The sequence below is a fragment of the Paenibacillus sp. J2TS4 genome, from assembly GCF_018403245.1.
Lineage (GTDB): Bacteria > Bacillota > Bacilli > Paenibacillales > NBRC-103111 > Paenibacillus_L.
The window spans coordinates 287,139-344,809 of record NZ_BOSH01000003.1; the positions used below are offsets into that span (position 1 = coordinate 287,139).

Here is a 57,671-nt window from a genome sequence, read left to right on the forward strand (position 1 = left end):
ACATGGTGCCCGCCGTGCCGGGTGGAAATGCCGCATATGCAAAAGTTTTATGAGGATTATAAAGCCAAAGACGTTGTTATTTTGGGCGTGAATATGACCGCTTCCGAGCAGCGCGTGGATAACGTAGAAGCTTTTGTGAAGGATGAAGAGCTTACCTTCCCTATTGTTCTCGACGAGAAAGGAGAGGTGATGAAAGTTTATCAGGTGATTGCCTACCCTACAACGTACTTGCTGGATTCCAGCGGTAAGATCAGGGAAAAATTTGTGGGTGCCATTAATTATGACATCATGAAAGAAGCGGTCAAAAAAATAAAATGAACAAAGGAGCGAGCTATATGAGTGAAAGGATAAAAAAATTGCTGCTGTTTACACTGTCGGCTTGCCCCATGGGCCGTTCGATGAATACGGTCCTGGGAGAAGTGCTGGCCAGTAAGCAGGACTTGGCCTACGAAATCGTCTACGTGGATGTGGATCATGAAACGACTAACCATTATCGCGTCAAAACGAATCCGACCACACTGTTCCTGGATTGGAACGGAAAGGAATTGTATCGCCTGGAGCAATTCCGGGAGACCTCAGAAGTAATGGGCTTGTTCGAGCAGATCGAGGAAGAGGGGCTGCGCTCGGACGAGCCGCGGGAAGAGAATGAGGCAACGAATGAGAGCTATACTGTTTATTTATATGACAGGGGCCAGGCGGTCCCGGTAAAGACAGAATCAATCAATCGGACCTCTGTAAAAGCTCCAAGAATTAGCACGATTAAACAACTGCTGCGCACCCGGCCGGAAGGGCTGGACAATCCGTTTCCAGCGGATGCTTCGCTTGAGCAAGTTTCGTTCCATATCGATTCTGGCATCGTCACCCTCCGCTCAAGCTCTGCACCGAACGATCAGGAAAACAGGCAGATGGAGGCTTTGCTCGCTCTAACATTGGCCCCTTACGGCATCCATGAGATCAAATTGGAATGGGTGGAGAATAGTCGTTAGCCAACGTGTAGTAGTAACTATTTTATTATCGATTGGTTATTCCACATGTCACTGAGTTTATCAATCTACATATACTATATAAATAGATTTAAGATTTCATAGATCATGGGGTGGAGAAAAAAAATGCTTCCGGGGCAAATTATGGCTATGTATTCCTACCATCCGAAGACCTATTAAATCAAAGGAAGCTATCGTAACAAAAGCATACACGGACAAAGTGCATATGTAAATTATCTGAAAGGATGATTTCTATGAGGGAGGAAGAAATAAGTAGAATTTGGAGAGCGGAATTACGATTACCTGTTGGTTTAACAAAAAAACAGATTTTAAGATTTTGGGCTGCGGAAGATAAACCTTATACCGTAAGGGTAGAAGCAGTAAAAGAGTATGGAAAAAAATTCAATACCCATTGTTTAATTGAAACTGGTACTTATCGCGGCGATATGATTCGGGCGACGGTAAACGATTTTGATAAAATTATATCTATAGAGTTAGATGAGCTTTTATACGAAAAGGCAAAATCAAAATTTTCCCAGGAGCCTCGCATTACTATAGTTCATGGCGATAGTGGTAAAGTGCTGCCCAAAATCCTCCAAACTATTACGGAGCCGTGTTTATTTTGGCTTGACGGGCATTATATTCCATTGACAACAAATACTGCAAGAGGAGACCGGGATACTCCTATTATGCAGGAATTAGAGCACATATTAAATCACCAGGTCAAGAATCATGTAATCCTTATTGATGATGCTCGGTGTTTTATCGGGCCCAATCCGGTCTTGCATGATTATCCTACCATTCAGAAGCTTCAAGATTTTATTATCAAACGACGTCCTGATCTAGTTTTTGAGGTAAGAGATGATATTATACGCATTCATCAAAAACGGTTTTCGTGAGATAAGATGGTTACCTATATGATAAATCATCATGACCCGTTCGGTCCGTTGCCGCTAACGAACTTAGCAATTGGATCGAAATTATTGACAGCGAACGATGAGTCTAAGTATTATTGATTAATAAATAAAGTAAGGGGGAATCTGTCATTTCTTCCAAAGATAAAGGCAGTCCGAACAGGAGCAGTCAGATTCTTGCGGCTGCTGTCGAGCTGTTTGCCGAGAAAGGCTATTATAAAACGACAACGGCTGACATCGCACGGGCTGTAGGGGTCACGCAGCCGTATCTGTTTCATTTTTTTAAATCGAAGGAAGCTCTCTACACGGAAGTGCTCAAGCGGTCGACCCAATTGGTGGTCAAGGCATTTGGACAGGTGAATGCTCCTCCGGAACAGCTTAATCAAGCAATGGGGAAAGTTTTTTTTGAACTGCTTACCGATCACCGCAACGAGATTCTGCTTACGATGATGGCCCACGCCATCCCTGAGCCTGCTATAAGAGAGGTGGTACGGGACGGCTTCGACCAAGTTTATGAGACCATTAAAGCTACATTCGAGCGGGCGGGTTTCAATAATGCCGAGCATGAAGCGAGTATTTTCCTTGGGCAGGGGTTGAATATTGCCCTCGCGGAATTGATAAATTTACCGAAGCTGATCTCCTGGGATTGTTAGGCAGCCGGCTTATGTCCTCAGGTATATCGAATCCGCTTGAAAAAAATCACTGCTCACATTTTCGTAACCTTTTTGTTGAACAATTCGATGTCCGTATACACAATCTTTACTTTTGTTTTCTGATTTCGAGCTTCTCTCGACACAAGCATTCACTCCATAAAAAATGATCATGGTCATAAATGACTATGGTCATTTTTTATATTTCATGCCCTGATTGCAGAACTCATTAAATCGGGGATAACAACAATCACGATCGATCGACTTGTAGAGGACCGAATACGTTTACGGGGAGCTACTCCCAGTTTTAAGGGGAATAATGGTTTTACGGCTTCTATTTGCGTTGCGAAGAATGATGTTATTATGTGTTCAGTATGAACACACCGTTGCGATTACAGAAGAAGGTCCTCAAATCCTCACTGTACTTTGATAATGCGTTACAACAGGTTGTTTTTATTGATATTTTATGGCATTGAAACTACGTTTCTACGAATGCAATAATGTTGAAAGAGGAGAGGTGCAAATATGAATAAGGATTCTACGGTTACATAACACTTGTGTAAAATAGAAAAATAATGTATTATCATTTTAAATAATGATAATGTGTTGAATAGAGGAATGGAAAATGAAAAAAATCGATTTGCTTCTTCATCCTATACGAATGCGGATTATACAAAAGTTATTGCAAGGCAAGCCTCTGACGATCGCACAGCTTGCCGAGACACTGGGCGATATCCCTCAAGCAACTTTATATCGCCATATGAGACTATTGCTTGAGGGGAATCATGTGGAGGTAGTCGATACCCAAAAAGTTTCAGGGACGGAAGAACGAATATTTTCGGTTAAGAAAGAGACGTTGGAGATGATTCCAGAAAGCGAAGTGGAAGTTACTTCAAAGGAGGACCATCTTCATTATTTTTCGGTATTTCATACGAATCTTCTTCAGCAGGCGACCTCTTACCTGATGGAAGCATCACCCAGCCAGTATAAACAAGAGGGCTTTGGCTATTGGCAAACCATACTGCATTTAACGGATGAAGAATTCCAAGAGCTGGCTATGACTATCAATGCTTGTGTTGAAAAAGCTTTAGACAATGAAAAGACACCCGAGCGCACCTCAAGGATTTTTGCCGGCATGTTTATTCCGCAAAAGTAACCGAACCGTAAACTTCAAAAAGGAGAGGATATGAGATGAGTATTCAAATGATTTTAAGTGACCGTGATATAACCCTTAAGCTTTCGGGCTGGACAGCAGTGGCTTGTTTGAGAGGGGAGGTAAAGATTCCTTATTCTTCCATCGAGAAAGTACAGGCAGGAAATTTTGAGTTTCCGTGGAGTGCTGTCAAACGAACGGGTATATCTTTCCCAAACTACAAAGCGGGGTCCTTCCTGATTCAAGGTGCCAAATATTTTCTATCCTATCATGATCCCGATAAGGTAGTTATCCTAGATTTAAAAGGGTGTGAATTTGACAAGGTGGTCATGGAAAGTGAAGCTCCAGAACAGCTAGCAGATCATATTTTGCAGCATTGTCCTTAATGTAAATAAGAGGATTAGGCAATGATTAGGAATATACTCTTTCGGGCAATGAATATACGGGAAATCCGAGTTCACGGACGGCCTATACAGAAGGCTGTTATCTGCTGAAAACTTGACAAAAAGATGTAGCGATGTTTTAATATGAATGAATTAAAAAAAATTCATTCAATAGAGGTAGCTAACTGATGGATAAAAAGGCGGAAATCTTTAATTGTGGCAGAGAACTATTCCTCTCCAAAGGCTTCAAGGACACAAATATTTCGGAAATTACAAAAATGGCGGGGATCGCGGTAGGGACTTTTTATAACTACTATTCCTCGAAAGAGAAATTGTTCTTTGAGATTTATATTAAAGAAAACGAGAAATTTAAAAAGCGTATCTTCGAATCCATTGACATGGATCAAGATCCCGTAACCATTGTGAGAAAATTAGTGGGACAGAACATCAGTGCTATGAACTCAAATCCCATACTTAAAGAATGGTATAACCGGGATCTATTCCGGGAGTTGGAACACTACTATGCAGAAGGCAAAGAGAATGATGATTCCATTCGCAGCTTATATACTGGATTATTAAAAAAATGGAAGGCGGAAGGCAAAATAAGAGACGATATAGATGATGAACTTTTGCCCGCCTTTTTCGACTCGTTAGCCTATATTGATTCGCATAAGGAAGAAATTGGAATTCGCCATTTTCCACAGTTGAACCAATATTTGGCGGAGTTTATTATGAAGGGCCTGACAGATTTCCAAAAATAGGATGAATTCAGGCAGTTTTTTTGCCTCGAATTGAATGAATATAAAAATATTCATTCAATAAAAAGGAGGTGATTCACCAAGTGAAATCTCATAAGGCATTCGCTCATCTAAAGAGGGGATAGATTGATCGGAAAGATATGTAAATATTATATTGGAGGTTTAAACATGAAACGAACAGGGGAAATCGTATTAAGCATCATTGGAGCCGTATCGAGTGTTATCATGATTGTGACCGGCTTGGTTTTCTTATACCGCAAAGATAGTGAAGATTACTTGAGCTATTTACATGCCAATTGGAGTGAAAGCGAAGTAGCTGCTTCGCTCGATCAAATGAACCAAGCGGGAACTTTGTGGGTTCTCCCCGGAATAATCGGCGCTGCGCTAGGTATTACTGCAATTATTTTGTTGAAAGGCAACGGTAGCCCGAAGCTCGCGGGATGGATACTTATTATTGTGTCGGTGGTGGCTTGTATTATTTCAGTGTTCGGATTCATTCCCGCCATGTTCTTTGTGATAGCAGGAATTATGGCATGGGTAAGAAAGCCGGATGTAAGAAAGAAACAAGCCATTAGGTAAGACACAAAATGATTACCCCCCCTTCATTTGAATCTTCTGCCGCGAGAAAATTTCATTTGAATTGTATTATCAAAACGGTATCCGTTTGTTATAAAATGATAAAACGATCGCCTCCGGTCTGGAATATTCGCTGCAACAGGTACTGTTCTTTGCCATGATGTCGCATCGGCCAAAAAGGTGTTGGCTGAAGACATAGATCAATTCGCTTTATGTTTGTTTTATCGCTTCCGGATGGAAGCGGCTATGAATTGTGCAGAATGATAAAAGAGCGAAGAGATAGGTATCTTGGTTACAATTGTTGCAGACCTAAATATGAGATCCTCTACTTGAAAATATTAATAAGCGATAGAAGGAGGAAAATGAATGATGAAACCTCGTATTTCTGTACTCACCTTGGGTGTGGACGATTTGGAAAGATCATTAATATTCTATCGGGATGGTTTGGGCTTGCCTACACAGGGGATAGTGGGCAGGGAGTTTGAACATGGAGCGGTCGCTTTCTTCGACCTGCAGGCAGGTGTTAAACTGGCGATATGGAATCGGCGCGATCTCGCTCATGAGGCCAAGGTCCCTCTGACATCGCCGAGTTCTACCGAAATGACCATCGGCCATAACGTAGGCAGCAAGGTAGAAGTAGATAAAATTATGGAACAAGCCCGAAAAGCAGGAGCCATCATTACGGACCCCGCGCATGATACATTTTGGGGAGGATATTCCGGACACTTCCAGGATCCCGATGGTCATTTATGGGAAGTGGTCTGGAACCCGGCGTGGGAGTTGAACGATTGATTTATCCGATCTTTTCATATAGAGGGAGATAAAGATTATGAACATTTCGAAACAACGCGGACAAAATCATGTACGGCCTTACCGGCTTGAAGATCGGGAAGCATGTCTGACTCTGTTTGAGAGTAATGTACCAAAATATTTTGCATCTGAGGAACGCAAAGATTTTATTTCGTATCTGGATGATTTGAAGGGGCCGTATTTCGTCATGGAGGATGAGAAAGGCGCGATTGTCGCTTGCGGCGGCTACGCGGTCAATAAAGAAGACCGCACGGCTGCTGTTCTCTGCTGGGGGATGGTCCGTCGCGACCTTCATCGCTGCGGGCTGGGTCAGCAGCTTCTTGCCGAGCGATTGAAGCGAATCGCGGCGGAACCGCAATTTTCCATCGTGACCATTGATACGTCGCAGTACAGCCGCGGCTTTTTTGAACGTTTCGGGTTCGTTGCAAAGCGGGTTTGCACGGATGGTTTTGCTCCGGGTTTGGACCTTGTTGAAATGCAACTTGATCTCCCCCAGCTAAACTTATAGGATTCAATGTGACCTGGAGCTGTTCATTTTTTGTTTAGGCTGCCCTTGTATTCTAAGTTAGGTTCAAGTTTACAAGGGGAGGAGGAAAGAGATTCCGGATGCCATATTAATCCGGCGGTTTCGCTGGCGATGTACATACGCCGGAAAATGCCGGGAAGGGAATTCATTGGTTATGTGATTGCTCAGACAGCCGGCGCCGTAACAGGTTCGGCGCTGCTATACGCGATTATCCGTTCAACAGGCCAGTCCGTCACCGGCTTAGGGCAGAACGGATTCGGCGCAGGATACGGAATAGGAATAAACGCTACAATGGCCTTTATTGTGGAAATCGTATTGACTTTCATCTTCATTTACGCCATTCTGGGTGTCACCTCTGATTCCGCCAACAGCCATGTAGCGGGGCTTGTTATCGGCTTGTCGCTGGTGCTTGTTCACATTCTGGGCATCGGCCTTACCGGCACGTCCGTTAATCCAGCGAGAAGCTTCGGACCGGCCATCTTGATGGGAGGAAAAGCTTTAACGGATGTATGGGTATTTATTGCGGCTCCCCTTATCGGGGCGGTACTGGCTGCTATCGCATATCGGCAGTTGAATGTTAGCAAAGAGGCATAATTTTTTTTGCCCGAACAATTGACAAAGAAAATCGAATATCCTATAATAACCACTAACTTAAGAATCTAAATGTTGCGATTAGAAATAGTAGAGGTGAAATGACCTTTCAGAGAGCCGTTGGTTGGTGCAAAACGGCAGCGTCGATCACTTTGAACTCGTCTATGAACAGCTGCCCGATAATGTAGGGTAAGACGGACTTCCCCCGTTACAGGGATAGATGGTGATCGCCATCGAATGAGATCATTTCACAGGAAATGAATTAGAGTGGTACCGCGGGTTAACCTCGTCTCTATACGTAGAGACGGGGTTTTTGTGTTGATTAAAGTCCGGGTTTAATCAACCCCGCTTGACATATAGATATTCCCAAATGGTTTAGGAGGAAATAGAGATGAACCGTAATATTATTGTTCTGGACACGACATTGCGTGATGGTGAACAAGTGCCGGGCGCCAAACTGAATGTGCATCAAAAAGTCGAGTTCGCTCAGCAATTGAAGCGGCTTAATGTAGATATCATTGAAGCAGGTTTTCCGGCTTCGTCCACCGGTGATTTTGAAGCGGTCCGGGAAATTGTCCGAACCGTCGGCGACACCGTATCGATTACCGCTCTGGCACGGGCGGTCAAGACCGATATTGACGCCGTGTACGAGAGTATCAGGCTTGCGCAGAATCCGTTCATTCATATCGTGCTGGGCACCTCGAACATCCATTTGGACAAAAAGTTTAACCGTTCTAAAGATGCCGTGTTGCAGATGGGGGTCGATGCGGTCAAGTATGCCAAAACTTTACTGCCCGAAGTGCAGTACTCCACGGAGGATGCATCGAGATCGGAATTTGAATATTTGTGGAAAACGATCGAAGCTGTAGTCAAAGCCGGGGCCACCATTATTAACGTCCCCGATACGGTGGGCTATGCCGTCCCGGAGGAATTCGGCGATCTGATCCACAAAATTAACGAGCGATTAAAGAATTTGAACGATAAGGTGATTCTGAGCGTTCATTGCCACAACGACCTGGGATTGGCGACAGCCAATACGCTCAGTGCGATCTATAACGGAGCTGACAAAGTCGAATGCACCATCAACGGCTTGGGTGAACGGGCAGGCAACACTTCTTTGGAAGAGGTTGTCATGGGGCTCAAGGTGAGGGAAAACCATTATCGTTGCTCCACCCAAATTCAGACGAAAGAGCTTCTCAGAACGTCCAGACTGCTGACCCATTTGACAGGACTCGATGTGCAGGTGAACAAAGCGATTACGGGCGAGAACGCTTTTGCACATTCCTCCGGCATTCATCAGGATGGGCTGCTGAAGGATCGGCAGGTCTATGAAATCATGTCGCCCGAAGAGGTCGGAGCGGAAAGTATGGAATTGATTCTGACGGCCCGTTCCGGACGCCATGCCTTCAAAAATGCCGTAGAGAAAATGGGCTTTGACACGAGCGATGCCGAGGACTTCGAGCTGCTGTTCGCCAAATTTCTTACCCTGGCCGATGCCAAGAAAGAAGTCTATGATCACGACGTGTTTTACCTGGTGACCCATCACCGCACTCTGGATGAAAACAGAAGCCATCTGTATGAGCTGGAGTCCTTTCAAGTGGTGACCAACGATCTGTACCCTACCGCAACCGCCAAATTGAAGAAGGGCTCCGAGACTTTCAAAGGCAGCGCGGTTGGCGACGGTCCGATCGATGCCCTGTACAGCGTCCTCAAGACATTGACGGGGCTGGAGGTGCAGCTGAAGGATTACAAAATAAACAGCCTGTCCCGAGGAAAGGAAGCCGTCGGCCGGGTCAACATCCGTATCGAATATCAAGGCAAAATCTACTCCGGACGCGCTATGGACACGGATATCATTAAGGCCAGCGCAATAGCGTTCCTGAACGGAATTAATGCCGCTTTACTGGATGCAGGCCAGGACACCGAGAATTCACAAAACTAACCCCGGTTTACCGCCGGACTGATCATCCCGTCAGCCGCCTGGGCACTACCTTTTGGGGTCAATCGGAAAGAGTCGCTTCGGCGGCTCTTTTTTGTGGGGATGTGGAGACGCGAGAAGCGGCGGGATATCTTGACCAGTTGAAGCGCTGCAGGGACAAGTGCCAAGCCTTGGTGATTTTATATATTGACAGGTTGAAGGCATGGATTATGATAAAGTTAACGGATGGAAAACAATTCATAACCACGTCCGGTATGGACTGGGGGGCGGTTACTTTGGCCGGTTGCAGCTTTCAGTTATTTGGCGGTTGGAAACTATGCTTCGAAGACGGGGCCGTCGCAGAAATTCCCGGCGGCAAGATCAGGCTGCTGCTGGCCTATTTGCTGCTGGCTTACGGTATGCCGCGAAGCAGGAGGCAGATCGCGTTTGATTTCTGGCCTGATTCTACCGAGAAACAGTCCCTCTCCAATTTGCGGAAGCTTATTCATGATCTTAGGGCGTGCGTTCCCCAAATTGATCGGTATGTTAAGATAACCCCTTCCTATATGCAATGGAATCATGAACGGCCTTGCTATTCGGATGTGCGTGAATTTGAGCTGGCGGCACAAGGCCAAACCCTCTTCGAACTTCGGAAGGCGGAAGCGTTGTACCAGGGAGAATTGCTGCCCGGATTGTACGCGGATTGGCTCTATGCACAACGTGAGCGATTGGCGCAGACGTATTTGCAGGTGCTTGAAAGGTTAATTTCGATTTTGGAAGGTCAAAGAGAGTATTCGCCAGCGATATTTTTTGCCAACAAGCTGCTTGCTCAAGATAATTTAAAAGAAGAAACTTATCGCGCTTTGATGCGATTGTATGCAGCGAACAAAAATATGGCAGGCGTCGCACAAACTTACGAGCGTTTGCGAACCGTTCTGCAAGAGGAGTTTGGCATAAATCCGGCGGAAGAGACGCGGCTGCTGCTTCAAAGGCTCATGCAGCAAAATGACGATCATTCGTCCGGCATCAATAGCCAAACGCCGTTTTTCGGAAGAATCATCGAGTGGGAAACGATGCTCGGCGTTTGGAAGCGGGCCATGTCGGGTACGGGGGCGATGATCGTCTTGCGGGGAGAAGCAGGGATCGGCAAAACAAGACTGGCCCATGAATTTAAAGAATGGGCGGGCAGCCAAGGGAGCCAGACCGCTGCCGCGAGCTGCTATCCATTCTCAGGTTCGCTGTCATATAATCCGGTCATAGCCTGGCTCAGAAGCCTTCCCGTACCGCAGTTAAATCCGGTATGGCTGTCGGAATTAACCCGCTTGCTGCCGGAATTGCGCGAACGTTATCCGGAATTGCCCGAGCCGGCCCCCGTTCAGGAAAACTGGCAGTTTAACAGATGGTATGAGTCGATTGAACGGATGCTGATGGCGAAGCAGCCGCTGCTGTTACTTCTTGACGATATACAATGGTGTGACAGAGAAACGCTGCAATTCGTTTCTTATTTGCTTAGAACCGATTCCGGGGTAAGAGCGCTCCTGATTGCGACGATGAGAACAGACGATTACGTCCATGATGCTATCGGGCATTTTTTGTCCGGACTTCGAATCGAACGGAAACTGGTGGAAATCGAACTCGCACCCATCAGCAAAGAAGATACGAGACAACTCATGGCCGCGACAGTCGGAGAGGCGCTTGCCAACCGTCATTCGTCCGTTCTGTATGAGGAAACGACTGGCAATCCGTTATTTATTGTGGAGACCTTGCGGGAATGGCAGACAGGCACCGAGAAGCGCGATTTTCGCCTTGCGCCGTTGGCGGTCACCATCCTCGAAGGCCGGTTAAGCAGGCTTTCCAAAGAACATCAACAGCTTGTAACGGCTATAGCCGCTGTCGGAAGACCGGTGTCCATTGAATTTATGGCAGTCGTCATAAATGCGACGGAAGAAACGGTTCTCGAAAGAATGGAGCAGCTGGCAAGGAGGAAGGTGGTTCAGGAACACGGAAGCGGGTCGTATGATTTCACCCACGACATCATTAGGGAAAACGCTTACAAATCGATGAGCTTCAACAGGCGCCGCCAGCTCCACAAGCAAATCGCGTGCGCGTTAATCGCCGCCCATCGGCAGCACGAGGCGATTGCTGCGGAAATCTCTTTTCATTTCGAGCTTGCCGGCTTGGAGCAGGAAGCCATTCCTTACTATGAGATGGCCGCGGCAGCGGCGGAGAAGCTGTTCGCACATGAAACGACGATCAAGTATTACCGGAAGCTTTGCACCCTCCTGCCTTCCGAACGATCCTTGGCGATTTTGATGAAATTGGGCGAAGCCTTGATCATGTCGGGCGATCCGAACGAAGCGGAGAATATCTACAGGCACTGGCTTGAACGAACCGGATCTCACGTTTCGCTTGGAGAACGTTCCTTCTGCGAGGTTGCCCTCGGCAATTGTCTGCGCATTCTGGGAAAATACGAAGAAGCACGGCATTATGTGGAACGGGCGCTGCGTTATTTTGAACTGATGGACGATGAGGACGGACTCAGCATCGGTTACGGAACTCTTGGCCTTTTGCATTATTACACAGGCAATTTTGATCTGGCTATTCATTTTTTGACGGAGAGAATGAAATTGCCCGCTTCGGGGAATCGCATGCGGGAGGATTGCCGGTTTTTCGGTATTATAGGCGCCTTGCTCTATGACCAATGCGAGTACGACCAAGCTATTCATTGGCTGAAGAAAAAAGCCAAGCTCGCCATGGCCTGTCAAAACAAGCCCTTCGTTGGGCAAGCGATGGGTTTATTGGGGCTCGTCTATATGGACATGGATCAAATGGATCGGGCATTCGATCACATTATTGAAAAAATGGAAATCAGCCACTCCATCGGCGATCGGATCGGTTTTGCCTTCGCGCTTGGGATGCTGGGAAGATATTATTTGTTGTGCGGATGCTGCGAGCAAGCGGCGGAATGCTTCTCCTTCTGCCTGGAGGAATCCGTTATTGTCAAGGATTGGCGCATTGCGGCCATCATGCTCGGTATCGAAGGTTACAACTTGTTCATACAAGAGCGGTACGAGGAAGCCGGCTTATGGATCGATCGCTCGATTCGGCTCTGCACACAATTGCACATTCCCTTTTTCGAATGCGATGCCCTTTATTACTTGAGCCTGCTGAGACAGCGCCAACATCAATACGAAGACGCGCTGAAAGCAGCGGAAGCGTCGTTGGAGATCGCAAGCCGGCTCAAGCGGAGAGACATGCATTACAGGATCCTGGTGCATTTGTTGCATGTCAAGGCAGATTTAGGCCTGCTCCATCCGGCTGAAGCAGCGGAGAACCTGCAAGCGTTACAGCAACAAGCCCCCCGCCAACAGGAACAGGCTGCGATTGGCTATGCCCTGTGGAAGCTGAACCCGGAATCGGCGGAGCATCGAACGGCCGCTCTTCTATTGAATGAAGTACTTTACCGGAATTCGGGCAAGGAAGAATATTTCGTGCGCTTATGCGAGCTGACTGATGAGGAAATAGCCGCCATAGCACCGCGCCCGATGCCGAGCTTGTCCGAGGCTGCGCAAAATAAGAGGCTCTCTGCGCAAGTTTTCGCTGAAATCGATCGATACTTGATTAACCTGGCCAATTGAAGCGTTTTTGAAGCGTCCCCTCCTTTAAAATGAATCCGAAGGAGGGATTTTTTATGCATTCTAAAAAACGCAACATAATGGCAATTTTCCTGACGGCTGCCATAACGCTGTCTGTTCTGCCGCCCGCCTTGGCTGCAGCGGAGCCGCCGTCGGATTTCAATGGGGCGGAGCTGGATCTGAACAAGGGGTTGGACTTCAAACTGAACGATATTATCAAATACATTCCAATCGCTCAAGGGTATCCCAAAGGGAAGGTTAGATGGGAACGTAAATTGAATGGCACGGTATCTGCCGGGCCCGTCATCGGGACGGGCGGGACGATTTACTTGGGAACGGAAAATAAAAAGCTGTATGCGATTGAGGCGGACGGAACGGTGAAGTGGGAAATCGGATTGAGCGATTCGCCGAACCGACTTGCCGTTGGGCCTGAAGAGATGATCTATGTGGCGGCTGACCCTAATATAAGCAACGAGATTTATGCATTCGATGCAAGCGGGAATAAGCTGTGGGAATTCACCAGAGGAGGACCCGAGGTCAAAATATATTTTGACAGCCCTTATTCATCTCCGGCTATCGATGCGAACGGGGTGGTCATCATCGGCGGTGCCAACGAAAGGAAGCTGTATGCGATTGAATCGGATGGGGTGAAAAAGTGGGAAATCGCTACCGGCGGGGTTCCCGGTTCTCCGGGAATCGGGAAAGACGGGACGGTCTATGTCGGAGACACCAACGGGGTTCTGTATGCCTTCACGCCTAAGGGTGCAAGAAAATGGACCTTTTCTGTGGACAGAACCATTTATGGCGCACCTGCGGTTGCGGCCGACGGTACGATTTATGCGACATCCTATCGCCATGGTCTATACGCTTTAGCCCCAGATGGAAGCCTGAAATGGAGCTTCGAGGGCTACTCTTTCCCGCGCACCTCTCCAGCCGTCGGAGCAGACGGTGCCGTCTATATCGGGACGGCAGCGGAGCTTCTTGCCTTCAATCCGGACGGAACGGTCAAATGGAGGCTGAATACCGGAGATACTGTACGTACGAACCCGCTAATCGGAGCCGATGGCACCATCTATGCCGGAACCGATAAAGCGCTGTACGCGGTAGGTGCTGATGGGAACGTAAAATGGGAATTCGCTGCGTCCGGAATCGGTAGAACCAACCACGTAATCGGAACCGATGGCACTGTCTATGCTGCCTCTTATTCCTCCTTGCACGCGCTCGGCACCGTCGCCGCAAGCAGCATCAGCTTGAACAAAAGTATGCTGAATCTTCAAGAGGGGAGCGGCGATAAGGTGACGGCAACGGTGAATCCCGAGGAAGCAACAAATAAACGGGTGAAATGGGAGAGCAGCGACAATTCGGTTGCGGCGGTGGACAGTATGGGGAACGTTATCGGGGTCGCACCGGGTACGGCAAAAATTACCGCGATTGCCGAAGACGGAGGATTCATCGCCGAATGCGTCGTCACGGTTACTCCAGCCCCAAGGCCGGCACCGTTGCCAACTCCCGTACCGGCACTGCCCTTCTCCGATATTGAGGAGCATTGGGCGCAGGCCAACATCGTCAAAGCTGCCGGACTATATATCGCGAACGGTTATCCGGACGGGACGTTCCGGCCGGATGGCGACATTACCCGCGCTGAATTTTGCGTCCTGCTGATGAACGGGATGAAGCCGGAAGCGGAAGGAGCGGGGCTTACTTTTGCCGATCGGAACCATATTGGAGAATGGGCGGTAAAGGCGGTCTCGCAGGCCGTTCAGCTTGGAATTGTCAACGGCTATCCGGATGGCACGTTCCAGCCTGATGCGAATATTACACACGCAGAAATGATCGCTATGGTCGTCAGAGCATCCGGCCAGGCTGCTGAGGAACAGGAGCAAACCGGCTTTGCCGACGATGCCGACATCCCTGCCTGGGCGAAAGCCGCCGCCGCTCTTGCGAGGCAATCCGGCATCGCCGATTTCATGCGTAACAACCGTATGGAGCCGAATGCCAAGTCAACCAGAGCGGAAGCGGTGACGGCGATCTTGAACATGCTGGACAAGAAATGAGGTGAAACGCTTTTGAAGCGCTCCCTTCACTAGAATGGATCTATGAAGTTGTACATTCTATTGTGGAAGGGTGGATACATTTGAAGAAGAACGTTAGGAAGTTAAAAATGATGAAGATCGCGCTTCTGGCCGCTGTTATTATTGCGAGCTCGTTCGGATCCGCATATGCGGCGGTTAACCTGGAACCGATCAACGCTTTTTTTAACCGGGGCGTGTCATTTGTACTGAAAGGGGAGCTATGGCAGCCCAGGAACGAGGAAGGACAGCCGTTGACGGCGATTTATTATAACGGAAACAACTATTTGCCGGTTCGCGCCATAGCGGAAGCGTTGAAAATAGCGGTCGATTACGATGGCGATACTCAGACGATTTACATTGGAGAAAAGCTCGGGGCAAAGCTGCCGATTTTTGCGGCTCCGATGGAGATTGACAACATCTACGTGACGCGCTCCAAGGATCGGAAGGAAACGTTGGTCAAAGAGAAGCAGTACTCTGAAGTGTTGAAGATCGACCAATATGGGGACATTTATTTTACACTCGACCGCAAATACAAACGGCTCGTCTTAAATGCGGCTGTCATAAGCCCGGGTGAAGAAAAGGTGGAATTTTCCCTTTATAATGCGGGGGATATGGTTGGCAACACAGCCGACACTGTTCTCGAAAAGCATGTCATCAGCCCGGAAGACGATGTGGAGCAGCTGATCTTTAATGTAGAAGGTTTGGAAAAAATCAAAATCCATGTGCAAAGCCCCAATTTAAACCCTTATATCTATGCCAGGATTGTCGATACTTCCTATTTTGACAACGAAGCTTCCGCCGCCAATGACAGCTCTACGGATACCATCATCAAATAAGGAACGTTTTCTAACATTCTTGATCGAGGCTGTCCTGTGAGGAATGAGCGAGGGTTAGTGGGAACGTGACCGCTAACCTTCTTTTTGCTGAATTATTAACAAGGCCCTGCACGTAATATACCCGGATCCACAAGCCAGATTAAAGGAACAGATCTTCTGCAATTTGCAGGACGCCGAAGGAATATGATGGTTCCATACGGCGTCCCAAGCTGTTGTAAATTATTCAGACAAGCTTTCTCCTAACGGCTTTTCCTTCCACATCACTGTAATACCGAGGCCAATGACCAAAATGACGGCAGCGGAAAGATAAGGATAATGGATATTTAGGTCAAATAACACTCCACTCATCGCTGGACCGGCGATATTCCCTAAGCTCGTATACGTTGAGTTCATTCCGGCCACAAATCCTTGTTCTTTGCCGGCAGTCTTGGATAAAAATGTCGTCAACGCCGGACGAAGCAAGTCAAACGCAAGGAAGATAAAGCAGGTTACCGCCAGAACTGCCAAAAAGCTGGAGATCACGGTAGACGCCACCGCCAATATGGCGCTTGTAATTAAACATAATTGGATCAATTTCTTTTCACCCAAAACATCAACCATTCTTCCAAACATAAAGATTTGTACCACAACGCCGAAGATGGAGCTGATCGTAATAATGACTGCAATGTCTTTGGGCGTGAAGCCGAATTTATGATCGGAAAATAGGCTAAAAACCGTTTCGTAGGCTGATAAACCGAAAGCGAGTACGAATACAATGATAAATGCAATAAGGTAACGCGGGTTGAGCGATCTTCTTAAATCTTTTATAAAGCTTGTACGCTTGGTAAGGGCGGAAATTTCTGCAAGCTGCTCCTTGGTTAGCGGCTCTTTTAAAATAAATATAGATGAAATGCAGGCTACAAAGGCAATGGCGGCCGCAAAGAAGAAGGGCACGCGTATGCCATACTCAGCGAGAAATCCGCCGATTCCAGGTCCTATAATAAAGCCGGTGCTGATCGCGGCAGAAATATAGCCCATCGCTTTGGGCCGCTCCTGGATGGATGTAATATCCGCAACATATGCAGTAACAGCCGGCATTATGAAGGCGGCGCTAATTCCCCCCAGAACCCTGGATAGATAAAGCATCGAAACATTCGTTCCCAACCCAAAAATAAGTTCCGAGAGGCCAAAAAGGACCAGCCCTAAGGTGATCATTTTCTTTCTGCCGTATAGGTCCACCCAACGTCCCGCGAACGGCGACATCAACAGTTGTGCCACCGCAAATACGGCAACAAGATAGCCCATCGTCTTTCCCGGTAAATGCATAATATTCATAAAAGACGGCATGACCGGGATGACGAGGCCAATCCCTAGAAAGGCAATGAATATATTGCTTAGAAGAATGATTAGTACCGCTTTTTGTTCTTTTATTGTTTTTTTCATGTGTCAACACTTTCTCTCTCTATAAGATCATGGGTCTGAAATCCCTCTCCAGAATACGGCCCAAGAGGCTTCCAATTTATCCTTCAGCCGTCTTTCATCATTGCCGCCGTATACAAGCTCCAGCATGATGGAATCGACTACTCCCAAGAAGGCGAGGGTCGGTATTTTGGCTGCATCTCCGAAGATGGCTTTAGCATCGATCCAATCCTGAAATTGGCTTTCCAATTCCTCCTGCACCTTCTCTTCGATCTCGATGACTTCCTTTTCGATGGCGTTGACAAGGTGGGCCGGCGGAAAAAAGGACATACGCAGCCAAAACTTTAACTGCTCATTTTTTTGAAAAAGATCGATGATCAATTGTAAAAATCCGTATAAATCTTTTTCGGGATTTCGCGAATCAAGTGTACTGAAATATTGAAGTTTTGAAGATAGCTCGGTCTCTTTCGCATCACGTAACACTTGCAGAAAGAGATCATCCTTCCCTTTAAAATGGGCGTAAATAGATTGCTTTTTCATGCCGACCTCTTCAGCGATTTGGGCAAGAGAAGCTCCTTCATAACCATGGATTGTAAAATACTTTAAAGCAGCGTCCTTAATATCATTGCTTTTCATAATATCACCTCAACTTTAACGAACGTTCGTCAGCTATCATAGCAAAATAAAAAAAGATAAGCAAGCCGAAAATCATGAGATCCGGGCCCTGCTTCCCATGCTGCAAAACTAGCGAGGCCATCGGTTCAAGCTGCTGGAGCCCGGTGATTGACCGAGCTCTCTTGGCGTTATGACGTGTATTGTTGCCTGTGGCTTCCTTCTTCTATGAATAAATCGACAAAGTTTTGTGCAACTTTGGATAAGCAATGATTCTTCAGCCATATTAATCCGACTGGGGCAGACATCTCGGCAGAACCGGATATTTTGTGAGCATGGATAGAATACCCTTTATGCCGTTTGAGCATCGTTTCTGGAACGATCGACCCGCAAAAGCCAGATGAAATTAAATCCATCAAAAGCGTAATGTCGGAACATTCGCCTACAATGTTGGGATGCAGATGGAAACGGGAAAATGCCTCCGAAATCAAATAATGCACTCCTAATCCCTGAGTACTCGGCAAAATGAGCGGATGGTCTTGAATGTCCGCAAGAGACACTTCATGGCCGAACAGTTTCTGTTTATTGGAGGTAACCAAGTATAAAGGTTCGGTATAAAGGTGAAGAACTGTAAAATCATCCAACTCAAGCGGCAATCGAATGATCGCCAGCTCGATTGTCCGGTCTTTCACTAATTTACAAAGATGAGCGGACTCATTTTGCTGAATTTTATACGTCACCTTAGGGTATTGTTTCTGAAATCGATGAAGAATTTCGGGCAACTCGGCCACCGAAAATGTATTAACGCCTATCGATAATCTGCCGTTCACTCCATTTCCAACTTCCTTAACTTCCATTTTGGCTTCTTCCATTAACTGATTCATTTGCAAAGCATATTTATACAAGGCTTTTCCTGCTTCCGTTACTTCTAAATGTTTTCCGCTTCTCTCCACTAATTTGGAGCCGAGCTCCTCTTCCATTGCTTTTAATTGTTGACTTAATGGCGGTTGGGAGAGATGGAGTCTTTTGGCAGCAGCTGAAATTTTCCTTTCCTCCACAATCGCGATAAAATATCGCAGTTGTCTGATATCCATCGTCGGGAGCACTCCTTTTTCACTATATCAAAAAATTAAGTGAAATTTATTTTTTTAATATTTTCCATATAGTTATTCCCATGTTAGCATAATTGTACAAGGGGAAAAAGGAATGGGGGATCATGGAGATATCGTCACAGATGCCGCCAATCCCTGCTGTAACGGTAAGAGGAAAATATGGTTTGAACAAGAGTTGGGTTTTAGCTGCCCACTGCGCAAGCTCTCGTTGTATCCGCTAATGTAAAAATAATATTATCCAAGGAATCATGCTTGGCTCTGTCAAAGAATAAGTAATCAGGAACACCAATAATTGTAAAAAAAGGTGGTGGGTGAGTCGTGAAGCTTGGGATCGATATGCATCATGGATTTTTGCAGGAGGAATTGCCTGTGGAGAAAGCATTGGAGAAGGCAAAGGAATCAGGCTTCGATGGCGTTTATTACAAGCTGCCGATATGCGTCTCCATGCAGCTCGATCGAAACGAATTAAAAGCAGCGGTCGATTGTGCACGGGATCTGGGCCTTTACATGGATTTCGGAATCGGGCGCGTCAATCCTTTCAACACGAGTGAAGCACCGGAAGCGTGGGCCATTGGCGGCGGAGACTACAAGCGTGCCGTTGAAAAGATGCTGGAGGCTGCCGCATTCATGGGCTCAAAGGAACTGATCGGGGTGACGGCCGGCTGGAAAGGACATCATACAGGCTATCATGTGTACGATCGTTTTCGGACAGACGTGACCTGGGAGGAGCAATTGCGGGCTACGGCCAACTTCCTGAAGTCTCTGGCACCAGCCCTCAGAGATACGGGAACGCGCATAAATATTGAAACGCATGAGGAGATAACGTCATTTGAAATTCTACGTCTGATAGAAGAGGTTGGGGATGATGTGCTAGGCGTGGCGTTCGATACGGCGAATGTAGTTTCCCGCGCGGAAGACCCTGTAAGCGTCGCCCGTCGGACGGCTCCTTATGTGCACCAGATGCATGCCAAGGACTGCATGTTGTATTTCTCAGAGACGGGGCTGGTTCGTCAGGTGAAGCCTGCGGGCGAGGGATTTATAGATTTCCGCGAAATTTTCTCGATCCTTGCCCCTCATCAGCCGGATCTGCATGTTCAAATTGAAGATCACAAAGGTCTGATGGATTTAGATCTGTACGTAAAGGAATGGAGAGATAGCCATCCCGACCTGACTGTCGAAGAGATGGCCCAATTGATGAAATACGCTTGGCAATGCCAGCAGCGAATCGCGTCAGGACAATTGCCCGATCCGCAGGAATACGAGCTTCCTCCTTATGCAGCGCAGCGCGATCAGCGCCTGCGGCAAGCGACAACTCATTTGGCCGGCGTGCTCAGGGATTTGGGATTGAGGGCATGAAGAGAAGCTAAAGACGCCTGCGCAGTCGGATTCGAGGGCAATGATGATGTCATCAATAAAAATGGAGAAGCGGTTTGCGAAGGAGATTCCTGATAAGCAATGAATGATTGCCGGAAGTCGTTATTTATGGAAGAAGTCTCCGGCCACTGGAGCGAGTGTATACATCCGCAGTTGGCATATAGCAACGCTTTAAAACGCTTCATGTGTAATTGCAATAATCTCATAATGAACGATGGAGGAGGTTTCATATGACAAACATACTGAACATATTAGTCATTGCTGCTCACCCGGATGAGCCTGAGGAATATGCCGGCGGTACGGCCGCCTTATTTGCCGAGCTTGGACACCGGGTAAAGTTTTTGACGCTGACGAACGGCGATATCGGCCACTATGATTACAAAGGTCCTGAACTTGCGAAACGCAGACACCAAGAAGCGCTTGCAGCCGCCGAGCGGCTTGGCGTTCAAGAGTATACCATCTGGGATATTTCGGATGGCTGGCTTGTGCCCAGCCCCGAGAATCGGGATAAAGTGATCGAGCATATCCGCGAATGGGGGACGGACATCGTCATTACCTTCCACGGGAATGGCGGCGGTCATTTCGACAATCGCAATGCCGGAAGAATCGTGCGCGAAGCCGCAGATTATGTAGCTAGCGGAGCTTCATCTTTCGGAAAGCAGCCGCTGTTTCTGCTGATGCCGGACTTCTCGGCCCGCAGTATCTACAAGGCGGATATTGCCATCGACATTGCTTCAGTGCTGGAAAAGAAGCTGCTGGGTTGCGACGCCCATGCATCGCAGTTTTATGAGCTGGCTCCATGGCAGCAAAGAATGGATCATCTTGTGCCGGAAGGCTGGGAGCTGAGAAGAGCGTTTATTCTCAAATACTGGGGACAATTCTTCAATGTGTCCGAAGAGATGATTCCGGCATTGGAACGCTGGTACGGCAAGGACAAGAGCGCCGGCATTCAGTATGCGGAACCGTTCGAAATTGCAGACTATAACCTTCGCCAATGGAGCGAGGACGAGATCCGGGCGCTGCTTCCCATGCTGCAAAACTAATAGAGCAATCGGTTTAAACTGCTCGAAGCCCGGTGATTGGACCGGGCTCTCTTAGCATTATGGCGTATGTTGTTGCAATTGGGACAGAGATCTCGGCAGAACCCGATCTATTGTGAGCATGTATAGCATGCCCGTTATGCCGTGCTGAATTTTATAAGCCACCTTAGGCAAAGGGATACAAGGCTTTTCCTGCTTTCGTCACTTCTAAAATATTAACGATCAAATTATTGGAAATAGTAAGTACATAAATGGCCTAACGTCCATCAAAAGCCCTTCTCTATATATGTAAAACCTAAGTAAATCTTATTTTATATATATTTTTCGTTTGGTTAATTTCGTGTTAGCATATTTGTAAAAAGAAATAGATGCAGGAGGGTTAAATGATGATAAATGAAACAGATTTGAAGCATCTGCGACGCTGTATTGAACTTGCAAGGGCTGCTCTGGAGAGCGGCGACGAGCCATTCGGTTCAATCCTTGTCTCAGCGAGCGGAGACGTGCTTGCGGAAGATCACAACCATGTTGCCGGCGGCGATCATACCCAACATCCGGAATTTGCATTGGCGCGTTGGGCAGCCGGGAACATGACCGCTGAAGAAAGAGCCAAGGCGACAGTCTATACCTCGGGCGAACATTGCCCTATGTGCGCTGCGGCCCACGGCTGGGTTGGATTGGGTCGGATCGTTTATGCAAGTTCCTCCGAACAGCTGGTGCAATGGCTGAATGAAATGGGGGTTGCTGCATCGCGCGTTCGTAATCTTCCGATCCAGGATGTTATTCGCGATACTACAATAGACGGCCCTGTTCCGGAGCTCGCGGAGCAAGTTCACCAACTCCACCGTCAGTTTTATGCGATGAGACGGTGAGCACGCCTCGCTTGGCGACGGAGTTCGCTTGAACAACAAAGCAATTTCTGATCATCAGAAGATCGTGAATCTGTTGATCGAGCACGGGGCCGATGTGAATCTGGCCGATAAGAGTGGAATGACGCCTCTGCAGCATGCAACAAGCTGCGGCTATCGCGAAATGGCAGACACTTTGACGGACGCCGGAGGGAAATAATCATATGTCACATTAAAAAGATAGAGTCGGCAGTAGTTCTGCCTCTCCGTCACCCTGGGTGCCCGGAAGAGCCTGGCTTGCCGCGCTGCAGCTGCCTGATGCGGTTGCAGCGCGGGCAATCGCCAGTTCTAACTACTTTGCTTGCGGGCAACAAGCCATACGGATTTATGTGCGATCCAAACAAACATGGCAATAACCATCATGTCAAAGCTGACGTTGAACAAAAACAGGTGCTTCCCTATATCCGCCCGGCCGTCTCCAACAATCGGCACCATAAACGCGAAGATCCCAATCAGCCCCTGCAGCATTAACCATTCAACTTGGACTTTGCTTCTCCTGTCCTTGCTTCGCAGCCATTCGTAAACAGCTCCGCCGTAGTATACAAGATAGAAAAAGGCGAGGAACCCTATCGTATGCGGAAGATGATTGTTCTTGAATTCACTCCAGCCGCTGTAGGTGAAAGACAAGGCGTTCGGCGGCTTTCCCTCACTTTTTTCGTAGTTTCCGAGATAATAAGGCCGAATGGAGAAACTATTCTCTGCTGCATATTCCATATTCTTTATAAGCCGATCGGGATGTCTTAAATAGAAGAGCAGCACGTCCATATGCGAAACACGGTCGTAGAAATCGGGCCCAAGCGAAGGATCGGTCTGTGGAATCGCCGTTCCGGATTCAAAATAGTTGGTACCCGCCAGCACCTCCAGCCGCTGTGGCAGTCCCAACTCTTCAAGATCGGACTTCACATCGGGCGAATTGTAGAGCACTCCAAAAAAGAATGTCTGATACAAATTAATATGCTTCAATTCTTTCGGCGCAGTTACATAGAGAACAACCGAATTCAGCAGCAGAGCCGCCGATAGGCCGAAGGCAAGCCACTTCCACCTCTTATCGTGGCGTATAAAGGCAAAGCGCAAGAAGATGAGGGAGAATAACACTCCGATCGGCGCATTTTGGACTTTGGCATTGACCAAAAAGAAGATGGCAACAAACAACAGCACAAGGACTCGTCTGGTTGGATGATCTTGATTGAGCAGCGTGAGCCCGAGCGCAAAAACTAGCAGCATACTGATCATGGAAACGGGTTCGCCGAATAGGGAATTGAAATAGGCAAGATAACCGATATCAAAAAATACAAACAGGACAGCGACTCCCAGCAGAAGTCCAACAACAAGGGAACCGCGTCCGTTATGACGCACTAGAAGCCAGAGCGCCGTCAGCAAAAGTAATGCATAAAAGACACCCAGCAGCCTAATGTCGAAAAAGCCAGGGTGAACTATTTGCGAGATTAGCCTGAGAAGGAGCAGAAAGATAATTTGGGACGACGGATAAAAACCGGAGAAGGGAGTATCATAGGCAAAGCGTGAATGACTGTAGGCAAAAAAACGTTCCTCATACGATTCAAACGGATCGTAATAATTCAGCCCTACTGTATTTAATATCCGCAGAAAATCACCGTTATCGGCAACCCCCACAAAAGGCCGGGATAGTAACAATATAGCGGCAAGGATCGCGCCTGCAAGCACGATTACGTTTTCTGGATTAATCCATTTTCTCATAGGTCTCAGTGGTTTCTACCTCCAATTCCCCTGTTGTGAATGATCCATCCCCTTGCTTCAAGACGGAGAGGAACAACGGTTGTCTTATAAGTCAGGCAGGATATAGGCGATCCGGGACGATGTCCCGGATCGGATCCCTTTACTCAGCAGGAATCGCTCTCTTGGCAAATTCGATGAGCTGCTGTTTAGTTGCTGCAGTGCCAGTAATCATGTATTCCATTGAAACCGACTCTCCGTTATCTACCCAGAGCAGTCCGGCTTCAGAATCGGAACTGTAGTAATAGGCTTCTGTTCCATTCACGTTGACAATGGCATCCTTTGATGGCTCCATGTCGAAGAAACGGGTGACCGTATTCTTCTCAGAATAGGATACATTATAGCATATATCCTGTTCGCCATTCCTATAGGTTAAGGAGGCAGAGGTGATCTGGCCGACTGGCTGCCGCGTGGAATAGGCATATTCCAAACCATCGGGCATTTGGGCAAAAATAAAGCTGTTCCCATCCCCATCACTGGGCAAATAGTTCAAATAAATTTCGGCGCCCTGAAATTCGTAGCCATCCGGTACATCTATGGAAAGACGGCTATTGGCAAGTGGTCCTCTAAGCGCGGTTTTGAACGAATTCCAGTCCTCGTATTTCACTGGCGCTTGCGTCCACAAAATTTGGTCCGTAGTCCCTTGCTGCACCTCTTCTTTGCTGCCAAAATAGACAACGGCTGATTCACCCGGTGCCAGATTAGCCTTCACTTCCGCCAACACCCGTGTTTGTTCAGCAGGAATGGAAAGCTCCGTTTGCTTGATCTCCATCACTGTATTACCCGCTTTATCCCGTAAATTGAGCCATTCCTTTGCCGCATAAGTAAAGCCGCTCGTCAGCAAAATGATGCCGATGACAACCGCAACCCTTTTTACGGATAGTATCGGAGCCTTACGGGGGGCATGCTGTGAGCTCCCCAATTGCTCAATTTGCTTCATTATCTTATCTGAATAGTCCCTTCTCGGGTAATATTCTGTGTTTATCAAGCTTTTTAGCCGGCGAATTTCGACGGTTTCCTCGCAAGAATCATAACCCTTCATGGATTAGCCCCTCCATCTCTGACCAAAGCGGTTTTAACTTCTTTTTGATTCGTTCGTATTTTTTGCGTGCAGTTGCGGCCTTACAACCTATAATTTGACCGATTTCGTCAAAACTTCGTTCATCGATTGCCCTTAACAAAATAAGGTTTCTTTCTTCCGATGACAGCCGACCGAGCATTTCTCCAACAACATCGTTATAATCTGTCTCGAACTGGGTATGGAGTTGCTGCAGCCGATACAATCTTAGAACCTTGAACCAGGAACTTCGCTTTTTAAGCACATTAATACAATGATTGTAGGCAATTTTGTATAGCCAGGCGGTGAAAGAAATGCTGCGGTTATACTTCCCGATGTGCTGATAGCATTTAATCAATACTTCCTGCACCGCATCCTCTGCTTCTTGCCGATTGCCGAGCATGTGATAGCAATAAATATCCAGCCGAACCTGGTAATGATTTACCAATAAACGGAATTGTTCACTTTGTCCTTCTTTCATTTGTCTGACGATAAGCTCAATATCCGCATGGGATAATGAGGTTCCATCCGCTTCTCGATCCATATGCGCTCCTTTCTGTTGCCGGGGCCCCTTCAACACCCTTTATAACAAAAGAGACAGCTGTTTTGTGACATCATATCCGATTTATTTTGAAATTAAAATAGAAGACTGCTTCCAAAAACTTCTGCAAGACATAGAAGTAGGACTGTTCTCTGAACAAACGGGACAAGAGTGGAAAAAGTCTGCTGATCTTTTGACCCCGAAAACTTATAATAGAGATTAATACTGTAAGACGGAAGTCTTTTTAACCACATACAGAATATAACTCCACTTTCTCAGGGCGAAAATCAGCTTGAAATCTTGCAGGGACTGGAGCGCGAAGAGATCAGGGACCTTACTTTTTTTCGCCCAGGGGAAGGGTAACGTCTAACTGTATTTTGTGTAGGTAAGTGGAAGCGAATGGGGCAAGAGAATCGATCTAGCTGTATTTTATGTAGATAAATGGAAGAAAATGGCGTAAATGGACTAGACTAGATGGAAAAACTGCATTTAAAAAGGCGGATTTTTGCGAATATCCCTCTTTTTTCCCAAAATAGATGGAGGTTTTCCATTTAGATCTCGTTTTTAACCTCAAACAGAGCAAACTAACTGTATGAAATCCATCCCAAGCTGCGAGTAAACTGCGAGTAGACTGTGCGAGTAGAAAGCCAACGTGGTGGTATTAGCCAGTCTTTATTCTAATTGCGACCATTTAGCATCTATGCCTATGTTTTATTGGAGTAAAAGGAACCGTTTATCCAGGGGAGATGTAGGGTTAATTAGTGTGCCATGGATGGGAGGGAGGAATAGCCCCATTTATTCTGACATAACTAACTGGTCAATTTTCTATACAGGTGTACAAAAAGCCGCTTAAATGCGGCTTTTTATACTTTCGATATAAGTTGGAATGAGTAAGCAGAATATTCCTGCACGATTCAGTTGAAAACCTGACCCTGGTCCTCACCGGCGTCCGCGGAAAGTTCGGCGCAAATCCTCAACCCACTAGTACGGCGAGATGCGATGCAAAGCGACGATCAAGCTCCAAAATCTTCGACCGGATACTCTCGGGGATATTGTCGGGAAGAGGACGGCCTCCGGCAAAATCCCAGGCGCGATCCCCGTTAAAAAAGCTCAGCTTTAGAGCAGAGCCGATATGAATGGCGTAAAGCTCGTCACTATATTTGTGTCCCAGTTGACCGGTCACGAGAGCGCCTACATCGCATCCACCTGCTGCGTATTTATCATAGCCGAGTGTATCGGTCATAAGTGTATGCCAGAGATCGGCTATTTTCCAAAAGTTCATATCCGGGTGGTTTGTAAGTGGTGTAGAAAATCCGAAGCCAGGCAGTGAGGGCACGATGACGTCGAAGGCATCAGCCGGATCTCCCCCGAATGCGCCAGGGTCCGCTAGCGGATCGATGACCTTGGACCAATGCCAGAATGTCCAAGGCCAGCCATGGGACAGGATTAATGGGATGGGGTTGGGTCCCTTGCCTGCTTTGCGCATAAAGTGGACAGAAACTCCGTCCACATTTACTTGATAGTGTTCGTAGGCGTTGATCGCCTTCTCGGATTTGCGCCAGTCAAACTTGTTAATCCAGTAGTCGACAAGTCCTTCAAGATAGTTCCGACTAACGCCGTAAGACCTGTCATCATTACCGGCATCGAGAGGCCATCTAGTGGACATTAGACGATTATGAAGATCAGCAAGCAGCTCATCTGATACGTAAATCGGACTGGGTTCAAGTGCGAATGACGCTGATGTCATAAGTCTTCCTCCTTGTACTAATGGAATTACTAACTGCTTCGGCACTTAACGAATCTGTCTTGTCACAGCGGAATGGTGAAATTATATCACAAACTTATATAAGTTTTTAATATAAATTGGTAATATTTTTCTCCAAGTTGCACTGCAGCTTTGATCCTGGGGTATACGGAGATTCCATGCCAAAACAGCGACCTATCCAGTCCATTTAAATTCTAAATCGATGTTACTGTGCTGGCGATCAAATTTTCTTTGTTCACTTCCTTGTATTAGTTTGTTTCGTTCGTCATCCGGGTATGAATAACGGAAATGTAGTCGGACTGTGACTACGAATCGTTTCCCAATTCGACCAGACGCCTCAATGCGGGTATGGCGCGTGCAATGGCCTGCTTTTCCTCCAGAGTGAGTCCTTCCATGATTTTCGAGAGCTGCGCCATGCGATCCAAACGGCGCGAGTCAATTACATTAGCGCCCGCTTCGGTTATATGCACTAGAACCACACGGCCATCGTTCGGATCGGATCTGCGCTCGACGAGCCCGTCCCGTTCGAGCCGTGTCACCAACTGTGTAATGGCCGACTGCGTAACTTGCTCATTAGCTGTCAACTCTGTAAGCCGCATGGGGCTCTTGCGGGACAAGGTGTGCAGGACGGAAAGCGTAGTGAAGCTTAGTTTTTCAATGGACGGCAACCGAATAAGTATCCTCGTCAGGTCTTCGATCACCAGAGTGAAATCGGCAACATTCAGATCATTAGTATAAGTTTTAGGTTCCATGTCACAATTATATCACCAACTTATATAAATATAAGGTCTAACGTGATCAAGTTTGATTGCACTATAATTTACAGAATTAATAAATGCTTGTAATATTATGTAAATGATTAAAATTGTTTTAACAAAAGTGAGGAAGAACATGAATATAGTGCTTGTAGGGATGTCTGGAGCTGGCAAAAGCACTTTAGGTATATTGCTTGCAAAAGCTCTGGGGATGGATTATGTGGATACAGATATTGTTATACAGCAACAGGAAGGCAGGTTGTTACAAGATATAATTGATCATGATGGTATCGAAAAATTTATGGAAGTCGAAGAAAAAATGGTGTCCGAATTACAACTTGTAAATTGCATTATATCTACAGGTGGAAGTGTTATCTATTCGGAAAAAGCTATGACTGCCCTTAAACAGGGGGGACAGATTATTTATTTACATGTCCCCTATGAAGAAATCCAAAGGAGACTAACAAATATTACAACCAGAGGCATTGTAATAAAGAAAGGAAATAGTCTTAAAGACGTTTACGAGGAAAGAGTTCCTTTGTACATTAAGTATAGTGATAAATATGTTGATTGTTCCAATAAGGATATAGAACATTGTGTCAGTGAAATTATAGAGAAAATACAAGAAAGCGATAATATCTCTCAATGTTAATGCATTAAATGATGAATCTAAGGGACTCTAACATTTTGTTAGTGTCTTTTTTGTTTCCAAATGGGTAAAATTAACATAAACTATTACTAAGGAGAAGAGATACTTATATGGATTTAAAAGAAGGGCACAGGCCAAACCGTTTGATAAAAGAAAAGTCCCCTTACTTATTACAACATGCTCACAATCCCGTAGACTGGTTTCCTTGGTCGGACGAAGCTTTTGTAAAGGCCAAACGAGAAAATAAGGCTGTTTTCCTGTCGATCGGTTATTCAACATGCCATTGGTGCCATGTGATGGAGCGTGAATCTTTTGAGGATGAAGAGGTTGCTAAGGTTTTAAATGAACATTTTGTTTCAATTAAAGTGGATCGGGAGGAAAGGCCGGATGTGGATCATCTGTACATGACCATCTGTCAGGCTATGACAGGGGAGGGGGGCTGGCCGCTGACGATCGTGATGACCCCGGAGAAGAAGCCTTTCTTCGCAGGAACGTATTACCCGAAGCACCGGAAGTACGGGAGACCGGGATTGATCGAGATTCTGGGGCAAATTGCCGAGAAGTGGCAAGAGGACCGGGAAAAAATTACAGAGATCGGCGATCAGGTTGTGGAAGCGGTGCAAAGCCGGATGCTTCCGGATGCTCAAGGGGAAGTTAGTGAACGGTTAGTGGAGCAGGCTTTTCACATTTATAGGGAAACGTTCGATTCCGAATACGGAGGCTTCGGCGGTGCCCCGAAATTTCCGACATCCCATAATTTATCTCTGCTGCTCCGGTACTATCACCGGACAGGCCATGAGCAAGCTTTGCAGATGGTGGAGAAAACTTTGGACGCGATGTACAGAGGAGGTCTGTATGATCATATAGGATATGGGTTTGCCCGTTATTCGACGGACGAGCAGTGGCTGGTGCCGCATTTCGAGAAAATGCTGTACGATAACGCGCTACTGGCGATGACCTTTTTGGAAGCCTATCAAGTGACGGATAATTCCTTCTATTCCGATGTCGCAGAGGAAATCTTCACTTATATTCTAAGAGACATGACCGACCCGGATGGGGCGTTCTACTGTGCAGAAGATGCCGATTCCGAAGGAGTTGAGGGCAAATTTTATGTCTGGACGCCGGATGAAGTCAAGCAGGTTCTCGGAGAAGAGGAGGGAACGCTGTTTTGCGAAGTATTCGATATTACGGACAAGGGGAATTTTGAAGGGAACAGCATCCCGAATTTGCTTGGAATGAGCCGCGATTCCTTCCGTCGGCTGCAGCAAATTCCGCCGGAGGAACTGGAGCAGCGTATCGAGATGGCCCGACAGCGTTTGTTCGACCACCGGGAAGGCCGGATTCATCCGCACAAGGATGACAAAATCCTGACATCCTGGAACGGGCTGATGATTGCGGCGCTGGCCAAAGGAGCCAAGGCGCTGCAGAATCCGGAATATGCGAAGGCGGCTGAACGGGCGGTGAACTTCATCCTGTCCCGTCTGGTCCGGGAGGACGGTCGGCTGTTGGCCCGCTACCGCGATGGTGAGGCCGCCTACCCCGGCTATATCGACGACTACGCCTTCCTCGTCTGGGGATTGATCGAATTGTACGAAGCCACCTTCGATCTGGCTTATTTGCAGAAGGCGGTTCAGCTCAACGAAGACATGCTTCGGCTGTTCTGGGATGCAGAGAAGGGCGGCTTCTTCTTCTATGGAAGCGATGGCGAGCAGCTGTTTACCCGCCCTAAGGAAATTTACGATGGAGCCATTCCATCGGGAAATTCCGTCTCAGCGATGAATTTGCTCAAGCTGGCGAAATATACGTCCCGCGAGGAGCTGTCACAAAAAGCGGATGAGCAGCTTCGCGCGTTCACCGGAACGGTGGAACAATATCCGGCAGGCTATTCGCTGTTTGTGTCCGCCGTAGATTTCGCGTTCGGCCCCGGCAAGGAAATCGTTATTGCCGGTAATCCCGATGGCGAAGATACCCGACGGATGCTTCGCGCAGTGCAAACCCGCTATTCTCCCAACGCGATATCCATCTTAGTTCCAGAGGGAGAAAAAGGCGAGCAAGTGCGCGAGTGGATTCCGCTGGTGCAGGACAAGGTCTCTATTGATGGGAAGGCCACCGCTTATATTTGTGAAAATTATGCCTGCCAATCCCCGATCACCGACCCGGAGAAGCTGGAATGGAATTGATGGCTCTCTCTGAAATACTATAAATTTAGAAAGCTTGGTCCCGCCGCTACAAGAGAGGATTCCATAGACAAGGGAAGTCCTCTCTTCAGAATATTTAAAGAATGATGTGCGGGTTTGTATCATATTCTGAGAGTAACGCAAGAGGACATGGACAAGGGGTTGGAGACAGTCCGTGAAAATATGAGTTTGCAGGAGGTTATGCCATTATGAAGCTCGGTCTTAGCAGTTATAGTTTGTTAAAAGCTTTGAAATCAGGGGAAATGACCATCCTTGATGTCATCCAATGGATCGCTGACAACGGCGGCGAGCATATGGAAATGGTTCCATATGGGTATACCGTCGAGGATAATCATGACTTGGCGGATGCCATTCGCGAGAAGGCGGAAGCGGTCGGCATTGAATTATCTAATTACTCCATGCCCGCGAACTTTGTTCAAGAAACGGAGGAAGCCTTCGAGGCCGAGATGGCACGCGTCAAGGGACATGTCGATGTCGTGCATCGGATGGGAGTTAAGCATATGCGTCATGACGTAACGGCCTTTACTCTGCCGAAGGAAAAGATGACGATCGCATGGTTTGAGGAGAGCTTGCCGCTCATTATCCGAGGCAGCCGGATCATTGCCGATTACGCGGCGCAGTTCGGAATAACGACGACGATCGAAAACCATGGCTTCAGCGTGCAGGCGAGCGACCGCGTTCAGCGTGTCCTGCATGCGGTGGATCGTCCGAACTTCAAGACGACGCTGGATATCGGGAACTTCATGTGTGTCGATGAAAATCCGATTATCGGAGTGATGAAGAATCTGCCCTATGCGTCCCTCATCCATTTCAAAGATTTCTATTTCCGGCCATTCGACGAGCCACCAGGGGAGGGAGCTTGGTTCAGGACAGCTCATGGCAACTATTTACGAGGAGCGATCGTAGGGCACGGGGATATCCCGATCCGCAAAATCGTCAAGCTGATTAAGGAATCCGGATACGACGGATATATTTCAATTGAATTTGAAGGCATGGAGGAATGCAAGCTGGCCTCTAAAATTGGAATGGATAATTTGCGTCGCTTCTGGCAAGAGGCTTAATGCGTCCTGCATAGTGAAAGGAAGTACAAGAAGAGCAAATAGATATAGGCAGAATAAGGTCAGGTATGTCAACAGCCACTCCTAATAAAGCGGCACTCGGCTAACAGTGACAACTCGCATTAGCGATTATTTTCGAGAGTATCTGCAATCCTAATACTAATAATGAGAAGTTATCGGTATTTCACCTTTTACTCTGCTTAGAAATCCTGCAAACGCCGCTACAAGAGAGGACTTCCTAGATAAGGGAAGTCCTCTTTTCAAATCATGATTGCGGGAGTGAAAGCACGTCTATTACTTGTAATATGGTGTGATATGAGAAAAAAGCTGCGATCATACAGCTTTTTTGCTGCTGTTGGGCGTAACCAGGAGGTTTCCTGCGATAATACATGCTTTTCTCTTCTAAGCTCACTTACAGGCAGTTACGAATTAAAAATCCTGTATTTTTGCAGGCTTCTGCTCATCGCAACCGATTTCGACTGAAAAGGCTGTACTTTCGCAAGTATTTGAGTCACTAAGCCACGGGCAGTCTAAATTCCATTGGGATCGGTTAACGGTACTGAGCAGCTATCTTGCTTGGAACATACTTGCTCAGAGCTTACTCGCTTAGAACTTATTCACTCGGAACTTGCTCGCCGAGAGGCTCCAATTGGTTCACGGTCACCTCGATGGAGTGGTAGCCGCTAAACTCCCCTTTCCCTGCGCTTTCGAAAGTGGTGGCGCTGAAGTATTGTTCGCTGCCGGATGCCGTGCCTATAGCATCTGCGCTTCCCAATGAGCGTCCTTCGGCATCATAGAAGGTCAGCGTGACATCGTAGCGGTATCTTCCCGTCTTGTTCAAGCTGATCCATCCCTCCAGCATCGTATACCCGTTCTGAGTGAGGAATCGAAAATCTCCGACAGTCACGCTGTTGGTTGGATCGCGGTTCGTAACCGTGGGAGGAATCGGCTGCCCCATAGGCTGCGGTCCCACCTTTACCAGGGAGGCGAAGGCGTACCCGGATACATCTTGATCCGCGACTGCTTTGAAATCCTTGATTTGATCTCCCGGTGGATCGAAAGTCGTGCGGAAGGGAGCTTTCCCCATATAACGGCCTTGACTGTCCAGAAACCAGATTTCTCCGGTTACGTCGACCTCTTTTTCCAGATTGATGGTCGATTTTCTGGAATGGGCCATGGCCTCCCAATGCTGCTGCCCGACAAACAGCTTACCTTCGACGATGGTTTGATTTTCCTCTTTGGAAACTTGCAGATGACCTGCCCGAATTCCATTTTTGACGTTTCTCACCTGAAAATCCGAATCGATTTGGATCGTTTTGTCTTCATCGTTATAAGCGACGACAGCTCCCAAGCTCTCTGAAACATATCGGATAGGCACATAAGCATGGCCATCTACGTTCAAGGTGGAGTACCCTTCGGGTAATTCCTGCCGCTCTCCGTTGATTTCATATTTTACCGGAAACAGCACCGCTTGGATGGCGTCACCCGCGTACACGACTGAAGTTCCCGCAACCATCGCACCTAGCACGAAGCCTATCATATATTTTTTCACAATCTATCCCTCCCATATAAATTCTCCTACAGCTTCCTTGTGGCTATTTAATCTTTACTTCCACCTAACAACCATAATTAATGCTTCACATGAAAATACTCCAGCTGCTATCGTCTTCCCATTTGAATTCTTCATTTAACAATGATTTCCATAAAATTAGACGTTGGGGCAGGCTTAAAGTTGCTGCTTAAATGGGGAGTTATTCCTTAAGAATGCTGTGATGTCTCACGCTTATCCGACAAGTGATGCTGCGATAATCCAAGGTTCTGTCTGCTCCGTTTGGATCCTCATCTTCAGTTTTAATGGGCATGGCTAACTTGCTTATTGAAGGTCACGACTACCACGTGTTAAATGATATCGTTACTTTTGTAAAATATTCCCTTTAGGACAGGGCCTTACTATACTATAATTAGAAACGAATGAAAATCGCTTTTCGTGACTAGCACCTGCACAAATGATGAATGCGCTTACTTTTGATGGGAAGAAGAAGAGGAGCAGCATTAGAACCAAACAGTGGGGGCAGCAGAATTAGTAGAAGCAGCAATAGTAGCAGTTGAAGCCGTATTAGAAGTAGGAAGGAAAAGTAGCAGTCGAAGCAGCACTAGCAGTAGGAAGTAAAAGGGCAGTTGAAACAGCAGTGAAGCGTTGCAATGTTTTTCCTGCAAGATCATTTAGGTTTGGTTCATACATGATTACTTGAAAATTCATGGAAAGGACGAGAACCGGATGAGGATGAACGGTTGGCTGGATCGCTGGGAGGTGTCCGGGAAGCATCGGGTGTTTATCCGGCTGCTTATTCCGTACCTGCTCGTTATGCTTATCCCTTTGCTGCTGGGCTGGCTAGTCTATAACAAATCTTTGGCTGTGATGGAGAAGGAAGCGGTCAAAGGCATGCTGGGGTCTTTGGAGCAGAGCAAGCAGATTCTCGAGACGCGCCTGACGGAGCTCGATTCTATTATGCAGCAGTTGGTTTGGGACCCGAAAATTAATGGCTTTCGCAATGTGACCAAGCCGTTCCACGGGGCGAATACCTATCGTGTTTTAGAGACCCGGGGCTCCCTGTACGATCATTCGGTGACGAATAATTTTATTTTAGATTATTTTGTTGTGTTCAAAAACAGTAATCTGGCCCTTTCCGTGGGCCGCTCCTATCCGCTCCCGTACTTTTACAAGCATGTCCTGAATTATGATGGAATGGCTTATGAAGATTGGAGGGAACTGGTGTTTGGCGAGCATTTTGCCCGTACCGTCCTTCCCGCCCGCCCCGTTCTCTATGAAGGAAAATCTTACGAGATGGTGACTGAGCTTCAATCGTTCGGGTATCCGGGCAATGTTCTCGGCTCGGCGGTTATTGTTATTGACAATCAACAAATTCAGAAGCTGCTGGAAGGGCTGGATTTCAGCAGTGGAGGGTGGGCGGCGGTCGTTGACGAGGAGGGCAGCATGATTAGCGGATTGCGGATTCATTCAGAGGATCCTTTGCCCGTAGCTGCGGAAGAGCTGACAGACGGGAGAGGAGTCATTCGAACGACGGTCGATGCCACGAAAATGATGATCGCCTATACGACCTCCAAGTATAATGGCTGGACCTACATGGCTGCGCAGCCTGTTCATGCCGTATTGGAAAAAGTGAATTACATTAAAAAAACGACGTTCTTGCTCACCTTCCTCTTCTTAAGCTTGGGGGTAACCATCTCCTATGTAATGGCTTATCGGACGAGCAAGCCCCTAAGGACGATTATTCATACGATCCGGGAAAAAATGGGGTCGGACAAGGCCGCCGGCAAGGATGCGTTCCGTCTGATTGGCGATGCCGTGTCGGGACTGATCGAAGATAACCGCCAGCTTCAGGTCATGCTGAAGCGCCAGGCTCCGCTGCTTCGGGCTTCCTTCTTCGAACGGCTGCTTAAAGGGGAATGGATGAGCGATAAGGACGCCGAAGCTCATCTGCTCCACCTGGGAATCGACTGGCTCGGGAGGCCGTGCGTTGTCACGATTGTCGATCTGTCAGGCAGGCAAACGCCGGTGACAGAGGACTGGCTGGAGGAAACGGACGTCAACCGTATCTTCGTGAAGGAGCTGCTGCGGGATAAGATAGGGGAGAACGGCTATATGCATGATATGGCCGAGCATCAGATCGTCATTATCTATATGGGCGGGGAGGGGTGCACACTCGAATGCTGCAAGCAATGGGCCGCAAAGCTGAACGAAGCGGACCGGGCCATCATCGACAGGCTCGGGATAGCTCCGGTCTATGGGGTCGGGAATGGATATGACAGTATTTTGCAGGCGGCCCATTCCTATGAAGAAGCCAAGAAAGCTCTTCATTCCGCTGCTATTCGGCAGGAAGGCAAGACGATAGTATGGCATAGGGAGCTGACCGAGGAAGCGGGGTACGGCTATTATCCGGACAGTGTAGAGAGAAAGCTGTTTCATCTGGCCAGCGCGGGTGACAAGCAGGGGACGGTCGAGACGCTGGAAGGGGTGTATGAAGAGAACTTCGTGCGGAGAAGGCTCTCGCCGCCCATGCTTCGTCTACTGATTTACCAGCTATGGGGAACAGCAATGAAGGCAGCTGATCAAGTCTCGTTGTCGAGGGACGAAATCTTCGAGGCCTATCAGCTTTCTCATAGTCGGACCGAAGGCTTTGAAGGAATAACGTTCGCTTACCGGACGATATGCCGAACCTTCGAGAAGCTGTGTGACGAGATCAATGACAGGAAAAAGAGCCAGAATGTCCTCCTGCTGGAGAATATGCTTTCCTACATTCAAGCCTCCTACGGTCGATCCGATCTCTGTCTCGATGGAATGAGCTCGGATTTGCAAATGAACAAAGTGTATTTGTCCCAATTTTTTAAAGAGCAGACGGGCGTGAATTTCTCAGACTACGTGGAGCGGCTTAGAATGGATAAAGCGCGTGAGCTGCTGAAGACGACCGAGCTGCCGGTGAACGAGATAGCCGTTCAGACCGGCTATAATTCCGCCAACACCTTTTGCCGTGCGTTCAAACGGATCAATGGGTTAAGCACGACCGATTATCGCCGGTCCGCTTCGTTGTCATCCGCCTCGATAACGAGCAGACAGGCAGCAGACTGATTGATTATAGCTATATTGCGACCCGGCGGCGGCCCCCTTCTCACAGGAGCGAAGGGGGCTTTTTCTCATTGCCGGCTTAATCTTAACGATTGCATATAGCCGCAGGAGATGCACATTTCCATGAACTATCGCGAGGGAGGCCATCCGGAATTGCTGATAACGGCGGCGATTGGCAAGCTTTATCCTAACTCGTGCACATTCGCTCCTCCATTTCGTATTTACAGCTTCGGAAAAGGGATGGTACTTTGTGGAATAAGCTTTAGCCGCAAGTCGAGCAAGCCTTGCAAGCCGATTCCCGGCTCATTCGAAACAGGAAGGAGGTGAAAGTTCTGGAAGCAGCTAAACGACCTGTCTCCGCAAGACCGCGCAGCAGGGTGTCCGGTCCCACTCCTTTTCACAAAATAAAGAAGGGCTGGCGGCTGTATGCGCTTATCGCTCTCCCTGTCCTGTATATCCTCCTCTTTAAATATGTGCCGATGTACGGCGCTCAGATCGCCTTTCGTGATTTCACGGCGACCCAAGGCATCTGGGGGAGCGATTGGGTCGGTCTGAAGCATTTCATCCGTTTTTTTAACTCCTACGAATTTGGCCGTTTGATGATGAATACGATCCTGCTCAGCGTGTACAGCCTGCTGGCGGGGTTCCCGTTTCCGATCATTCTGGCACTCAGTCTCAACTATGTCAAAAATGTGTTTTTCAAAAAATCGGTACAAATGATTACCTACGCCCCGCATTTTATATCCGTAGTTGTCATGGTCGGGATTATTCTCGAAATGCTTGATCCGCGGCACGGCATCGTCAATCAGCTCCTGACTATGCTGGGAATGGAGCCGATCCATTTTATGAGCCGGCCTGAAATGTTTAAATCGATCTACGTCTGGTCGGGAATTTGGCAGAATGTCGGATTCTCCTGCATCATTTATTTAGCCGCATTGGCGGGGATCGATCCATCGCTCCACGAGGCGGCCGTCGTAGACGGAGCCAGCAAGCTGCGCCGAATGTGGCACATCGACCTTCCGGGCATAATGCCCGTCGCTATTATCCTGCTCATTCTGAATACCGGACAGATGCTTGATGTCGGCTTCGAAAAAGTGCTGCTGATGCAAAATCCGTTAAATTTGCGCACGTCCGAAGTGATTGATACTTATGTCTACAAGGTCGGATTAACGTCCCAGGCTATGAATTATTCCTATTCCTCAGCTATCGGCCTGTTCAAGTCGGTCATTAATCTGATTCTTCTTGTCGCCGTCAACAAAATCGCACAAAAAACGAAGCAGGCCAGCTTATGGTAGCTCATGACGGAAAGGAGGGCATGGACGATGGAGCATTCCGCGATTAGAGAGTCGAGAGGCGACCGGCTTTTTTCATTAGTAAACTACACCATTCTTTCGTTGTTTTTAATCACTATACTGTACCCCCTAGTTTATGTGGTGAGCGCTTCCATCAGCGATTCGAGCGCCGTTATCTCCGGTGAAGTATGGCTGTGGCCGGTCCGGCCCGGCTTGGATGGTTATGAGGCGGTGTTCAAGCACAAGCTTATTTGGACAGGCTTCCGTAACGCGGCTTATTATACGCTGCTGGGCACCCTGATTAACGTCGTTATGACGATTCTGGCCGCCTATCCGTTGGCCAGAAAAGATTTTTACGGGAGAAACGTATTGATGTTTCTGTTCGTATTCACGATGCTGTTCTCGGGCGGATTGATTCCAACCTATTTGCTCGTCAAGGATCTGGGGCTTCTCAATACGACCTGGGCCATGGTTCTGCCTAATGCGCTGGCCATCTGGAACGTCATCATTACTCGGACTTACTTCCAATCGACGATCCCCGATGAACTTCTGGAGGCTGCCCAATTGGACGGCTGCAACGATTTTCAATTCGTCTGGAAGATAGTTGTTCCCTTATCGGGACCGATCATTGCCGTCATCACGTTGTTCTACGCTGTAGGCCACTGGAACTCGTTTTTTAACGCGCTCATTTATTTAAAGAGTCAGAAACTGTACCCGCTGCAGCTTGTTCTAAGGGACATTCTCGTTCAGAACGACGTCGATGTCATGATGCTGACCAACATCGAGGACGCGGCCAAGCGGGAAGGGCTGCGGGAGCTGCTTAAATATTCGCTTATTGTCGTTGCTACGGTTCCGCTGCTAATTATTTATCCGTTTGTGCAAAAATATTTTGTCAAAGGGGTTATGATCGGTTCTTTGAAAGGCTAGGGAGCAGCGAAGGATTCGGGTGCGAAGCTGAAGATCTATTGTTTAAGCTCCAGTCTGCCCTGCAAAATGATGAGGAGGGGTTCACGTGAATAGAAGGATAATAGTTGCTATATCCGTCTGGATTAGCGCAATGCTGATCATCAGTGCTTGCACCGGCAAAGAGGCGCCGCCGGCGGCGGGGGAAGGAGCGTCCGCAGACAACATTACTCCAGCGGGGGAATTTCCGATAGCTAAAGAAAAAGTGACGTTGAAGGTGATGGTGGCTTCCAATCCGCAGGTAGAGGATTTTACGACGAATGAATTTACTAAGTATTTGGAAGAAAAGACGAATATTCACATCGAGTGGGAAGTCGTCCCGGAGAAATCCGCCGCCGAGAAGCTCAATCTGGTTCTGGCCGGGGGAGATTTGCCGGATGTCATTATGATGGGGGTATCGAGCGCCCAGCAAATGATTTTTGGCAGTCAAGGTGTGTTTCTCCCGTTGAACGACTTAATCGACAAGTATGGCAAGGAAACGAAAAGAATGTTCGAGGAAATGCCCGTCGTGCGAGAAACGATCACCGCCCCGGATGGGAACATATACGCTATGCCGTCCCCTAACGAATGCTACCATTGCTCGCTAGCCAACAAACTGTGGATCTACAAGCCTTGGCTGGATAAGCTCGGATTGGATATTCCGACGACGACGGATGAATTTTACGAGGTGTTGAAAGCGTTTAAGAATGAAGATCCGAATGGCAACGGCAATGCCGATGAAGTTCCATTCTCCGGTTCGCCTAATGCCTGGTATGCCCAGGTGGACGCCTTCCTGATGAACTCGTTTATCTATAATCCGGGGGGCGATCGGTTGTATCTGGTGGACGGCAAAGTGGACGTTCCTTACAATAAGCCGGAATGGAGAGAGGGCTTACAGTATTTGCACATGCTGTACAACGAAGGCTTGTTAGACCCGCAAGCACTCACCCAGGATTCGAATCAACTCAAGCAGCTGGGTGAGAATCCGGATATTCCGATTCTCGGAGCCACCTCCGGAGGGCATATGGGTGTGATGACCGAGTTTTATGGGAGCAGCGGCCGATGGCTGGAATATGTGACGGTCCCTCCGTTGAAAGGACCGGATGGAGTGCAGCAAGCGACGTTCAGACCGTATCAGGTCGGCGCAGGCAACTTTGTCATCACGAAGGCAACGAAGCACCCTGAAGCGGCCTTCCGGCTGGCTGACGCGCTGTATGACGAGGAAATGACACTCCGTACAACCCTCGGCCGACCGGGAGTGGAATGGGATTGGGCGGAGAAGGGCGAGCTCGGAATTAATGGCAAGCCGGCTATATGGAAGATGATTTCGGATTATGGACAGGTCCAGAATGTGCATTGGAATCAGACGGGCCCGTCCTTCCGCACGAGCGACTTTCGCTTAGGGGAGGTAGCCAACCCGGACAAACCGTTGGAAGATATGCTGTATAAAGAAACGAAGCAAAATTACGAGCCGTATAAAGTGGACATGGAGCGGGTGCTGCCTCCGCTGTTCTTCAACAATGAGCAGGCATCCGAGCTGGCTGATCTGGCCAAAACGATCAATGATCACGTGGAGGAGATGATGGCGCGGTTTATTACCGGGGATGCCAGTCTGGAGAAGGACTGGGACGGCTACGTCAAAAATTTGGAGAACATGAATTTGCCGAGGTTCCTCGAAATCAACCAGGAAGCCTACGATGCCAAGTACAATAAGTAAGCAGAATTCGTAATAGGAGAGGACAAAAGGCTGACTTTAAGCGGAATACTTCCGTTAAAGTCAGCCTTTGCGATATTTGGTAGGGTTAGTACAAGCTTGAATCTGGAAGTTCGGTCTGGATAGAGGAGAGTAAGCTTGGAACCGCCTTGTCTGCTCCTAATCTTCACGAATGACGGCGAACATTTCGTCCTCCACGTCCAGTTCAATCTGACCGCGGAATACTCTGCGGTCGTATTCGGAAAGCAAATAGCGTTCGATTGCTTCCTTCATGTTCGATTCTATTAAAAATTGACTGCGGCCCTCTGCTGTAACTTCAGCGGAAAACCCTAGCTGTTCATCCCACATAAGCTGTACTTGCACCTGAGTAGGCTGAATTTGCTTGCGCTCCGCGATATGAAGACAGATGGCGTTCATAATTTCTTGTTCATTTAATGTCATATCTTAATTACCTCTTATAAGGATCATTGTGCATTTGCTGCTTCTTGCGACGGTCCATCGCATTGAAGATAGCGCGGACGATTGCAAAGATAACGAAAATGACGATGAACAGTGCAGCCAGATTAACCAACAAGCCGAGAATTTCTCCCATGAAGCCCATGCCGCCGAACAAGCCGCCGAACAGCATCCCAGCGAGTCCGCCGATCATTAAGCCTTTCATTAAGCCGCCGCCGCTAAAAAATCCACGGTTGGCATTGGTGTTGGCGTTGTTAGTGGACTTGTTGGTAGCGGAATCTTGTTTAGCTTTGTCTTGATTCTTGGATGGCGTATTCTGCTGCTTGTTGAAGGTGCCGGTGTTGGAACGATAGCTGCCGCCCCTGGGCTTGGCGTCGACGATGGCTGGCGCTACTGCTGCAAAAAGCACAAAGCAGGCCATGAAGACAAGAAAAAACTTTTTCATTGGTTCCCCTCCTGAAGTTATCAAATCTATTTATTATACAATACTACTACAATACTAAATACGAGCGCCCAAGGCAACGGTTTCGTTAGTCAGGCACGGGAAACTTTCGGAAATGATGTGTTATCGTCTTTCTCCTGCCGCCGACCGCTTGTCCAGTAAAGTTATCCCGGCGTTGTAGATTTGCTGATCGCTTTTTAACTGAAATGCTTTCTTTTCCGTGTCGTAGTCCAGTCTCATCTGCTCCTCGAAGAAAACTTCCTGCCTCTTCTCATAGAGGATAAGGACCGGAGATAAAGCAGCTGCCGGATTATCCGCCGACGGCTCGATCGGGTCGATCACCCAAATTTGTGGAACTCCGCTGACTGCGCACCCGCAGCCTTCTGAATCGTAGACGAGCTTCAAAGTAAATCCACTGCCGCCGAGCCGGTTAATGATTGCCCGTTCCGCGGCATCTCTCACCTCGATGCGCATCGTCATCCCTCCTTCGTATAGATAAGTTGATTATAGAGTGAAGAAAAAGTAATATCAAAGTGTGTACCTTAATATGGAAAGGAGTTGTCGGAATGGGCATCTTGGAACAGCAGTTGGAAGAGTTTCACAAGCTGATTAAAAAAATGAACGCTTACGAAGAGGCCATTGGACTAATGCATTGGGATTTGCGGACCGGCGCCCCCAAGAAAGCGGTCGAAGGCCGGTCCGAAGTGATCGGACAATTGTCGGGAGAAATGTTCAGATTATCGATCTCCGACGAAATGGGAGCGATGCTGCACGAGCTGTCCCAGCCGCATCATGAAGAACAACTGAACCGGATCCAGAAAAAAATGATAGCTGAAGCCAAAAAGCAATACGACCGCGATAGAAAAATTCCGCCGGATCTATACCAGCAGTACATAGTTCTCACTTCCCAGGCTGAGTCTGTCTGGGAAGAGGCGAAGGAAGCATCAGATTTTGCGAAGTTCCGTCCTTATCTGGAAAAAATAGTGGCTACCAATCGGGAATTTATCGAATTGTGGGGAGGCACAACCAATCCATACGACACATTGCTGGATATCTATGAACCGGGAATGACCGTGCAGAAGCTGGATCATCTGTTCGGAGCGCTTCGAGAGCAGGTGGTGCCGCTGGTCGCCGCCATTCAGAAGTCGGAACATCAACCGGATACCAGCTTTTTACGGCAAACGTTTGACAAGGAACGGCAAAGACAATTCAATCTGTTCATACTAAAAGAGATGGGCTACGATCTGGAAGCCGGAAGATTGGATGAAACAGTACATCCCTTTGCAATAGGGCTTAACCCGGGCGATGTTCGGATTACAACGAAATTCGTGCTTGACGATCTGGCGACCGCTTTGTTCGGAACGATTCATGAAGGCGGTCACGCTCTGTACGAGCAGAACATTACCAAAGATTTAATGGGGACCAATCTCTGTACCGGAACATCCATGGGAATTCATGAATCACAATCCCGCTTCTGGGAAAACATGGTCGGCCGCAGCCAATCGTTCTGGCACCGATATTATGGTGATTTACAGCAGACGTTCAGCGGACTTCTGGACCACGTCCCGCAGAAGGAATTTTATCGGGCGATCAATGAAGTCCGGCCCTCCTTGATCCGGACGGAATCCGATGAAGTAACCTACAACCTCCATATTATGATCCGCTATGAGATCGAGAAAGCGCTGTTCGAGCAAAAGGCGAATGTCGCCGACCTGCCGGAATTGTGGAATGAGAAATATAAAGATTATTTAGGTGTCGTCCCCGCAGGTGATGGGGAAGGCGTACTTCAAGATGTTCACTGGGCCGGCGGAATGTTCGGTTATTTCCCTTCCTACGCGCTTGGTAACATGTACGCTGCCCAAATCCGCCATACCTTGCTTGAGCAAATGCCTGATTTCGAGGACCGGATCGCCAAGGGAGAGCTGCACCCGATCAAGGAATGGCTGACCGAACGAGTTTATCAATACGGCAAGCTGCTCGACCCTGGAGAAATCATCCTTCAGGTGACCGGAGAAGAGCTGAGTCCGAATTACCTCGTGCGCTATTTGGAAGACAAATATAAGCCGATTTACAAGCTGTAAGCCTGTGGAGATTTGAAAGGTAAGTTAATGGGGTCTGGGTCACCCCACCATGTAGTGCCGCAACGCGAGTTGGGAGAAGCGCGCGTTAAGAAAGAGGTTGGAAAATGTCCTGAGGGGGAAGAGGAGCAGGTCATGTCTTATCCATTCGATTGCATTACCAATTTTATTTTCGTTGAAACTGAAATGGCTCCAGCAGATGTGATTTTAGTTCCCGGTTCGAACCATCTTCAGCTAATGGAAAGTTGAGAAAATCGGTAAATACTTTGGTCATCATATTCCGAAGTGGGTTAATTAATCTATCGATCTGGTCTGAGTTACTTCACTGACGGGATTTTAGTTGAAGGAGATCATGCAATAGCGGACTTTTTTAGCGCCATATCATCACCTATACCGTTTCATTAAACGCCCTGCTGTCGGGGCGTTTTTTTTTCGACTTTATAAGTTTTCGAGGGGAGAGCGGGTCTTTGCCCAAATATTATGAAGGAATGCAAAAATACAGTCGATGGGTGACTTTTGATCTCATTTCGACAGATCCACTGCAAATATACAGTAGATTCGGCCATTTAGGTCTGAAAATGGATTAATCTGAAGATTTTACTGTATGTTTGCAGTCGATGTATTGAAAGGAGCGGATTCCGACCCAAAGGAATGTAGAATTGCAGTCGATTGTCAACTCTGCGCCTACACCGACGTGCGCCACACCTATGTTGCCCCTACGCTGTGCTACACTTACGCTGCACCGCACCTACATAAATCATCATTGTGACAAATCAGCTTTTCAAGCCAGGAGTTAAACCTCTTGCTGGGCTGCTGCATAGGATAGAGGAGACGATGATTGCGGGGAGGCGACATGATTGATGATTAGCAAACGCGGATGGTTAGCGTTCCTTGTGTTGCTGTTGACGTGCGGGCTGGTCCTGCCAGCGTGCTCGCAAAGCGGCGGAGCGACGAAAATCCGATTGGGAGAAGTAACCCGTTCGATTTTTTATGCTCCCCAATACGTGGCGATTTCACAAGGTTTTTTTGAGGAAGAAGGGCTGGAGGTGGAATTGACCACTACGTTTGGCGGAGACAAGACGATGACGACGCTCCTGTCTGGAGGGATCGATATAGCTCTGGTCGGCTCGGAAACGTCGATTTATGTCCATCAGCAGGGCAGCGACGATCCGGTCATGAATTTTGCCCAACTGACGCAGACAGACGGAACTTTTCTCGTAGCCCGCGAGCCGATCCCGGACTTTAAATGGGAGCAGCTTAAAGGGAGTACGTTTCTCGGACAACGCAAAGGCGGAATGCCGCAAATGGCGGGGGAATTTACGCTGAAGAAGCATGAGATCGACCCGCATAACGATTTGAAGCTGCTGCAGAACGTCGAATTTGCCAACATCCCGACTGCTTTCGCATCGGGCACGGGAGACTATGTTCAGTTATTCGAGCCGCAGGCCTCGGTATTTGAGAAGGAAGGCAAAGGCTCGGTCATAGCCTCCTTCGGCGTGGAGAGCGGACGTCTGCCCTATACTGTTTTTATGGCCAAGAAAAGCTATATAGATGCGAATAAGGAGGTTGTGCAAAAGTTTACCAATGCGGTTCATCGCGCGCAGAAATGGGTGGACAGTCAGCCGGTGGAGGCGATTGCGGACTCGCTGGCTTCCTTCTTCCAGGATACGGAGAAGGATATCTTGATCCGGGTCGTGCAGCGGTATAAGGAGCAGGGAAGCTTCGCCAGTGATCCAATCATTGATGACGAGGAGTGGAACAACCTGCTGGATGTGATGGAGGAGGCCGGGGAACTGAAGGAGAGAGTACCGCTGGAAGCATTGGTTGACAATCACTTTGCTGAGCAGGCGCTAAAGAGCGTCAAGTAAGAGGAGGAGACTAGAAGACAGGGAGACCGACAAGCAGGCAGAGGTTGGGTAAAAGGAGCCTGCGCCAGGTGCTCACCCCTATGGAGCCTTAAGCTCAAGCCGGGAGAGTCCCTGCATGAACTGTTAGCCTTGTGAGAACAGGAATGAGAGTCAGGTGATATTTCGCGAAGGGGGAATCGAAATGAAAGCCGCCGTCCGTCTGAATGGAATCACTCAGGTATACGTAACTGAAAGAGGCGCCTCCCTCGCCATTGAACAGATTACTATGTCACTTGCGCCGGGAGAGTTTGTCGGACTTGTCGGTCCGAGCGGCTGCGGGAAAACGACTCTATTATCGATCATTGCCGGCTTGGTTCGACCGACGGCAGGAGTAGTGGAGGTCCATGGAGAGCCGGTCGTCAGCCCGTCCGGCAAGGTGGGCTATATGCTCCAGCAGGATTATTTATTTCCGTGGAGGACGATCTACCAAAATGTGCTTGTCGGCTTGGAACTGACCGGTCAGCTTACGAAGCCCAATAAAGAGTACGCTCTTCATCTGCTGGATGAGATGGGACTGTACGAAACGAAGGAGCAGTACCCGGCCCAGCTGTCTGGAGGAATGAGGCAGCGAGTGGCATTAGTGCGGACTCTGGTGACGGAGCCGGATATTCTATTACTGGATGAACCGTTTTCCGCGCTTGATTATCAGACTAAGCTGCAGCTGGAGGATTTGTTGTCCGAGACATTGAAGGCTAGAGGCAAAACCGCCCTGCTCGTCACGCACGATATTTCCGAAGCAACCGCCATGAGTGACCGGGTGTTCGTCATGGGGCGGAACCCGGGCATCTTGCGTAAAGAAATCGTTATTCCGGACAGCATACGTAACGAAACGCCGTTCAAGGCCAGAGAGCTGCCGCAATTTCATCCGATCTTCAATCAAATTTGGAAGGAGCTGGAGGCTCAGGAAAGAAAGAGTGGTGATGGCCAATGACGCAAGTCAATAATCATTATTCTAAGCGGACCGTTCTCAAAGAGTCCATCTTTCATCAATACAGGGCGAAGGTGAAGAAAACGAAATGGCTGGTTCTGCTCACCCAGTTAGCCCTTCTGGCCAGTAGTCTGATCTTATGGGAAGTGGCGGGAAGAAATAAATGGATCGATGTTCTTCTGTTTAGCTATCCAAGCAAAATTATCGATCTTTTGTACTCCAAGCTGCTTGATGGCAGTCTGCTCCCCCACATTGGGGTCACCGTGCTGGAGACATTGGTCGGCTTTATTCTCGGGACGCTGGTTGGCACGATCCTCGCTGTCATGATCTGGTGGTCGCCTTTTCTGCAAAAGGTTCTGGATCCGTACATCGTAGTGTTGAACAGTATGCCCAAGGTGGCGCTTGGCCCGCTGTTTATCGTTGGTTTGGGCCCCAACGTTCTGTCCATTATTGCGATGACTCTGGCCATTACGGTTATTGTGACGACTCTGGTCATTTATTCCAGCTTCAATGAAGTAGATACGAATTATATGAAAGTCGTACGGATCTTCGGTGGCAGCCGGACGCAGGTGTTCCGCAAGGTTATCCTGCCCGCTTCCTTTCCGACGATCGTCTCCACCTTGAAGGTTAATGTAGGCTTGGCCTGGATTGGAGTGATTGTCGGGGAATTTCTCGTATCCAAGCAAGGACTGGGATACTTGATCATTTACGGCTTTCAGGTGTTTAATTTTTCGCTCGTGATCGGCAGTCTGTTCATCATCGCCATTGTAGCGACTTTGATGTATCAGGCGGTAGCCTATTTAGAAGGTCAGCTGGCCAGGAAGAAATAATGATTCGGCTGTAGCCGGACTTCGTCGCCTCATCGGCTGCCTTAAAGGATTTGCGAAAGTTAGAATAGCTATATACACGGCACTAAAGATATCATAGATCATGGAGTGGAGAAAGAAAGATGCTTCCAGGGCGAGTTTTGGCTTTGTATTCCTACCACCCGAAGGCCCATCCAGTAAATAAGGAGCTAGGTTTGGTTGGGGTCCCCGAAAAGTACCTGGAATCACTTCGAAGCCTATCTTCACTTTTGGGGGAAATAGTTTAGATGTTTGAAGCTTCGGAGGCACTTTCCTTCGGAACGGAATGATCGCTTTCTTTAGTGCCATTTATATAGTCAGCTGTCTCGGAAAATGTGCATATCCTTTATGAAAAGTTAGCAGAATCCTATGCAGGGTGAACGTTTCACTCCTGGCCAGGATGCGAACCTGGATGGGAAATAAGCTGCTTTACGGCAGGCAGCCGATGGATAAGGGAGCAGGGCGGCATTAAGGAAAGTCCTCGGAGTACTAACCCATCGTGCTTTTTTATCATCCGATGCTTCTGCAAGCTAACAAGAGAGCGGAAGCTATTAGATCTCTACCTTGTGAAGAACTTACAAAGATTTGCAGACAAAGATAAAAAAAGGACGATAAACGCCGAACAATCGCTTGTTAAGCGGATCGAAGGGAACCCGGAATCTTTAATGTCGCATCTCCTATAAAGTAGGGAGAAGAAACGAAGGAAGAAACGGAAGCTTGTCCGACAAGGCCAGGGCGGCCGCAAAAAACCTAATAACTATAAGGAATGAACAAGTTTGGCTGGCTTCCCGGGATTCTCAAAAATTTTTGTCACCCTAGACGAATGTCCTGCATACAATTTAAAAGAATGATTGTATGGAGGAGGTTGAAACGATGTCGATTACAGATAAAGATCTGCAATTTAGAGAGATCATAACAAAAGCTGTCTGCGGCAAAGGACGTAAATTCAGTCAGGTGAGCCATACCGTAACTCCGTCTCATGCTCCAACCAGCATCCTGGGCGCCTGGATTATCAATCATCAATACGAAGCGGCCAAAGCAAGCGACGGAGTAGAAGTCATTGGTACTTACGATATTAACATCTGGTATTCGTATGATCGGAATACGAAAACCGACGTAGCCAAAGAAACGGTGTCTTATGTCGATGTGATCCCGTTATCTTACATTGACAAAAAACATAGGGCTTCTACAGCCGAAGTTGCAGCTTCGGCGACCCAGGAGCCGAACTGTGTCGAGGCCACCGTATCGGCGGACGGGAGCTCCGTCATTCTTCGAGTGGAACGGGAATTTCAAATTGAAATGGTGGCTGAAACTAAAGTATGTGTTCTCGTCAATCCGAATGGCTGCCCGGACTTCCTTGATAAATCATTTGACTTCGACGGCGACGATCTGGGCGATTACGAAGATTTGGACGCTGACCTCATCGATGAGGACTACAACTGATTCAATAGCCGTGTTATGAAGGATTTCACCTGATCTAATAACAGTATATGTGCTGAGCTGGTTTATGCTGAGGGCGGGAGCCCTCTTTTTTACCATTTTCTATAAGTTCCGGGGCTCCCCGCTACCCGGAATATGCTTCAAAGGCCACTCGTCACTTTGTGGGGATTTTACGGGGCTCCCCGCAAAGTAGTGTCTAAACCCTCTTTCAATGCAAAGCTAGGAAGATCGACCGCGATTAGAGGAAGGTTTAGACGCCGACCCTGTAAGGGGCGGACGGAATACGCTTCGAAGGGCCACACGTCACTTTTGTACGAAAATTAAGGCTCAAAACCGGAATCTGTGCTTGACGAAATAAATGCCTCATGGTACTTCATGTTCTGTTCTACCAGGTCATAGCCTGGGTTTCATTTTAAGTTGTGGTGTCACGGGCTTCACAAGAAAGATACGAAGTGAAAGGTGCTTGCTTTTAATATAATGGCAAGTGGCCTGGGGTTAGGTAAGGAAAACAAAATAAGGTGCAATTATACACTCCAATTCTATAGTTCTAGCCATTATTAAGATTAAGGTGTAAAAATGCGCTCTATTTTCCACGATTTTAAAAAAACGATATTTCACCCATTTAGAGGGTACTTTTGCACTTGAATGCCCATTTCATGAAAAAGGTTGGATTTAAGAGGCATTTTTGCACTTCAATCCTTCCATTTGGCTAGAAGGAGATTGGACGTCAAGCATTCTGATTGCAAGATGGAGCCAAAATTAATCCGTAAGAAGGCAAAAAAAGGGCTTTGTCGTAACTGAATAAATGATCGCAGAGATGTCAGGATATGGGGACAATGACGCAAGGAGGGACGGGAACTTGGGAGTGTATGTACTGCATGGAAGGGAGAGCGGACTGGAGCCTCTGTTGAGGCTGCTTAAGCTTCCCCATGGAGAAAAGCTGCCGGAGAGCGGCGGAGTCGAGGCCATCATTCGTTGGGGAACCAGGGCTCGGGAGCCGGACCACGTATGGACCCTCAATCGGCTAAAGCCGGTATTGCGGACAGCCAACCGGCAGGAAAGAGAGCAAACTCTACGGCTTCACGGACTGAAAACCGGGCCACCGAGTGGACAGCCGTTTTCTCATCGGCTTGACTCGTCTCGTCAATCTTATGAGCCTCATCGGCACCCTCAGTCTAATCCAACTAATTCGTCTCCCTCGGGCTTTCCTTTGTATATTTATGAGTACTGGATTCCGGTGTTTCATCTGGAAGCTCTGACGGTTTATGAAAAGAAGGCGGTGGAGCCGCTGCGGGTCCGAACGGTCGCTTCCTCCCGTCCAGCTTACCGGGAGCTTGAAGGGGGGGCCTGGAGTTATCACGTACGCAGAGCCGTCAAGGATTCGCTCAGAGCGGTTTATGTTTTGGGCCTCGATTATGCGCTGGTCAAGGCGGCGGTAACGGCGGACAGCCGCACGGTCATTGTTGACGTGGTTCCCAATCCCCGCCTGTCGGAGCCCCTGGCGAGGCTGTTCGCCGAGGCAATCCACAAGTTCGCGGCCAAGGTAGAACAAGAGGCCGAAAGCAAGAGCGAGGTGCTGCTCGGGGCCGACCCCGAATTCGTGCTGCGGAACCGCGAAGGCCAAATGGTGCCCGCCTCCCGGTTTATGGATCGGGAAGGGCCGGTCGGCTGTGATGCCGTTGTGCTGAGCGGGCAGCGAACCATTAAGCCGCTGGTCGAGCTTCGTCCGGAGCCGTCGGCCGATCCAAGGCTGCTGGTTCTCCAGCTGCGCCGCTGCATGCGGATGGCAGCTGGAATCATTACCGATCCCGAGCTCGTCTGGACATCGGGAGGGATGCCGGTCAGAGGAATTCCGTTGGGAGGACATATTCATCTAAGCGGGGTATGGCTTCATTCCCGCTTCATCCGCTTGCTTGATAACTATTTATCGCTCCCGATGCTGCTGACGGAGGACGATAATTCCCGTCGCCGACGCCCCCGCTACGGATATTTGGGCGATGTGCGGCGCAAGTCTCACGGCGGATTCGAGTACCGTTCTCTTCCGAGCTGGCTTCACTCCCCTCGTCTGGCTGCAGGCGTACTATGCCTGGCACGCTGTATCGCCGATCATTACCGCGATTTGAAGCTGGAGCCATTGGAGCGGGCGGATGTGCAGAAAGCATTCTATGAAGGGGATAAGCGGTATTTGCAGTCGATCGTCCGCGAAATCTGGAAAGATCTGGAGCGCTTGCCCGGGTATTCGGTCTACGGGAAGGAACTGAACGCGCTCAAGCAAATCGTGTTCGGCGGAAACATTCCCGCCACCGGCGATTTTCGCCTTGCCTGGAAGCTTCCGGTTGCCCCGCAGAAGGTCTTGAACCAAGTTTAGGTCACAATTCTTGATATAAGATCGGTTATTAAAATCAATCCGGCAGGAGCATCGAAGGAAATAAACGGGCGGTGCTCATCTTTTTCATGCTATAATGAATCGTGTACGCTTTTTGGTTTTGGGGGTTGAAGGATGACTAAATATACACCGATGATGCAGCAATATTTATCGATTAAAGCCGAAGCCGGAGACGCGCTGCTGTTTTTCCGGCTGGGGGATTTCTATGAAATGTTTTTCGAAGACGCCATCGTGGCTTCACGAGAACTGGAGCTTACTCTAACCGGGCGGGGAGGCGGCCCGGAAGAAAGAATTCCCATGTGCGGGGTTCCCTATCATTCTGCGGAAAGCTATATCGCCCGATTGATAGACAAGGGCTTTAAGGTAGCCATCTGTGAGCAGGTCGAGAATCCCGATGAAGCCAAAGGAATCGTCCGCCGGGAAATTGTCAAAATTGTTACTCCGGGAACAGTCATGGAAGGGAAACGTCTGCAGGAAGGAATTAACAACTACATAGCTTGTCTGGCTTCCAGCGGCGAAGGCTTTGCTTTTGCGGCTTGCGACTTGTCCACCGGCGAGCTGTACGTGACCGCTACCGAAGCCTCGAATTTATTAGTGGACGAGCTGTCGGTCTATTCTCCGTCCGAGGTCATAGGAGAAGAGGCTCTGTTGGATGAGGTCAAGACAGCGCTCCGCGGCAATGCCAAAAATCCGCTGTTTACGGAGTGGAAGGAGGCTGATCCGGTTTCTGACGCGGGCTCTTTCTTCGGGGAAGAGGATTGGAGCGAGCTGGGACAAGCCGAGCGCAGGGCGGTCTCCATCCTTATGGCGTACTTGAGCCAAACGCAAAAAAGGGCGCTCGCGCACATTACCGCCATCCGTCGCTATGAGACGAATCAGTTCATGATCATGGACCCTTTCACCAGACGGAATCTGGAATTGGTTGAGACCGTTCGCGAGCGCACCAAGAAAGGCTCGCTTCTCTGGCTGCTCGATCAGACCGTGACCTCGATGGGCGCCCGGATGCTGCGGCGCTGGATCGAGAAGCCGCTTATTGCGCGCGGTCCGATTGAGGAGCGTCTGGAGGCAGTGGAGGAGCTGCATAACCAGGTCATCGTCCGCGAGGATTTACGTTCGGCGCTCAAAGAAGTGTATGATTTGGAACGGTTGGTCGGAAGGATCTGTTATGGCAACGCGAACGGCAGAGATTTGGTCGCGCTGCAGCATTCATTAAGGCAAGTGCCGGCGCTGCGCGAGGTCTGTGTCCATTCCGGCTCGGCTACGCTTAACAAGCTGGTCGGGAAGATGGACGATTGCCAGGATATCCGGCAATGGATAGAAGAGGCTCTCGTTGAAGAGCCGCCTGTTTCGGTGAGGGACGGCGGACTGATTCGTGACGGCTACCACGAATATCTCGATCAGCTTCGGAGCGCGGATCGCAACGGGAAGCAGTGGATCGCCGAGCTGGAGCAGCAGGAACGGGAGAATACCGGAATCAAGTCGTTGAAGGTTGGCTACAACAAAGTGTTCGGATATTACATAGAAGTGACTCGCTCCAACCTGGCTTCGATTCCGGAAGGAAGGTATGAGCGCAAACAGACGCTGGCGAACGCCGAGCGGTTCATTACCCCGGAGCTGAAGGAAAAAGAAGCGCTCATTCTCGAGGCGCAGGAGAAAATCGTCGTCATCGAATACGATCTGTTCCAGCAGCTTCGCGAGCGGATCGCCGCACAGATCGAAAGACTGCAAAGCCTGGCCGAAATCGTCGCGAATGTTGACGTGCTTCAGTCTTTGGCCACCGTCGCTGCGGAACGGAGATTCTGCCGTCCGGTACTGGCAGAGGATGGCGACATGACTATCCGGGAAGGAAGGCATCCGGTCGTTGAGGCGGTGCTGGAGGATCACTCCTTCGTCGCCAATGACACCGGGATGAAAATGGAGGAAGGCCGGATCATGCTCATTACCGGTCCGAATATGGCCGGTAAAAGCACTTATATGCGGCAGGTCGCCATCATTACGATCATGGCGCAAATCGGCAGCTTCATCCCCGCCGAAAGCGCTACTATCCCGTTGATCGACCGGATCTTCACGCGGATTGGAGCGGCCGACGATCTGATTGGCGGGCAGAGTACTTTTATGGTCGAGATGATGGACATTCAAGTGATGACAGAGAAAGCAACGGAGCGAAGTCTGGTCATTATCGATGAATTGGGCCGCGGAACCTCCACCGGCGAAGGCATGGCGATTGCCCAGGCGGTCATCGAATACCTGCATAATGAGACCGGGTGCAAGACGCTGGTTTCCACGCATTTTCATGAGCTCGCTCATTTGGACGACAGTTTGCCGCATCTGCGCAATTACTGTATGGCGGTTAAGGAAAGCGGGCAGCAGGTGACCTTCCTGCGCAAGCTGATTCCGGGAGCCGCCAGCACAAGCTACGGAATCTACTGCGCGAAGATCGCCGGGCTTCCCGAGTCGATCATCGAGAGGTCCTATACGCTGCTGAGCGGCTTTGAAGCGAGAGCCTCCGTTCAGCAGGCCGAGGAGGAAGCGGCCGCATCGGCGGTTCAGTTAAGTTTTTTTGCCGCGGAAGCTTCAGCAGCCGAACCGAAAACGGCGGCTCCACAGCGAGCCTCGTCCCGGACGAACGCTGCTGCGAAGCATGACGGGGATTATAGCGCTGGTCCACCTTCCAGCAAGGCAGAGCAAATTGCAGAGCAATTGAAGAATGCGGACTTAATAAACATGACACCACTTCAGGCGATGAACTTTTTATATGAGTTAAAGCAAAAATGCTGATCAATAACTACATCAAGCAGGTAACAAAGGTGAAAAGCAAGCTGGTCAAGTAAGGGGAAGAGCGGGAGGGCTTATCTCGGGAAAGTGATTAAGCAAGATAGCAGAGGGATGACGGGATTTCGTCGATCTGGCTAAAAGTGGCATACCAATGTTACTCTATGACGTAATCCCTGGCTCATTTCTCATAGGGGAGGAATATAAATTGAATAAACTGACTTACCGCTGGAAAGCTCTGATACTCGCTGTTGTACTTACATTTATGGTCTCTCTCCCGGTTTATGCCGCGGAAGACGAGGATCAAATGTTGCTGGATGCGAATCAATTTCGGGTGCTGGAAGTTATTCAACTGCTGGAAAAGCTGCATGTAAGCGGGGTGGATACAAAAAAGCTTTCGGAAGCGTCCATTGAAGGGATGATTGAAGCGCTGGATGATCCGTATACTAATTTCATGACTGCGGAACAGTGGAACTCATTTCAAAATACGATTGATCAACAATATACCGGACTGGGTATCGTAATAACGAAGGAGGACCATGGAGTAAAGATTGACAGAATCATCGCCGGTTCTCCTGCCGAGGCCGTCGGCTTGCTGGCTGGAGACTACGTCATGGCAGTGAACGGGCAATCAACGAAGGACAAGTCGCTGGATGAAGTGGTCGCCCTTATTCCTAAGAAGGAATCAGATGAGGTCGAGCTTTCTATCCGCCGCGGCGAAGAGATCAAGCAAATCAAAGCTTCGGTCCATAAGGTGACCCTCCCCGTCGTAACAAGCGAGCTTCTCGATGGAGGAGTCGGCTATATCGGACTCAGTATGTTTTCTTCGGAATCCGCCTCCGAGTTCGCTCAAGTGATGGACAAATGGAAGGATGAGCCTATCCAGGCTTTGATCATTGATCTGCGGGATAATCCGGGAGGGCTGCTGACTTCCGCAGTAGGGATTGCGAAGCATTTTATTAAAGACGGGGTGCTATTGTACACCGTGGACAGCAGCGGGGAGAAGGAAGAGGTCAAGGTCAGCCATGGCTCGGAAGTAGGCTACCCGGTCGTTCTGCTTGTAAATGAAGATAGCGCGAGCGCTTCGGAAATATTAACGGCTGGGCTGAGGGATCATGGCAAAGCTGCCGCTATTGTGGGCGCTAAAACATTTGGCAAAGGCAGTGTGCAGGCTTCCTACGAGCTATCGGATGGCAGCTATCTGAAAATAACGATTGAAGAATATTTGACCCCGAAATCTGACAAGGTGAATGGGGTTGGAATTACTCCGGATATCGAGGTGGAAGGAGCCATTCCCCAACTGCTGGCTGCCCTTAAGGCTACGGGTGTTCAAGCAATTACTATTAACCAAGCGGAAGGCAAACCGGTAGTTATCAATGGAACAGAATTTGCCGGTCAAGTGCCTGTCCTTCGCGAAGAGGGTAAAACGTTCGTTCATTCCCGGATTCTCGCTTCGCTGGCCGGAGGAACGATCCAATGGAATTCCGAGCAGCAGTCAGTCGATATGAAAATTGGCGAACAGGCGGTTAGCTTTGCGCTCGGAACGGATATGCGGATGAAAGAGGATGTGACCTATATCGAGCTGGACGCGTTTAAGCCATTCGTAACGGGTCTTCAATGGTCGGATACAGACGGACAATTAACGCTTTCCTTATCGGGTAAATAGCGGGAAGCCTAAAGTCGGAAGCCGAAGATTGCAAGGCGAAAGCAGCAAGCGGCAAGCTGAAAGCTGCAAGTTGCAAGATGAAAACCTAAAGGTGAAAGCTGAAAGTCGAAAGCGGAAAACCGAAACCGAAAACCGATAGCTGAAATGAACGAGGTTGTATAGATTTGCATGGGATTGACTGCAAAAATACACCAGATTGGGTAAAAATCCAATAGATATCGAGGATCGACAGCAAAAGTGCAGTAAAAATCATTGGAAATCGAAATATGGACTCAAAAGATTGATTTCAACTGTATAATTGCAGCAGATTTGCTGTATTGGGACGAATTGTGAGTAAAGGACTGTATTTTCGCAGTCTCGGACCACTTCCCCACACTTAAAAAGAAAGCTAGTTACGGGGAAACGGAAAGTTCAATGTTGAATCCGCTGCTTGATATTCATCGGCCCCAAAGGGAACTTAGTCATATAAATTGAATCGCTTGAAAGTTAAGACTGGCCATCAGGTGGAAAGGAGGCCGATTCCTATGGGAATTATCCGGCTGCTGGACGAGCATATCGCCAACCAGATTGCGGCTGGGGAAGTGGTGGAGCGCCCTTCCTCGGTCGTCAAAGAGTTGGTGGAAAACTCCATTGACGCGGGCAGCACCCGGGTGGACGTCAGCTTGGAAGAAGGCGGAATTCAATCGATCCGGGTGACGGATAACGGATCGGGAATGGATGCGGAGGATGCTCGGACCGCTTTTTTCCGTCATGCGACAAGCAAAATTGCGAATGGAAAAGATTTATTCCGCATTCGTTCGCTTGGCTTTCGCGGGGAGGCCCTGCCCAGTATCGCCGCCGTAGCCAAGGTGGAATGTCTCACTGCTACCGATTCCTCGGGCCTTGGTTGGCGAATCCATGTGGAGGGCGGCACGATCCTGACGGAGGAGGAAGCGGCAGCCTCTAAAGGAACGGATATTGTGGTCAAGGAGTTGTTCTACAACACTCCAGCCCGACTCAAATACATGAAAACCATTCAAACCGAGCTGGGTCATGTTTCGGATTTCATGTATAGGCTGGCATTGGCGCACCCGAACATTGCCTTCTCGCTCAAGCACAACGGCAACTCGCTCCTTAGAACGTTAGGCAATGGGGATTTGCTGCAAGTGATTGCGGCAGTCTACGGCAGCTCCGCAGCTAAAAAGATGGTGCCGATTTCCGGAGAGACGCTGGACTATACGTTATCCGGCTATATTTCTCTCCCGGAGTGGACGAGAGCCAACAGGCTCGGCATATCGACGATCATCAACGGCCGGTACATCCGCAACTACGGATTAACTCAATCTATATTAAAAGGCTACCACACTCTCTTGCCAATCAATCGGTTTCCGTTAGTAGCGCTTCACCTGGAGATGGACCCCGGACTGATTGACGTCAATGTCCACCCGTCGAAGCTCGAGGTCCGCTTCAGCAAGGAGGCTGAGCTGACGGAGCTGATCGAGACTGCGGCGCGCTCCGCTTTGCGGCGGGAGGTGCTCATCCCCGGCGGAATGAAGCCGGCGGTCCGCCCGGCGAAGGTGCACGAGCAGCTCGCCTGGTACGGCGGCGAGCCTGCTCCCTCGGCACCGCTGCCGCCTGAGCCGCCGGCGAATGCGCAGGCTGCCGCCGGGGAAGCGCCGCGCTTCGCGGACGAAGCGGCTGCGGACGCGCATCGTCCCGCCGGGCCGAATGTCGGCCTGCGAGCGGACGAGCCGCCCGGCCCCGCAGGCACCGCCGCAGTGCCTGCCCGCGCCGCTGGCGATGCCCCCGCGGCTGACGCCTCGGCTGCCGCCACCGCTGGCGGCCAGCGCGGCGTGCCGGCGGGCGACGCCGACGCGGCTGCGGCCCGTGCCGCCGGGGCCGCGCCCGAGCGGCCTGCGGAAGCGCCGTCCGGCGCGGAGCTGCGCAGCTTCGCAGCGGGCGCTGCGCATGGGGCCGAGGCGGGCGCAGCGCCGCGGTCGGCCGCTCCGCAGGGGCCGGCTGCTGGCGCGTACGGGGGGAGGCCCCGTACGACAGCAGCAGGCCGCGAGGGCGGCTCCGGCTTCGGCGGCGGAGCCGGGCGGGCGCGGCCGGGGGCGGAGCCGCTGGCGGGCCTGGTCCCGCCTGGGCCGCCCGGAGG

General features: G+C 48.9%; 48 protein-coding genes, 3 pseudogenes and 1 other annotated feature (2 of these 52 cut by a window edge). Of the genes and pseudogenes, 39 read left to right on the plus strand and 12 right to left on the minus strand.

Features of this window, described 5'->3' with window-relative positions:
- The 17 genes and pseudogenes from KJS69_RS08620 to KJS69_RS08690 form a co-directional block, all read left to right on the plus strand.
- On the plus strand, positions 1 to 318 hold the 3' portion of the coding sequence (locus KJS69_RS08620) for a TlpA family protein disulfide reductase (RefSeq protein ID WP_213583322.1). The gene continues 240 nt to the left of window position 1, outside the view; the window shows 318 of its 558 coding nt (coding positions 241–558); the start codon falls outside the window, past its left edge; it ends in the stop codon at positions 316 to 318.
- A 17-nt stretch (positions 319 to 335) separates the two neighbouring features.
- Positions 336 to 986, plus strand: a complete 651-nt coding sequence (locus tag KJS69_RS08625) for a thioredoxin family protein (RefSeq protein ID WP_213583323.1) — start codon at positions 336 to 338, stop codon at positions 984 to 986.
- Between the two features lie 251 nt (positions 987 to 1,237).
- Positions 1,238 to 1,882: a class I SAM-dependent methyltransferase gene (locus KJS69_RS08630; protein ID WP_213583324.1), complete on the plus strand. Its 645-nt coding sequence runs from the start codon at positions 1,238 to 1,240 to the stop codon at positions 1,880 to 1,882.
- A gap of 188 nt (positions 1,883 to 2,070) precedes the next feature.
- Positions 2,071 to 2,199: pseudogene (locus tag KJS69_RS29940) on the plus strand (helix-turn-helix domain-containing protein); the annotation flags it as partial.
- A gap of 9 nt (positions 2,200 to 2,208) precedes the next feature.
- Entirely contained in the window at positions 2,209 to 2,550 is a 342-nt protein-coding gene (locus tag KJS69_RS08635) for a hypothetical protein (RefSeq protein WP_249730435.1), read from the plus strand.
- A 622-nt stretch (positions 2,551 to 3,172) separates the two neighbouring features.
- Positions 3,173 to 3,703, plus strand: coding sequence for a helix-turn-helix domain-containing protein (locus tag KJS69_RS08640; RefSeq protein WP_213583325.1), 531 nt, complete (start codon positions 3,173 to 3,175; stop codon positions 3,701 to 3,703).
- A gap of 35 nt (positions 3,704 to 3,738) precedes the next feature.
- Positions 3,739 to 4,086 (plus strand): PH domain-containing protein, encoded by a 348-nt coding sequence (locus tag KJS69_RS08645; protein WP_213583326.1) that lies wholly within the window; start codon positions 3,739 to 3,741, stop codon positions 4,084 to 4,086.
- 185 nt (positions 4,087 to 4,271) lie between these two features.
- The gene (locus KJS69_RS08650; protein WP_213583327.1) at positions 4,272 to 4,844 is read left to right on the plus strand and encodes a TetR/AcrR family transcriptional regulator; all 573 of its coding nucleotides are present in this window, start codon (positions 4,272 to 4,274) and stop codon (positions 4,842 to 4,844) included.
- A gap of 165 nt (positions 4,845 to 5,009) precedes the next feature.
- The gene (locus KJS69_RS08655) at positions 5,010 to 5,420 is read left to right on the plus strand and encodes a DUF4064 domain-containing protein (RefSeq protein WP_213583328.1); all 411 of its coding nucleotides are present in this window, start codon (positions 5,010 to 5,012) and stop codon (positions 5,418 to 5,420) included.
- A 106-nt stretch (positions 5,421 to 5,526) separates the two neighbouring features.
- A pseudogene (locus KJS69_RS29635) lies at positions 5,527 to 5,698 on the plus strand (response regulator); the annotation flags it as partial.
- Positions 5,699 to 5,786: 88 nt separating this feature from the next.
- Complete coding sequence (locus tag KJS69_RS08660; RefSeq protein ID WP_213583624.1) at positions 5,787 to 6,209, plus strand: VOC family protein; 423 nt, start codon at positions 5,787 to 5,789, stop codon at positions 6,207 to 6,209.
- A gap of 37 nt (positions 6,210 to 6,246) precedes the next feature.
- Positions 6,247 to 6,735, plus strand: a complete 489-nt coding sequence (locus KJS69_RS08665; RefSeq protein WP_213583329.1) for a GNAT family N-acetyltransferase — start codon at positions 6,247 to 6,249, stop codon at positions 6,733 to 6,735.
- A 30-nt stretch (positions 6,736 to 6,765) separates the two neighbouring features.
- Positions 6,766 to 7,347, plus strand: coding sequence for an MIP/aquaporin family protein (locus KJS69_RS08670; RefSeq protein WP_213583330.1), 582 nt, complete (start codon positions 6,766 to 6,768; stop codon positions 7,345 to 7,347).
- Between the two features lie 65 nt (positions 7,348 to 7,412).
- Positions 7,413 to 7,641 (plus strand) — a binding site (T-box leader).
- A gap of 94 nt (positions 7,642 to 7,735) precedes the next feature.
- Positions 7,736 to 9,286: a 2-isopropylmalate synthase gene (locus tag KJS69_RS08675; RefSeq protein ID WP_213583331.1), complete on the plus strand. Its 1,551-nt coding sequence runs from the start codon at positions 7,736 to 7,738 to the stop codon at positions 9,284 to 9,286.
- Positions 9,287 to 9,492: 206 nt separating this feature from the next.
- Entirely contained in the window at positions 9,493 to 12,900 is a 3,408-nt protein-coding gene (locus KJS69_RS08680; RefSeq protein ID WP_213583332.1) for an ATP-binding protein, read from the plus strand.
- A 53-nt stretch (positions 12,901 to 12,953) separates the two neighbouring features.
- Positions 12,954 to 14,951, plus strand: a complete 1,998-nt coding sequence (locus tag KJS69_RS08685; protein WP_213583333.1) for an S-layer homology domain-containing protein — start codon at positions 12,954 to 12,956, stop codon at positions 14,949 to 14,951.
- Positions 14,952 to 15,031: 80 nt separating this feature from the next.
- The gene (locus KJS69_RS08690) at positions 15,032 to 15,805 is read left to right on the plus strand and encodes a stalk domain-containing protein (RefSeq protein WP_213583334.1); all 774 of its coding nucleotides are present in this window, start codon (positions 15,032 to 15,034) and stop codon (positions 15,803 to 15,805) included.
- Between the two features lie 219 nt (positions 15,806 to 16,024).
- Here the strand turns inward: KJS69_RS08690 and KJS69_RS08695 are convergent, their stop codons facing one another.
- From KJS69_RS08695 to KJS69_RS08705, 3 genes are all read right to left on the minus strand, one after another.
- On the minus strand, positions 16,025 to 17,227 hold the full coding sequence (locus KJS69_RS08695) for an MFS transporter (RefSeq protein WP_213583335.1): 1,203 nt from the start codon (positions 17,225 to 17,227) through the stop codon (positions 16,025 to 16,027).
- A 27-nt stretch (positions 17,228 to 17,254) separates the two neighbouring features.
- Entirely contained in the window at positions 17,255 to 17,839 is a 585-nt protein-coding gene (locus KJS69_RS08700; protein ID WP_213583336.1) for a TetR/AcrR family transcriptional regulator, read from the minus strand.
- Positions 17,840 to 18,006: 167 nt separating this feature from the next.
- Positions 18,007 to 18,909 (minus strand): LysR family transcriptional regulator, encoded by a 903-nt coding sequence (locus KJS69_RS08705; protein ID WP_213583337.1) that lies wholly within the window; start codon positions 18,907 to 18,909, stop codon positions 18,007 to 18,009.
- Between the two features lie 336 nt (positions 18,910 to 19,245).
- On the opposite strand from KJS69_RS08705, the gene KJS69_RS08710 reads away from it, so the two are divergent.
- The 4 genes from KJS69_RS08710 to KJS69_RS08725 all read left to right on the plus strand — a co-directional run bounded on the left by KJS69_RS08710 (position 19,246) and on the right by KJS69_RS08725 (position 22,406).
- Positions 19,246 to 20,283: a sugar phosphate isomerase/epimerase family protein gene (locus tag KJS69_RS08710; protein WP_213583338.1), complete on the plus strand. Its 1,038-nt coding sequence runs from the start codon at positions 19,246 to 19,248 to the stop codon at positions 20,281 to 20,283.
- A gap of 248 nt (positions 20,284 to 20,531) precedes the next feature.
- A complete protein-coding gene (locus KJS69_RS08715) occupies positions 20,532 to 21,344 on the plus strand; it encodes a PIG-L deacetylase family protein (RefSeq protein WP_213583339.1) in 813 nt (270 codons plus the stop codon).
- Positions 21,345 to 21,727: 383 nt separating this feature from the next.
- Positions 21,728 to 22,210 (plus strand): nucleoside deaminase, encoded by a 483-nt coding sequence (locus KJS69_RS08720; RefSeq protein ID WP_213583625.1) that lies wholly within the window; start codon positions 21,728 to 21,730, stop codon positions 22,208 to 22,210.
- 28 nt (positions 22,211 to 22,238) lie between these two features.
- Positions 22,239 to 22,406: an ankyrin repeat domain-containing protein gene (locus KJS69_RS08725; protein ID WP_213583340.1), complete on the plus strand. Its 168-nt coding sequence runs from the start codon at positions 22,239 to 22,241 to the stop codon at positions 22,404 to 22,406.
- A gap of 128 nt (positions 22,407 to 22,534) precedes the next feature.
- Here KJS69_RS08725 and wsfD read toward each other — a convergent pair whose 3' ends face one another.
- From wsfD to KJS69_RS08750, 5 genes are all read right to left on the minus strand, one after another.
- The gene (gene wsfD, locus KJS69_RS08730; RefSeq protein WP_213583341.1) at positions 22,535 to 23,962 is read right to left on the minus strand and encodes a glycan biosynthesis hexose transferase WsfD; all 1,428 of its coding nucleotides are present in this window, start codon (positions 23,960 to 23,962) and stop codon (positions 22,535 to 22,537) included.
- Positions 23,963 to 24,101: 139 nt separating this feature from the next.
- Positions 24,102 to 25,040 (minus strand): DUF4367 domain-containing protein, encoded by a 939-nt coding sequence (locus KJS69_RS08735; RefSeq protein ID WP_213583342.1) that lies wholly within the window; start codon positions 25,038 to 25,040, stop codon positions 24,102 to 24,104.
- The gene (locus KJS69_RS08740; protein ID WP_213583343.1) at positions 25,027 to 25,599 is read right to left on the minus strand and encodes an RNA polymerase sigma factor; all 573 of its coding nucleotides are present in this window, start codon (positions 25,597 to 25,599) and stop codon (positions 25,027 to 25,029) included. The genes KJS69_RS08735 and KJS69_RS08740 overlap by 14 nt, the downstream gene beginning before the upstream one ends.
- A 970-nt stretch (positions 25,600 to 26,569) precedes the next feature.
- Entirely contained in the window at positions 26,570 to 27,343 is a 774-nt protein-coding gene (locus tag KJS69_RS08745) for an epoxide hydrolase family protein (protein ID WP_249730436.1), read from the minus strand.
- 323 nt (positions 27,344 to 27,666) lie between these two features.
- Positions 27,667 to 28,113, minus strand: a complete 447-nt coding sequence (locus KJS69_RS08750; RefSeq protein WP_213583344.1) for a MarR family winged helix-turn-helix transcriptional regulator — start codon at positions 28,111 to 28,113, stop codon at positions 27,667 to 27,669.
- A 139-nt stretch (positions 28,114 to 28,252) separates the two neighbouring features.
- On the opposite strand from KJS69_RS08750, the gene KJS69_RS08755 reads away from it, so the two are divergent.
- From KJS69_RS08755 to KJS69_RS08765, 3 genes are all read left to right on the plus strand, one after another.
- Positions 28,253 to 28,768 (plus strand): shikimate kinase, encoded by a 516-nt coding sequence (locus tag KJS69_RS08755; protein WP_213583345.1) that lies wholly within the window; start codon positions 28,253 to 28,255, stop codon positions 28,766 to 28,768.
- Between the two features lie 107 nt (positions 28,769 to 28,875).
- Positions 28,876 to 30,945 (plus strand): thioredoxin domain-containing protein, encoded by a 2,070-nt coding sequence (locus KJS69_RS08760; RefSeq protein WP_213583346.1) that lies wholly within the window; start codon positions 28,876 to 28,878, stop codon positions 30,943 to 30,945.
- A 206-nt stretch (positions 30,946 to 31,151) separates the two neighbouring features.
- Complete coding sequence (locus tag KJS69_RS08765) at positions 31,152 to 32,024, plus strand: sugar phosphate isomerase/epimerase family protein (protein ID WP_213583347.1); 873 nt, start codon at positions 31,152 to 31,154, stop codon at positions 32,022 to 32,024.
- Between the two features lie 610 nt (positions 32,025 to 32,634).
- Here KJS69_RS08765 and KJS69_RS08770 read toward each other — a convergent pair.
- Entirely contained in the window at positions 32,635 to 33,573 is a 939-nt protein-coding gene (locus KJS69_RS08770; RefSeq protein WP_213583348.1) for a stalk domain-containing protein, read from the minus strand.
- A 726-nt stretch (positions 33,574 to 34,299) separates the two neighbouring features.
- Between KJS69_RS08770 and KJS69_RS08775 the strand changes: the two genes are divergently transcribed.
- The 5 genes from KJS69_RS08775 (at position 34,300) to KJS69_RS08795 (ending at position 40,617) form a co-directional block, all read left to right on the plus strand.
- Complete coding sequence (locus KJS69_RS08775; protein WP_213583349.1) at positions 34,300 to 36,669, plus strand: helix-turn-helix domain-containing protein; 2,370 nt, start codon at positions 34,300 to 34,302, stop codon at positions 36,667 to 36,669.
- Positions 36,670 to 36,789: 120 nt separating this feature from the next.
- Positions 36,790 to 36,993 (plus strand): hypothetical protein, encoded by a 204-nt coding sequence (locus tag KJS69_RS08780; RefSeq protein ID WP_213583350.1) that lies wholly within the window; start codon positions 36,790 to 36,792, stop codon positions 36,991 to 36,993.
- 152 nt (positions 36,994 to 37,145) lie between these two features.
- The gene (locus KJS69_RS08785) at positions 37,146 to 37,961 is read left to right on the plus strand and encodes an ABC transporter permease (protein ID WP_213583626.1); all 816 of its coding nucleotides are present in this window, start codon (positions 37,146 to 37,148) and stop codon (positions 37,959 to 37,961) included.
- A 27-nt stretch (positions 37,962 to 37,988) separates the two neighbouring features.
- A complete protein-coding gene (locus KJS69_RS08790; protein ID WP_213583351.1) occupies positions 37,989 to 38,885 on the plus strand; it encodes a carbohydrate ABC transporter permease in 897 nt (298 codons plus the stop codon).
- Between the two features lie 85 nt (positions 38,886 to 38,970).
- Positions 38,971 to 40,617, plus strand: a complete 1,647-nt coding sequence (locus KJS69_RS08795; protein ID WP_306434400.1) for an ABC transporter substrate-binding protein — start codon at positions 38,971 to 38,973, stop codon at positions 40,615 to 40,617.
- Between the two features lie 156 nt (positions 40,618 to 40,773).
- Here the strand turns inward: KJS69_RS08795 and KJS69_RS08800 are convergent, their stop codons facing one another.
- The 3 genes from KJS69_RS08800 to KJS69_RS08810 form a co-directional block, all read right to left on the minus strand.
- Positions 40,774 to 41,055, minus strand: a complete 282-nt coding sequence (locus tag KJS69_RS08800) for a YxcD family protein (protein ID WP_213583352.1) — start codon at positions 41,053 to 41,055, stop codon at positions 40,774 to 40,776.
- Positions 41,056 to 41,062: 7 nt separating this feature from the next.
- Positions 41,063 to 41,515 carry a hypothetical protein gene (locus tag KJS69_RS08805; protein WP_213583353.1) on the minus strand — a complete coding sequence of 151 codons (453 nt, stop codon included), beginning with the start codon at positions 41,513 to 41,515 and terminating at the stop codon, positions 41,063 to 41,065.
- A gap of 120 nt (positions 41,516 to 41,635) precedes the next feature.
- On the minus strand, positions 41,636 to 41,986 hold the full coding sequence (locus KJS69_RS08810; protein WP_213583354.1) for an iron-sulfur cluster biosynthesis family protein: 351 nt from the start codon (positions 41,984 to 41,986) through the stop codon (positions 41,636 to 41,638).
- Between the two features lie 92 nt (positions 41,987 to 42,078).
- Between KJS69_RS08810 and KJS69_RS08815 the strand changes: the two genes are divergently transcribed.
- The 10 genes and pseudogenes from KJS69_RS08815 to mutL form a co-directional block, all read left to right on the plus strand.
- The gene (locus KJS69_RS08815) at positions 42,079 to 43,593 is read left to right on the plus strand and encodes a carboxypeptidase M32 (protein WP_213583355.1); all 1,515 of its coding nucleotides are present in this window, start codon (positions 42,079 to 42,081) and stop codon (positions 43,591 to 43,593) included.
- A gap of 132 nt (positions 43,594 to 43,725) precedes the next feature.
- A pseudogene (locus KJS69_RS29640) lies at positions 43,726 to 43,833 on the plus strand (YdcF family protein); the annotation flags it as partial.
- A gap of 617 nt (positions 43,834 to 44,450) precedes the next feature.
- Entirely contained in the window at positions 44,451 to 45,458 is a 1,008-nt protein-coding gene (locus KJS69_RS08820; RefSeq protein WP_213583628.1) for an ABC transporter substrate-binding protein, read from the plus strand.
- A gap of 181 nt (positions 45,459 to 45,639) precedes the next feature.
- Positions 45,640 to 46,428 (plus strand): ABC transporter ATP-binding protein, encoded by a 789-nt coding sequence (locus KJS69_RS08825; protein WP_213583356.1) that lies wholly within the window; start codon positions 45,640 to 45,642, stop codon positions 46,426 to 46,428.
- Positions 46,425 to 47,255: an ABC transporter permease gene (locus KJS69_RS08830; RefSeq protein ID WP_213583357.1), complete on the plus strand. Its 831-nt coding sequence runs from the start codon at positions 46,425 to 46,427 to the stop codon at positions 47,253 to 47,255. Before KJS69_RS08825 ends, KJS69_RS08830 begins: the two co-directional genes overlap by 4 nt.
- Positions 47,256 to 48,143: 888 nt before the next feature.
- Complete coding sequence (locus KJS69_RS08835) at positions 48,144 to 48,713, plus strand: outer spore coat protein CotE (protein WP_213583358.1); 570 nt, start codon at positions 48,144 to 48,146, stop codon at positions 48,711 to 48,713.
- A gap of 862 nt (positions 48,714 to 49,575) precedes the next feature.
- Complete coding sequence (locus KJS69_RS08840; RefSeq protein ID WP_249730456.1) at positions 49,576 to 51,078, plus strand: putative amidoligase domain-containing protein; 1,503 nt, start codon at positions 49,576 to 49,578, stop codon at positions 51,076 to 51,078.
- 132 nt (positions 51,079 to 51,210) lie between these two features.
- Positions 51,211 to 53,874, plus strand: a complete 2,664-nt coding sequence (mutS, locus tag KJS69_RS08845; protein ID WP_213583360.1) for a DNA mismatch repair protein MutS — start codon at positions 51,211 to 51,213, stop codon at positions 53,872 to 53,874.
- Positions 53,875 to 54,076: 202 nt separating this feature from the next.
- A complete protein-coding gene (locus KJS69_RS08850) occupies positions 54,077 to 55,534 on the plus strand; it encodes a S41 family peptidase (RefSeq protein WP_213583361.1) in 1,458 nt (485 codons plus the stop codon).
- A gap of 524 nt (positions 55,535 to 56,058) precedes the next feature.
- A protein-coding gene (gene mutL, locus KJS69_RS08855) for a DNA mismatch repair endonuclease MutL (RefSeq protein WP_213583362.1) crosses the window boundary here: on the plus strand, positions 56,059 to 57,671 show its 5' portion. The gene runs 598 nt beyond the window's last position; only the first 1,613 of its 2,211 coding nucleotides appear in the window; it begins with the start codon at positions 56,059 to 56,061; the stop codon falls past the right edge of the window.

Bases quoted from the DNA above. Each gene is read 5' to 3' on its own strand.
- KJS69_RS08675 (WP_213583331.1), top strand. From the start codon at position 7,736: ATGAACCGTAATATTATTGTTCTGGACACGACATTGCGTGATGGTGAA.
- KJS69_RS08695 (WP_213583335.1), bottom strand. From the start codon at position 17,227: ATGAAAAAAACAATAAAAGAACAAAAAGCGGTACTAATCATTCTTCTA.
- KJS69_RS08700 (WP_213583336.1), bottom strand. From the start codon at position 17,839: ATGAAAAGCAATGATATTAAGGACGCTGCTTTAAAGTATTTTACAATC.
- KJS69_RS08665 (WP_213583329.1), top strand. From the start codon at position 6,247: ATGAACATTTCGAAACAACGCGGACAAAATCATGTACGGCCTTACCGG.
- KJS69_RS08745 (WP_249730436.1), bottom strand. From the start codon at position 27,343: ATGACATCAGCGTCATTCGCACTTGAACCCAGTCCGATTTACGTATCA.
- KJS69_RS08625 (WP_213583323.1), top strand. From the start codon at position 336: ATGAGTGAAAGGATAAAAAAATTGCTGCTGTTTACACTGTCGGCTTGC.
- KJS69_RS08685 (WP_213583333.1), top strand. From the start codon at position 12,954: ATGCATTCTAAAAAACGCAACATAATGGCAATTTTCCTGACGGCTGCC.
- KJS69_RS08760 (WP_213583346.1), top strand. From the start codon at position 28,876: ATGGATTTAAAAGAAGGGCACAGGCCAAACCGTTTGATAAAAGAAAAG.
- KJS69_RS08680 (WP_213583332.1), top strand. From the start codon at position 9,493: ATGATAAAGTTAACGGATGGAAAACAATTCATAACCACGTCCGGTATG.
- KJS69_RS08655 (WP_213583328.1), top strand. From the start codon at position 5,010: ATGAAACGAACAGGGGAAATCGTATTAAGCATCATTGGAGCCGTATCG.
- mutS (WP_213583360.1), top strand. From the start codon at position 51,211: ATGACTAAATATACACCGATGATGCAGCAATATTTATCGATTAAAGCC.
- KJS69_RS08720 (WP_213583625.1), top strand. From the start codon at position 21,728: ATGATAAATGAAACAGATTTGAAGCATCTGCGACGCTGTATTGAACTT.
- KJS69_RS08830 (WP_213583357.1), top strand. From the start codon at position 46,425: ATGACGCAAGTCAATAATCATTATTCTAAGCGGACCGTTCTCAAAGAG.
- KJS69_RS08765 (WP_213583347.1), top strand. From the start codon at position 31,152: ATGAAGCTCGGTCTTAGCAGTTATAGTTTGTTAAAAGCTTTGAAATCA.
- KJS69_RS08640 (WP_213583325.1), top strand. From the start codon at position 3,173: ATGAAAAAAATCGATTTGCTTCTTCATCCTATACGAATGCGGATTATA.
- KJS69_RS08835 (WP_213583358.1), top strand. From the start codon at position 48,144: ATGTCGATTACAGATAAAGATCTGCAATTTAGAGAGATCATAACAAAA.
- KJS69_RS08825 (WP_213583356.1), top strand. From the start codon at position 45,640: ATGAAAGCCGCCGTCCGTCTGAATGGAATCACTCAGGTATACGTAACT.
- KJS69_RS08820 (WP_213583628.1), top strand. From the start codon at position 44,451: ATGATTAGCAAACGCGGATGGTTAGCGTTCCTTGTGTTGCTGTTGACG.
- KJS69_RS08755 (WP_213583345.1), top strand. From the start codon at position 28,253: ATGAATATAGTGCTTGTAGGGATGTCTGGAGCTGGCAAAAGCACTTTA.
- KJS69_RS08645 (WP_213583326.1), top strand. From the start codon at position 3,739: ATGAGTATTCAAATGATTTTAAGTGACCGTGATATAACCCTTAAGCTT.
- KJS69_RS08780 (WP_213583350.1), top strand. From the start codon at position 36,790: ATGAACTATCGCGAGGGAGGCCATCCGGAATTGCTGATAACGGCGGCG.
- wsfD (WP_213583341.1), bottom strand. From the start codon at position 23,962: ATGAGAAAATGGATTAATCCAGAAAACGTAATCGTGCTTGCAGGCGCG.
- KJS69_RS08630 (WP_213583324.1), top strand. From the start codon at position 1,238: ATGAGGGAGGAAGAAATAAGTAGAATTTGGAGAGCGGAATTACGATTA.
- KJS69_RS08715 (WP_213583339.1), top strand. From the start codon at position 20,532: ATGACAAACATACTGAACATATTAGTCATTGCTGCTCACCCGGATGAG.
- KJS69_RS08740 (WP_213583343.1), bottom strand. From the start codon at position 25,599: ATGGATCGAGAAGCGGATGGAACCTCATTATCCCATGCGGATATTGAG.
- KJS69_RS08705 (WP_213583337.1), bottom strand. From the start codon at position 18,909: ATGGATATCAGACAACTGCGATATTTTATCGCGATTGTGGAGGAAAGG.
- KJS69_RS08775 (WP_213583349.1), top strand. From the start codon at position 34,300: ATGAGGATGAACGGTTGGCTGGATCGCTGGGAGGTGTCCGGGAAGCAT.
- KJS69_RS08735 (WP_213583342.1), bottom strand. From the start codon at position 25,040: ATGAAGGGTTATGATTCTTGCGAGGAAACCGTCGAAATTCGCCGGCTA.
- KJS69_RS08790 (WP_213583351.1), top strand. From the start codon at position 37,989: ATGGAGCATTCCGCGATTAGAGAGTCGAGAGGCGACCGGCTTTTTTCA.
- KJS69_RS08660 (WP_213583624.1), top strand. From the start codon at position 5,787: ATGAAACCTCGTATTTCTGTACTCACCTTGGGTGTGGACGATTTGGAA.
- KJS69_RS08810 (WP_213583354.1), bottom strand. From the start codon at position 41,986: ATGCGCATCGAGGTGAGAGATGCCGCGGAACGGGCAATCATTAACCGG.
- KJS69_RS08800 (WP_213583352.1), bottom strand. From the start codon at position 41,055: ATGACATTAAATGAACAAGAAATTATGAACGCCATCTGTCTTCATATC.
- KJS69_RS08805 (WP_213583353.1), bottom strand. From the start codon at position 41,515: ATGAAAAAGTTTTTTCTTGTCTTCATGGCCTGCTTTGTGCTTTTTGCA.
- KJS69_RS08650 (WP_213583327.1), top strand. From the start codon at position 4,272: ATGGATAAAAAGGCGGAAATCTTTAATTGTGGCAGAGAACTATTCCTC.
- KJS69_RS08785 (WP_213583626.1), top strand. From the start codon at position 37,146: ATGTACGGCGCTCAGATCGCCTTTCGTGATTTCACGGCGACCCAAGGC.
- KJS69_RS08750 (WP_213583344.1), bottom strand. From the start codon at position 28,113: ATGGAACCTAAAACTTATACTAATGATCTGAATGTTGCCGATTTCACT.
- KJS69_RS08815 (WP_213583355.1), top strand. From the start codon at position 42,079: ATGGGCATCTTGGAACAGCAGTTGGAAGAGTTTCACAAGCTGATTAAA.